Here is a 57,671-nt window from a genome sequence, read left to right as displayed (position 1 = left end):
TCCAGTGCCATTTATTCCCACTATACCTATTTTATCACCTTCGTTTACTGAAAATGATATATCTTCAAGAACAGTCTCCACACCAAAGCTTTTTTTTACATTGTTGCAAGACAATACTATCATATTTTCTACCTCCAAACTGGATAGTGCGCAATAAAAGGCAATACTATCCTTGATTAATTTTCAGATTAGGAACGGCATTTAAATCCATTCCATCTCTTCTTTCATTTTTATATCTATAATATCCCGCACACCCAATCATAGCAGCATTATCAGTACATAATACGAGAGGGGGATATTTTAAGTTTAATCCACTCTTGTAGCATTCTTCTTCCATTTTTTTCCTTAATGCAGAATTTGATGCTACACCCCCGGATAGTGTTACGGTATTATATTTTTTATCCTTGCAAGCCTTTATCGTTTTATAAACTAATACATCTATAACAGCCGCTTGAAAAGAAGCACACACATCTTCCGGGATAATTTCAATATTTTTCATCTTCATTGAGTTTAGGTAGTTAAGTACAGAAGACTTTAATCCGCTAAAACTAAAATCATATCCTTCCTCATGAATACATGCCCTAGGAAAATTCACGGCATTTGGATTTCCATTTTCAGCTAATTTATCCACTATGGGGCCACCCGGATAACCTAAATTCATAGCCCTTGCAATTTTATCAAACGCTTCTCCTGAAGCATCATCCTTAGTTTTACCTATTATTTCGTATTTTCCATAATCTTTTACCTCTACAAGATGTGTATGACCACCGGAAACAATTAGTGTTATAAATGGCGGTTTGAGTTCCTTATGTTCTATATAATTTGCACTTAAATGACCTTCTATATGGTTCACTCCCACTAATGGTATTCCCAACGTAAATGCTAACATTTTTGCATATGACAATCCAACCAGCAACGCTCCCACAAGACCTGGCCCATAAGTTACAGCCACATGTGTTATATCACCAAAATCAACATTTGCTTCTTCTAAAGCCTGCTGCACCACTATATCTATATTTTCTATATGTTTTCTGGATGCGACTTCCGGCACAACACCTCCAAATTTTTTATGTATATCAATTTGTGTTGAAATAATATTTGAAAGTACTTCTCTTCCATTTTTTAAAATTGAGCAGGCTGTTTCATCACAGCTACTCTCTATGGCAAGTGTAATAATATCTTTAGTATTCATCTTTATAATGCCTCCTTTAGCTGTTTCCACATTATTACTGCGTCCTCTTTATTATCACTATAATACTCTTTTCTAATACCACCGGGTAAAAAACCGTATTTTCTATATAAATTTTGTGCAACCATATTACTTTGTCTTACTTCAAGAGTTATCGCATGAATTCTATTTTCTTCACATTCTTTTATAAGCTCTTCTATCAGTCCATTCCCTATACCTTTTCCCCTGGAATTCTTATGCACTGCAACATTAGTAATATGAGCTTCATCTATAATAAACCACGCTCCTATATATCCATGTATATTTTCATTTTCATCCTCAGCCACTATATACCTGGATAGTTGATTTTTTATTTCGTCTTTTAGTGCTGCCATTGACCATGGTTCCGAAAAGCAAGAAAGTTCAACTTTATAAACATTCGCTATATCATCTAATTTCATTCTTCTATATGTTATTTTCATTATGTCTTTCCTCATATTGAATCTCTGCTTGAGATTTTCTAATATACATCGGAAGAATATCATAGCAATTATAAATATCCATTCCAGCATTATATTTTTTTATAGCTATTGTTCCTATGCTAGATGCTTTTAAGATATTTTTTTCCGATGTTACAAATTCAATATTTTTCACCATTATTAGTTTTTCTTTATATTTTTCTACAGCCTCTCCTAACACTATCACATTTTTGGAATGAGCCTTAATAGCATCTATAAGTTCATCAATATCCAAAACTTCAATATCCTTTATTCGCTTATTATTACTGTACCATGAAGTGTAGACATTAGTTCCCTGTGCATCCAAAATCGGCACCACATCAGCACCGGAATTAGATACATTATTTGCAAGTCCTTCTAAAGAATCTACTGCTACTATTGGTAAACTTCTTACATGAGCCATAGCTTTTACAGTTGCCATCGCAATTCTAAGACCTGTAAAAGATCCTGGACCTATACACACACCCAATAAATCTATATCCTCTACCTTTATATTAGCTAACGAAAATAAATTTTCTAGCATTGGCATTAGCTTTTGCGAGTGGGTTCTCTTATCGTTTATTACTATTTCTCCTATAAGTACATTATCCATTATAAGCGATACACTTGCAGCCTTTGAAGATGTATCAAAACTTAAAATATTCACTATAAACTCACCGCCTCAACAATTTTTTGATATTTTTTGCCATAAGGTATAAATTCTATATTTCTTCCTTCATCTTCATATGATAGAAAAATTTCCAGTCTTTCTTTTGGCAATATATCTTTAATTATATCTGACCATTCAATAACACAAATCCCATTTGAATCTATATATTCGTCAAATCCTATATCATACATTTCTTCGCTACTTCCTATTCTATATACATCAAAATGGTATAACGGAATATTCCCCTCATTATACTCATTTACTATTGTAAATGTAGGGCTCGTAATATCTTCATTTATTCCTAGAGCTTTTGCAATACTTTTTGTCACGGTTGTCTTTCCTGCACCGAGATCTCCATTTAAACATACAATAGCCCCCTCAAATAGCAACTCTCCAAGAGACTTTCCGATTTTCTTTGTATATTCTTCATTTTTAAGAAAAATTTTTCTCATAATTTCACCTACTCCAAAGTTATTACTCTTAATTATTTTTATAATAAAAGTTCACATCATTATATTATACCATAAGTAATATATAAAATGAGTATGAAATCAAAAAGGAAGCCATCTCTGACTTCCCAATAAGTTAACAAATTAAAAGACTATTACTTTTCTTTAAGACTTTAAATTTCATCATTATATAAATTTACAAAATATCTTCGTATAGATTACTTACCATTTTTAGCAGCCATCATACAAGCAGCGGCTATTGAAACCAACTTAGCTGACTCTCCATCAGATCTTGAGCATACAACAATAGGTACTTTTGCACCTACTACCACTCCACCAAAAGTCCATCCTCCAAGATACTTCGCTGTTTTTAAAAGAACATTACCGGCTTCAATAGCAGGAACAACAAGTATATCTGCCTTTCCAGCAACCGGATCATCCACTCCTTTTACCTCAACTGCATGAGCATCCACAGCATTATCAAACTGAAGTGGCCCACTTACTATACAACCTTTAATTTCTCCATTTTTATTCATCTTCTGTAATTCAGTCGCATCTACAGTAGCCGGCATTTTTTCATAATATTTTTCCTTTGCACAAATCATAGCTACTTTTGGCTCTTCATTTCCTAAAGCATGAGCAACTTCAACTGCATTTTCTATTATACCTTTTTTTTGCTGTAAATCAGGAGCAATAAGCATAGCACCATCAGAAGTTAAATAATATTTTTCTTTATCTTCTCTAAATAAAATACCAACATAACTTAATGTCTTCCCTGTTCTCAACTCATTTTCTTTTTTTACAACGGCTTTAAGAATTAATGAAGTGTCTATAAGTCCTTTCATAATCAAATTTGCTTTTCCTAACTTCACCTGATCTACTGCTTTTTGAGCAGAATCCGCCAAATCTTCGGCATGGATTAACTCCATATCTGATATGTCCAAATTAGCTTTCTTAGCTGTAGCAAGTATTTTATCTTCTTCTCCTACAAGTTGAACTTTCACAAATCCCAAGTCTACAGCATTTCTTAGTGCTTCAAGAGTAGCATCATCATACGGAGCAGCAACCGCCACTGTTTGAATAGCATCTCCTGATATTTCTTTGGCTAAATTCACAAAATAATCTTGATTAATCATCTTTTCCTCCCGTTTAAATCAATAATATTCATTTTAATATTTACCGATAATAAAAATATACTCTTCATATTTATATAATCTGCCTACATTATATTTTAGCATATAATTGACATTATGTAAAAGTTTTCCTTTTTCTAAACAATTACAAAAATATACTATTTTTTATAGTTTATGATAGATCCTTTGTAATTATTTAATCTTTTTATCTGACAACTTTATCTTGTTATATACATTCTAAACTTAATTATAATGAAAACAACATAAAAACAGATGACTCAAAGCTGGTGTTTTTTATTTATCATTTTAGAAACATATATTTTTTTAACAGTTCCAATTTTTGATAATAAAATTTTCCTAACTTATGAGTCATCTATCATTCTGCTCTTTAATATTAATTTTACATTACTATATCATGGTCTCAGTAAATTCTGTCTAAATTAGCCATATTTTATATTATTGGCCATTAGTTTGCTCTTATTAAATTTTCTATCTTTTTATATATAGGAATTATTATTACTGAAATCATTATTCCTTTTATAAAGTTGAATGGTGCTATAAACCAGATTACAAATGTAGCCAAATCATGTACTTTTGGATTTACTGCTTTACCAATTCCTATTATTGCCTCTAAGCCCATAAGTTTTCCATAGAATGGCAATAAGAAAAAATAGTTTACAATAGAACCTACTACCACCATCATAATTGTTCCAGATACTAAACTCATCAAAAGACCTTTTAAATTTCTTCTGCTTCTGTATACGATTGAAGATCCTACTACAAACGAGCTTCCTACTACAATGTTTGCCAATTCGCCAACTCCACCTGTAGTCGTGGCCACGATACCATGCAAGAAATTTTTTATCACTTCAACTGCAATTCCTGCAATAGGCCCCAATGCTAACCCGGCTATAAGTGCCGGAATATCAGAAATATCTATTTTTAAGAAATCCGGAAATAATCCCGGTATTGGCATTTCTATAAACATTAATATAAATGATATTGCTGATAACAAAGCTACTTTTACCAGCTTATTTGTTGAAACCCTACTACTTTGTGCTTTTAACGTACTCGCTTTTTGCATATTTTACCTCCTATTATTTCGAGGGGAAATAAAAAAACCTGGAAAAAATCTCTCTCCAGGAATAATAATTACAATTATAACTAACAAATTGCATAAATGTCTTCTCTCATCCAGACTGTACTGTCGGCTTTGGAATCTCACCAAATCTGCTCTAAACAAGCTCGCGGGCTATAACCGCCGGTAGGGAATTTCACCCACCCCCGAAGATTTTCTATTTATTTTCTTAATTAAATTATATTATTAACATTAATTAAAGTCAATATACTTTTGAAAACTTTTTCATAACATATTAAATTGCCTTATCATAGGAATTAAATAAATACTTTTGGCTCTTTTCTTTTAAAATACATATCTTCTAATTCTTTCATATGATAAATATATCCTTCATCATCGAAATATTTTGCACCCGTATGACATTTCTTAATACAAGCACAACATTTCATACATTTGCCAATTATTTTATCAAAATTAAATTTATCTATTGAACCTAATGGACATATTTTTGCACAGATTCCGCAACTATCGCATTTTTCAGTGTCTGTGACAGGTTTTATCTTCACAAAATTTATACTGTTTCCATTTCTATCCCTAGGAGTAAAATATGGTCTAAATGGAATTTCCCCATCTATTTCAACCCGTGAATAATCGCCCGATAATATTTTTTGAGCAACTTTCTTTGCAAAATTATCCAACACAATAAAATCTTCCTGATCAGGTCTATTTTTTGCCAGAATTTCTGAAAATGAATGTTCTCCTATAAAAGCACCACCGGCTATTATATTACAACCACCTTCTTCCATCAGTCTAGAAAGTTCTATTAAACTATCATCAAAATTTCTATTACCAAAAGTTACAATTGGAACTCCCAGAGAATTTTTGGCCTTTATTTTTGATAAATACGGCAATAGCAAATTAGGCACCCTTCCTGCAATAGTAGGAACTGCAAGTACTAGAATATCATTACTATCAAACTCAGGCATTTGTTTTCTATTTTCAGGTGGTGTAAAATTATAAATTGATATTTCGCAACAGAGACTATTCCCCAAATGTTTTTTAAGGCTTTCTGCAAAACCTATTGAAACCTTTTTGGTATTATCTGTACCACTAAAATACATTACGCAAATTCTCTTCATAAAAACACCACCTTTTGCAAAATCTTTTTATATTATCTTTCTATTGATTTTTTGAATTTTTAAATTGCTTCTGTTTCTTTATTTTGTGGAACATTTTTTAGTGATAGGGATACTTTTCCCTTTTCTAAATCTATCCCTATTACTCTTACATTAACTATATCTCCAACTGTTAAAACATCTGACACATTTTTTATCCTTTTCTTTGAAATTTGAGAAATATGAACCAAGCCGTCATTTTTTATGCCTATATCTATAAAAGCACCAAAGTCAACGACATTTCTAACTGTTCCAGTAAGAATCATATCATTTTCTAAATCTTCCAACTTCATAATATCAGTTCTAAGTACGGGTTTTATACCACTATCTCTAATATCTCTTCCCGGCTTTTTAATTTCATCAATAATATCTTTTAACGTAGCTTCTCCGGATTTTAATTCATCGGAAAGTTTAGAAATCCCATATTTCTTTACCCTTGAATCTATATCTTCAAGATTTCCGTTTTTTACATCATTTAATGAATAACCTAGTTTATCCAACAATCCCAGACATGCTTCATAACTTTCGGGATGAACACCTGTATTATCAAGAGGATTATTAGATTCAGGAATTCTTATAAATCCTGCTGATTGCTTAAATGCAGCCGGTCCCAACCTTTTAACATTTTTTAAATCGTTTATATCATTAAATTCTCCATTTTCATCTCTATAAATCACTATATTTTTTGCTACACTTGAAGAAATACCTGCAACATGTTCTAACAGAGAGTATGATGCTGTATTTACGTCTACGCCTATTTTATTTACAGAATCCTCAACTACTCCATCTAGTACTTCAGTCAACCTTTTTTCATTTACATCATGCTGATATTGACCTACTCCTATACTTTTAGGATCTATTTTCACTAATTCAGCCATAGGATCCTGTAATCTTCTAGCAATAGAAATAGCTCCTCTAATAGATACATTTATATCCGGATGCTCTTCATTTGCTAATTTTGAAGCGGAATATACAGATGCACCGGCTTCATTCACAATTACATAACTAACATTTCTATCCATTTCTGATATCATTTCCGCGACAAATCTCTCAGACTCTCTTGAAGCTGTACCATTACCAATAGAAATTATATCCACATTATACTTATTTATCATATTTTTTAATATTTTTTTCGATTCTTCAATTTTATTTTGAGGTTCTGTTGGATATACTGTAGTAAAATCTAATAATTTTCCGTTTTTATCTACAATCGCTATTTTACATCCTGTTCTAAATGCGGGATCAAATCCCATAACTACCTGCTCTTTAATAGGCGGTTGAAGTAAAAGGCCATTTAAATTTTGTCCAAATACTTTTATTGCTCTTTCCTGTGCTATTTCTGTCAAATGATTTCTTAACTCTCTTTCTATTGATGGAAATATTAATCTTTTATATGAATCTTGTGCTATTTCAAAAAGTATATTTTCATTTCCCTCATTCTGTGCTCCAGTGTATCTTTTGGCTATTTCATCTATCATAGTTTGATCGTCAAGTACTATTTTCACGGATAAAAAGTCCTCCTTTTCACCTCTGTTTATAGCCAAAGTTCTATGAGGAAGAATATCTTTTATTGACTCTGAAAAATCATAATACATTTTATATACTGAATCCTCTTCATTTTTCGCTTTTGAGCTAATTAGTCCATGATTCAAACCATATTCTCTTATATATTTTCTAATGTCAGCATCATCACTCATCTGCTCTGCAACAATATCTTTAGCACCTTCAATAGCAGTTTGAATATCTAATACATCATTTTCTTCATTTACAAATGCAAATGCCTCTTTTTCCAAATCTATATTTTTTGACAGCAAAAGCATAAGAGCTAAAGGTTCTAATCCTCTTTCTTTCGCAATTGTAGCTCTTGTTCTCTTTTTTTGCTTATATGGGGCATATATATCCTCTGCTTCCTGAAGAGTTTTTGCCTTTTCAAGTGATTTTTCTATCTCTTCTGTCAGCTTTCCTTGTTCATCTATAAGTCTCATAATATCTTCTTTTCTGGATTCAAGATTTCTAAGATAAGTTAATCTTTCAAATAAATCTCTTAATTGAGTATCACTCATTTCTCCAGTCATTTCTTTTCTATATCTTGCAATAAATGGTATTGTATTACCCTCATCTATGAGTTTTATTGCATTTTCAATCTGATATTCTTTTAATTTAAATTCTTTTATTAGTATTTCATTAATATTCATTTTCTTTCCTTTTCTGCTTGTTTTTTAGATATTCAAACATAAATTTATCCAAATCACCATTCATTACAGAATCTACATTTGCATTCTCAAAATTAGTTCTATGATCCTTTACCAGTTTATATGGTTGAAATACATATGACCTTATTTGACTTCCCCACGTAATTTGATTGTACTTACCTTGTATATCCTCTATTCTTTCTTTTTGTTCTTCCTCTTTTAACTGTATTAATTTCGCTATTAAAAGTTTCATTGCCACATCTCTATTCATGTGCTGACTTCTCTCGTTTTGACACTGTACTACTACACCAGTTGGAATATGTGTTATCCTTACAGCTGAATCAGTTGTGTTTACATGTTGACCTCCTGCTCCAGACGCTCTATATGTATCTACCTTCAAATCAGCTTGATTTACTTCTATATTTATATTTTCGTCTATTTCCGGCATTACATCCACAGATGCAAAAGAGGTATGTCTTTTTCCCGAAGAATCAAATGGAGATATTCTAACCAACCTGTGAACACCTTTTTCACTCTTTAAATATCCATAGGCATTTTCTCCCTTTATTAACAATGTAGCTGTTTTTATACCTGCTTCAGTATCATAAATTAAATCCAGTAATTTCACCGAATATTTCTTCGATTCTGCCCACCTTGTGTACATTCGTAGCATCATTTGAGACCAATCTTGAGCATCTAGTCCACCTGTTCCTGGATTAATTGATAATATAGCATTATTTTTGTCGTATTCACCATTAAACAAAAGTTCTAAGGTCATGGATTCCAATTTCCCTTTTGCCAGCTTTATTCTATTTACTAAGGATTCTTCCAATGATTTTGATTCGGTTTCATCTGATTCTTCGCTTAAATCAATTAAAATACCTACTTCTTCATATAAAGTGTATAACTCATTATAACTTTCCAATTTAACTGAAATCGCCTTATTTTCCTGAAGATATTTATTAGCTTTTTCACTATCTTCCCAAAATTCCTGCTCTTCCATTAAAGTATTTATATCTACCTGCTTTGCTCTCAAACCATCCAGGTCAAAGAGAAACACCTAACTCTCTTACTCTGAAGCCGATAGAATCGAACTCCGCCTTGTAATCTTGTATATTTAACATATATATACATTCCTCCTCAAATCAGTTCATTTAAAATCAATATTTTTATATAACTTAATGTCTTTTGCTATAATAAAATATTATAGTGGTAATTAATTTTTGTACATATTTTTTATTATAACATAGCATGTATACTAAAAATAGATTTAGTATATATATTTATTTAATTTATAGTCTTTATTTTTTTATTTATGTTATGCCTCACAGAACGAGTATAAGTTACTAAACAAAGAAATCCCGACTAAATAAAAGTCAGGATTTCTCTTTAGCGATAAAATCGCTTATTTAAAATTTTAAGGGTACAATTCTATCAAAATTTATTATGGTTTATACCATACATTTACATTAATATTTGTTAAATAAAATTAAAAACTACATATTTGTACAATTGTGTAATTTTCCTGTTTCTATACTCTTTTTAATATTATCAAGAGAAATTGAAACTAAATTATCTACTGCTGTTTCAGTAAAGAATGCAAAATGTCCTGTCAATACAACATTATCCATTCCCATCAATTTTTCAACAACAGTTCCTTTAATCTTTTCAAGACCTACTTTCTGATTAACATAAAGAGTCTCACATTCTAACACATCAAGACCAGCTCCTGCTAGTTTTCCAGATTCAAGAGCTTCAATTATATCATCTATATTAACTAAAGCACCTCTACCTGTATTAACTACTATTGCATCATCTTTCATTATCTTTATATTATCCTTATTTATTAAGTGATAAGTATCATCTACCAATGGTAAATGTAAAGAAATAATATCAGCTTCTTTTAATAATTCTTCTAATGTATCTTTGTATTCCAATACACCATCTGCATCAGGATTTCTGAACTTATCATATCCTATAATATTAGCTCCTAATCCCTTAAAAAGTGTACCTGCAGTAAGACCTATTCTACCTGTTCCTACTATACCAACTGTACAACTTCTAATTTCTCTTGATATAAGATCCTTGTTCCAAGAGAAATCTCCAACAGACATTGCTTTTTCAATACGTTTAACATTTCTCAATAGATGCATAGCATGAGAAACAGCTAATTCAGCTATGGCATTAGGAGAATATCTAGGAACATTTGTAATTGCTATTCCGTATTCTTTTGCCATATCTAAGCCAAACATATCAACACCTGCAGTTCTTGATGAAATCTGACCAACGCCATATTCTTTTAATTTTTTGAATATCTCTTCATCTTTTACAGGTATAACTTGTTGAGTCGTAACACCGTCAAACCCTTTAGCTTTTTCAACTGAATCTAATGTTAATAAACCTTTTTCTAATACTACTTCTATATTATTTTCTTTTGACCACTTAAGAAATGCTTTTTCTTCATATGGTTGAACATGATATGCTAAAATTCTCATTTTTTCCTCCACCTTTACTAAAAATACATGAAAACTAAAAACAAGATAATCTTATTTTTGTATTGAATCCAATGCCTCTATTATTTCAGGAATTACTTTGTATAGATCCCCAACTATTCCATAATCAGCTACCTTAAATATAGGTGCATCTGGATCTTTATTTATTGCAACTATTATATCTGACTCTTTCATTCCAGCTAGATGCTGAATAGCTCCTGATATACCACAAGCTACATATAGGTTAGGCTTAACTGTCACACCAGTCTGACCAACCTGATGACTTCTGTCTATCCAACCAGCATCAACTGCAGCTCTTGATGAACCTACAACACCACCAAGTTTATTCGCTAATTCTTCTATTAGCTTAAATCCGTCTGGAGTTTTAAGTCCCAAACCACCAGATACTATTATATTTGCATCTGTCAATGAAACTTTTTCATGAGCAGATTTTACTATTTCAATAATCTTAGTTCTGATATCAGATTCCTTTAAATCGATGTTTAAATTAACAACTTCACCTTTTCTAGAATCATCTCTTTCTGCCTTATCCATAACACCTGGTCTTACTGTAGACATCTGTGGTCTGGCATCCGGACATATAATAGTGGCCATTATATTACCACCAAATGCAGGTCTAGTCTGCTTGATTTTACCATCTTCTTCATCTATTTCTAATTTTGTACAGTCAGCTGTAAGCCCAGTGTTAAGTCTTGATGCTATTCTAGGAGCTAAATCTCTACCTATATTTGTAGCACCAACTAGAACTATTTCCGGTTTTATTTCTTCAATTGCATCAACTATTACTTTTGTATAAGCATCAGTTGTATAATTTTCTAATAGAGCATCATTTGCATAGTATACAGTTTCTGCTCCATATGCATAAAGCTCTGGAATTAAACTATCAACATCTTTACCTAAAAGTATTGCATTTAATTTTTTCCCTTTTACATTTGCTAATTTTCTTCCTTCACCTAGTAATTCGATTACTACTGGTGTAAGTTTTCCCTGTCTCTGTTCAGCGAAAACCCAAATATCTTTATACTGGTTAATATCTTTTATCTCCATAATATTACTCTCCCTAAAATACCTACTAAATTATATGTGCATGCTTAAATTCATTTACTAGTTTTGCAGCGACTTCCTTTTCAGTTCCTTCTAAAATAACTCCCTGACCCTTTACTTCTGGTGTAAATGATCTAAATACTCTAGTTGGAGACGCCTTTAAACCAACTTCCGCTGTAGTAATATCTACATCATTTATTGTAAGTATCGGTATTTCCTTTTCATAGGCATCAAATATCTTATCAATATACATATGTCTTGGTTCATTAAGTTCTTTTACAGCTGTAAGAAGTATTGGCATAGAAGCTTCAATAACTTCATATCCATCTTCTAACTGTCTTTGCACTCTTACTTTATCACCTAATAACTCCATTTTTTCAACATATGTTATTTGTGGAATTCCAAGTTTTTCTGAAATCTGAGGTCCAACCTGAGCTGTGTCCCCATCTATTGCCTGTCTACCAGCGAATATTATGTCGTATTCACCAATCTTTCTTATTGCTGCAGCAAGTGCATTTGAAGTTGCCCATGTATCTGAACCACCAAACGCTCTATCACTTAGTAATATAGCTTCATCTGCACCCATTGCTAAACATTCTCTCAACATCACATCTGCTTGTGGAGGTCCCATTGATAATACTGTAACTTTTACATCGTCATATTTTTCTTTAAGAGCTAGTGCTTCTTCTAAGGCATTAGCATCATCCGGATTTAATATACTAGGAACACCTTCTCTTATTAGAGTGTTCGTCTTTTTGTCTATTTTAACTTCTGTTGTATCTGGTACTTGTTTTACACATACTATAATTTTCAAATTGTACACCGTCCTTTACTTTAATAACTTTCCTGCGATTACTATCTGCTGAACTTGAGAAGTACCTTCGTAGATTGAAAGTATTCTGGCATCACGATAGATTCTTTCTATTCTATAGTCCTTAACATATCCATATCCACCGTGTAACTGTAAAGCTTTATAAGCTACTTCATTTGCTACTTCAGCTGCATAATATTTAGCCATAGAAGATGCTATTGCAGGACTTTCACCATTATCTTTCAACTGAGCTGCTTGATAAACTAATAATCTAGCTGCTTCTATTTTTGTAGCCATATCAGCTATAGTAAACTGAGTGTTCTGGAACTGAGATAATGTTCTACCAAACTGAACTCTTTCCTTAGTGTACTTTATAGCTTCATCCAAAGCACTTTGAGCAACACCCACAGCCTGAGCAGCAACACCAATTCTACCGGCTTCAAGAGTATTCATCATTACGCTGAATCCCTTACCTTCTTTTCCTAGCAAGTTTTCTTTAGGAACTATTACGTTTTCAAATATCAAATCTGAAGTTCTAGTACCTCTAATACCCATTTTATCTTCATGGGCACCATGAGAAAATCCTTCCCATTTAGCTTCAACTATGAAAGTAGATATTCCCTTTGTTCCTTTTCCTTTTTCTGTAACTGCAGTAATGATAGCAAAATCGCAGAAAGGAGCATTTGTTATCCAACACTTTCTACCATTAAGTACATAGTGATCTCCTTCAAGAACTGCTGTAGTTTGAGTGGCACTTGCATCTGAACCTGCACCCGGTTCTGTAAGACCGAAAGCACCTACTAAAGTACCTTCTGCAAGTGGCTTAAGATATTTTTCTTTCTGTGCATCTGTACCAAAGTTAATAAGTGGAAGTGCAACCAATGAAGCACCTGCAGTTACATATGTACCACAAGAAGCATCCGCTCTTGATAATTCTTCCATTATTATTGCATAAGATACATAGTCTGCACCTGCACCGCCATATTCTCTAGGAACGATTGGACAAGAGAATTTATATTTTGCTAATTTGTCTATAAATTCTTTTGGCATTTCAACGCCTTCTCTGTCCATTTTTTCTGCTAAATCAGTATCATACAATTCACGCTGGCAAAAATCTTTAACTGATTTTTTTACTAATTCGTGTTCTTTCTTAAATATCATTGTTAACCTCCAATTATGTTGATTTAAGCTATTATATCAGCAAATGTTTGAATTCTAGTTCTTATTTGCTCAATACTACTTGTCTGTTGTTCAATTTCAATATATAGATGTGGTATTTCTGCTTTTTCAAGATCTTTCTTAACGATTGGGTAGTCGTATTCTTCTGGATCACAGAATTTCATTAGTGCATAAACTACTCCATCTAGATCCATTTTCTTAACATCGTCTACTATTATCTTTCCTCTATTCTTGTAAGGATCATATGCAAGTGAACATCCATCTATTTCTGACCACTGTTTTGCTAATCTTTCAAGAGCACAATTTCCATCTGGAACTAGAGTATTGAATTGTCTAGTTTCCTGAGCTACATTGTCATAAGCTATAGCTATATTGTTTTCTTCAAATACATCTAATATTTCCTTTGAATCAAGTATTATACCTGTAACTAAAACTTTCTTTCCAGTAAAATTTTCTTTAGGCATAGATTTTAATACTTTGTTTAACTCTTTAACTAATTCAGTATGTTCTTCTTTTTTCATAAAAAGACCACTTTTAATTACTACATTTCTAATGTAAGGAGTTATTGTACATAGATAGTCTGGCACTATTTTGACAAATTCTTGTAAAGCTTTTCTGTGTTCATTATATATTTCTATACTCTTATGAATATCTTCATCTTTTATTTCATGTCCACAAATTTCTTCCAATTTAGCTTTAACACCTTTGTATTCTTCTACTAAATAATCAACGCCAGCCTGTATTTTTCTATTTTGAGGATGAACAAATGGAATCATAGGTATTTTAATTCCAGATTTCCAGTTCTGAGTCATACAGATTAATGTGTCGCACATACAAGGAATCATTACAGCTGACAATCCATCGTAGCTTCCTTTCAAACCATATTCAAATATTGATTGCATAATTGAACAGGCAAAAGCAGGGAAATACTGCTTCGCACCATCTAAAGAGACATTACCTCCCCAGATTCCCATTGGTACCATACCTGCAGCGTGAACTAATTCTTCCGGAGTATATACTGGAAGACATCCAACAACTTTATTTCCTTCAGCTATGTATTCTTGCATTAATCTCTTAGGATTATTTGCAGCATCTTCTAATTTGAAAAGTATATCGCTTAAATTCATTACTGTTGTTCCCCCTTTGTTCTTCTTTCTTCCATTACTTCTATTAAACCTTCAAGTCTTGTTTCAAACTGAGCTTCGGCAAAGTTTCTAGGGTCAGCCTGGTCACCATCAAATCCTGCATATGGAATATTAGTTTGCTCATGAACTCTTCTTTGCATTTCATACTGAACAAAACTCATTAGTTTACAACTTCTATTCATATGGTAGAATGCACCTACGCAATCACCTTCTCTAAGAGCATTAACACGATACTCAACCATTTTTTCGATATTTACATTGTTGAACATTGAGCTGTATGCTCTTGCCATACCATCTAAATCATTAGCTTCGTAAACTAAAGCCCAAGCGTGAGGATAAACACTTCCTGTCATGTTCACGCCTTTCTTAGCAAGAGATTTCATCTTGTAACCAATATATGGCCAGCAAGGAATACCTTCCATCATTATTCTGTATTTTTCTTCACCTCTAAAGCTTGTTGCACCAGTTTTTGCATTTTCTTCTAGGTGGTCAATCAGTAACTTAAACGCTTCTGTTGTTTCCTTTTTACCTCTTGCAGCAACTATTGCAGCCATATAAGTGAATAAATCAAAACCATTCATTGGAGAAGGGAAATTTCCTGATGGTAAACTCATTGAATATTTCCATAATTTACCATTTTCAGAAGATATTTTCATAACCTCTTCCAATCTCTTTGGATCAAATTTCTTTCCTGATATTACTTCCAACTGTTTGATAGCTTCTTCAAATTGACCTCTCAAATATTTGATTCTTGTCTCAGAAACTTCATAATCATAATTGTAAGTTGTATCTATCATTATTAGCGGTATATTTTTTTCTCTTGCAATATTTTCATACCACTTAATAACCTCATTACAAATATTATTACAACAGCATAGAAAATCTGGCTCCGGCATTGGCAATGCATCAGATCTTCCTTTTAATAATAAACCAAAGTTAGTTCTTGCATATGCACATAAGTCATTAGAATATCCATCATTTTCTGCAAGTTCACACAACTCAAGAGATTCTTTTTTTGCCGCAACACCTGCAGCGTGATTTTCTGGATACAGCAGATCTAAATCAAATATTTCAGCTAATTCCTGTGGGAAAACTGAAGTTGCCCAACCTACTGGTCTACCTTCTTCTTTAGCCTTGAATGCATTAGCATATTGCTGTGCAAGGACTTCATTTATAACTTTAACCGGATTCTTCTTTTCTTCCACTTAAAACACCTCCAAATAATCTCTTAAAAACTACTTAATTATATCTTTATTCTTTAACTCTTCTATTTCTGCCTGTGACATACCAGCCTGAATCAATACTTCATCAGTATGTTCAGCAAACTTAGGAGCTCTTCTGTATTCACCTCTTGGATTTTCAGTAAACATTACTGGAGTGTTGAATATTACACCTTCATGGCCATTTTCATAAGTATGTTTGATTAAGTAATCATTTGCCCAACACTGTTCATCAACCAATACATCCGATGGAGTAGCAAGTTTTTCATAAGGAATACCTGCAGCCTGTAGTCTTTCACACCATTCATCAATTGGTCTCTTAGCAAATTCCTCTTCCATCATCATAACAAACTCTTCTACATAGTTAACAGCACTCTTCAATGTACTATATTTACTTCCTATTAAATCAGGTCTTTCTATTACTGTATTGCAGAAATTAGGGAACCACTTATCATACTGGAAGAATGCTATCTGTATCCACTTATCATCTGCACACTTAAAAGTAGTATTTAATGGGTTTGGTGGCTGACGACGAGTGATAGGCATTTCGTATCCATAGTGAGCAGCTGATACCATAATACCCATACCAAATACCGCAGTATGGAATAATGATACTGTGACTCTTTCACCCTTACCTGTTTCTTTTCTCTTATATAAAGCTGCTAATATACCTGCAGCCAAACTCATACCGGCATAGTGATCTCCAAGACCTGCAACCGGATTGGCTGGAGAAGTTCCCTTTTCCATCAAACTTGCAGCTACACCACCTCTTGCAAAGTATGCAGTATAGTCGAACGCTGGATTATCCTTTGCTGGACCCTTATCTCCGTATCCTAGTAAGTGAGCAAAGATTATATGAGGAGCTCTCTTCTTAATTTCTTCATAATTCAGTCCACTCTTATCCAAAGCTTTCTGTCTAGTATTTGTTAAGAAAACGTCTGCAGAATCTAATAATTTATAGATAACTTCAACACCTTCTTTGGTATTAGTATCAATTACTATATCCTTTTTACCAGAGTTTTCAATTTCGAACATTGGATTTTCTTCTTCAGTTGCTGGGAAACACCACTGAATACCAACAATTCTCATTGAGTCACCAAAATGTGGTTCTATCTTTATTACTTCAGCACCCCAATCTGCAAGTAATCTACCACATACTGGTGCAGCAACAAAGTTTGCATATTCAATTACTCTTATACCCTCTAATGGTAATCCCTTATTTGACATAACTCTACCTCCTAAAAATACATTGATTACTATATATTGACATCTCAATATATTTAAAATAAATTCTAGTTTGAAACTAGCATATAATAAATTAAAACTATAAGAATGTCATTAATTGACTTCCATTTATTATATTAGCAAAATTCATACCAACTTTTATCCTTTCAGTTTTTTTTTATTTTTTTTATTTAATCAATAATCCTTCTCGGTAAATTAACTTTTTCAAAAAATCTTAACGTTGTTAAAGATATGTTAAATACTATATTATTCTATTTTTTAACAGATTGTATACAATATTCTTTAAAGAGCATGGTATTTTTTTTGAAAAAAAATTTTTATTTATTTGTTAGAAATTTATTTTAACAATATTTTTGACAATATTTTTGACATATTTTTTTGCTTTTTGCAAAAAATATCTATAAATTAAGACAAAAATAAAAGATACGGGTTTTTAAATAAAGAAAACTCGTATCTTTTTATTATTTTTTATTAATTTTTTGTCATTATATTAAGTTTATAATGCAAATTAGACATTTATATGTTTGTTATTTAACTAATTTATTTTTTTGCTTTTTGCAACTTTTTTGCTTTTTGCAAAACCGTCATTTTAAACTTCTTCCATTTCCTCTCTATCTAATTCCCACTTATGATCAGGATTTTCTTTTTTAAACTTTCTATTCTTATAAACACCTATAGTTAAGAATGGTATTATTATTGAGAATATACCCAAATATCCACAATATCCGTAACCATATTTCACTATATTGCTTAATCCTGTCAATGATATAAGCACTGCAATGACCATTATTGCACATGCTACAAACGCCCTTCTTGCTCTCTGTGTTTTAATAAATCCAAGTTTTTCATGATCTTCGAATCTATTAACAAGCCCAAATATAGTGGTAACCCCTGTAGATATCAGACATAAGAATAATGATACTTTATAAGCAAATGCCACAAATGCATTTCCCGAATGAGTAGCAACATAAAGAGTCGGCAAAGTCATTTGATTTGCTGCTTTGAAGTCAGCATACCAACCAAGTAACATAGTAACAGCAAGGCATAAAGCAATTGCATTCATAACAAAAGAAAGAGCCATGGCAGCAGTAGCTTGTTTTTCATTTCTCAATAATTCTCTTGAACTGGCGGCTAAAGAAGGAATAACAACCGACTGGAATCCAGCATATGTAAAGATTAAGATAAAAGGTTTCATAGGATTTTCACCCCAAAATTGTCTTTCAGATAAAATAGTAGCTATAGTGTCTGACTTAATACTTATTCCTGTTAAGAATATTAATAAACAACATACCATTATTATTATAGACATTATACCGGCAGCACTTGATACAACCAAAGCACCAAATATTGTCAACATAAGCAATACAAATCCAACTAATAATACTGATAGGAAGTATGGTAATCCCATTGTCTGGAAAACCGATGCTGCTCCTGCAATTACTGCCCCAACTGCTATTATTACCATTAGATAATAATATATTTCCCATAATATTTCTAACTTTTCATATGGATGCCATAATTCCCTGAATAAATCTTTATAATTTTTACAATCCTTATTATTATACATTACTATAGCTTCTCTTAAAGTTACAGTAAGCAAGATCATGGCAAGTATAGCCATAACCGGCGCGGTCCATCCATATTGTACATAATATTGAACTTCCTGATTACCAGTGGCAAACCCTCCACCTGCATGAGACCCAAATAAAACCGCAGCTACACCAAATATAGCTCCAATTGGACTGATGTTTCTAGCTTTTTTCATTTTTATAATACCTCCTTAATTAGTTAATTAATTATAATAATATAATTAACTAATTAAGTAGCAAAATGCATGCCAACTTATAATTTAATGTGTCCTCTTTTTATCTTTCTATAAACTGTAGATGGATTTATTCCGACAGCCTTGGCTGCATTTGTTATATTACCATATTTTTCTAAAGCTTTTTTCAGAATTTCTTGTTCTACTATTCTATGGGCTTCATCTATATTCACAATATCATTTACTATAATACCTTGAACCCCTTCTAATTCTTCTGTTTCATTCACTTCATTGTTTCCATTTTCATTATAATCAATATCTTCTCCCAATATCGAGTCTATATCCTTATCCTCAATCTGATCGATATTCCCCAAAGTCAATATCCTCTCCAGTTGTTCCGCATATATATTTTCATGAGGAGAAAGTATTACTAGTCTCTCAATTACATTTTTCAGCTCCCTTACATTACCCTCCCACTTATTTTTCATAAGAATTTTTTCGGCTTCAGATGTAAGTTTTATTTTTCTATTATATCTTTTATTGAATAAATCTATATAATAATTTCCTATAACAAGAATATCTTCTTTTCTTTCTCTCAATGGCGGAATTAAAAGTGGAATTACATTTAGCCTATAATATAAATCCTGTCTAAACACCTTTGGATCTTTAAGTTCCTGCTTAGTTTTGTTGGTAGCACATATATATCTTACATCTACTTTTTTAGGCTTTACAGCACCTATTCTAAGTATTGCATTTTCCTGAATAACCCTGAGAAGTTTTTTTTGAGTCTCCAAAGGTAGCTCGCCTATCTCATCAAGAAATAAAGTACCACCGTCTGCAGCTTCAATCAATCCTATTTTTCCATCTTTTTTTGCCCCGGTAAATGATCCTTTTTCATAACCAAATAATTCAGATTCTATCAAATCATATGGTATAGATGCACAGTTAATAGCCACAAAATTCTTATCTCTTCTATTACTCTGATTCCAGATAGAATTTGCTATTATTTCTTTACCAACCCCTGACTCTCCTACTATAAATACCGGAGCATCAGATGGAGCTACTCTGTCTATTATAGATTTGATTCTCTTTAATTGTGGACTTTCACTTATATATTCTTTTACATCATGTTCTTGAGTGTTGACCTTTCTTGCAAGATTTATTAATCTGGATACATCTCTACCTGTAAGAACTCCTCCCTTAAATATTCCATCTTTATCTATTATCGGAACAGCTGTATAAGATATTACCCTTCCATCAGAATAGACAATATCTCTATACACTTTTTTCTTTTTTTCTATCATTTCTGTTATCACCGGATTTTCTACCTTGCCATCTTTTACAAGTTCCAATATATTTTTTCCTAAGACATCTTCTCTCTTAAATGGTAATAACTCATCACATATACCATTCATTTTTCTAAGAATTCCGTTTTCATCAAATACTACTACTATTTCATCAATATGTTCAATTACATTTGATATTAGTTCATCTAAAATAAATGTTCTTTCAAAAACATATAATGAATATTTTTCTTCCTCACTAAACCTTATTATAAACTCCACACCATTCAAATGGGTTTCAGTAAGATTAAAAAATTTTACATCTGGATTATCCGTATTGGTTTTGGTTATTTTAACCTGATTTAGACTTTCCAGTTCATCTACATCTAGATATTCATAAACATGTTCAAACTGCTTATTCTTACAGACTATATCGCCTTTACGGCTAAATATTATCGCAGGATTATCAATATTTGATATTAATTTTTTAAGCATCAAAAAATCCATAATTTTTCTCCATTCAACTATGGAGATATGAATACTCATATCTCCATAAGCCTAAACTATATTACTTTTAATCTATTATTTTCCACAACAATTTTTATATTTTTCTCCACTACCACAAGGACAAGGCTCATTTCTACCAACTGTTTTTTCAGATTTTTTCTGAGTTGTCTTTGCTTTGTGACTTTCCTCTGTATCAGGCGATTCTAATGAATCAACATCAACAACTGCCTTTCTTTCGACTGGAACTTCAACTTGAATATTAAATAAGTAAGAAACAGTATCTTCCCTTATTAGTTTATTCATTTCATCGAACATCTCAAAACCTTCCATTTTATATGCAATTACTGGATCAATCTGACCTATAGCTCTAAGTCCTATGCCCTGACGAAGTTGATCCATAGCATCAATATGATCTATCCAATGATTATCGACAGATTGAAGAAGTATTATTCTTTCAACCTCTCTCATTCTTTCAGAGCCTATAAATTCTTCTTTTTCCATATAAAGTTCCAATACTCTATTATATATGGAATCAAGAGCTTCAATAGGACTCATTGAAGATAAATCTAATTGATCTATTGTTCCGCCCGGAAGATATTTACGATATAAATGACTTCTTAAAGCTTTGTAGTCTAATTTTTCTTTTTCATCAGTATACATATCAACGGCATCAGTTAAAACTTCTCTCATCATAAGCTGAATTTGTTCCTGTAAATTTTCCCCTGATAAAACTCTTTTTCTCTCTTTATAAATTATCTCTCTTTGTTTATTCATTACATCGTCATATTCCAATACGTGCTTTCTTATACCGAAGTTTTTACCTTCGACCTTTTTCTGAGCATTTTCTATAGACTTTGTAAGCATTCTATGTTCGATAGGAGTTTCTTCATCCATTCCCAACTTGTCAAGTAAACCTTGAATCCTTTCACTACCAAACAATCTCATTAGATCATCATCAAGACCTATATAGAATCTAGATTCCCCCGGATCTCCCTGACGTCCGGCACGACCTCTTAACTGATTATCTATTCTACGAGACTCATGTCTTTCTGTACCTAAGATACAAAGACCTCCCGCTTTTAACACATCTTCTTGTTCAAGATCGGTTAAACGCTTATATTCATCATATAATTTTTTATAAGTTTTTCTGGCTGCATCATACTCTTCATTTTCTTCAACACCTGCTGTTTCATTTGCTGAATTAACCCTATTTATCATTTCATCAGTAAAGTTCAATCTCTTCATTTCTTTAAGAGCCATAAAAGAAGGATTACCACCTAAAAGTATATCTGTACCTCTACCTGCCATATTCGTAGCTATAGTAACCGCTCCCAATCTACCTGCCTGAGCAACTATTTCTGCCTCTTTTTCATGGAATTTTGCATTCAAAACTTCATGTTCTATACCATATTCTGTAAGTATAGCAGAAAGAAGTTCTGATTTTTCTATAGAAACAGTACCTACAAGAACCGGCTGTTTCTTATTATGTCTTTCAACAATATCTCTTGCAACAGCATTAAATTTAGCAATTTGATTTGCATATACTGAATCCGGTAAATCATTTCTCAAAAGAGGTTTATTAGTCGGTACCTGGAATACATCCATCTTATAAATTGACTTAAACTCTTCTTCTTCAGTCTTGGCTGTACCTGTCATACCGGATAATTTACTATACATTCTAAAGTAATTCTGGAATGTAATAGTAGCTAGAGTCTTAGATTCCCTCTGAATAGTAAGACCTTCTTTGGCCTCAATCGCCTGATGAAGTCCATCAGAATATCTTCTACCAAACATAAGTCTACCCGTAAATTCGTCTACTATTACTATTTCATCATCTTTCGCCACGTAATCAACATCTTTTCTCATTATTGTATGGGCTTTTAACGCCTGATTAATATGGTGATATAGTTCCGTATGTTCCATAGTGGTAATATTATCGACATTGAAATATACTTCTGCTTTTTTTATACCCGTTTCAGTCAAAGAAACTGCTTTATCTTTTTCTTCTTTTTCATAATCTTCTTCACTAAGTGTAAGAATAAATACATTGGCGTCTGAATACAGATGAGTAGATTTATCTCCAGGTCCAGAAATAATAAGAGGAGTTCTGGCTTCATCGACCAATATAGAATCGACTTCATCGACAATCGCAAAGTTCAACCCTCTTTGAACCATTTGTTCCTCATGAATCACCATATTATCCTTCAAATAATCAAATCCATATTCATTGTTTGTACCGTAAGTAATATCACAATCATACTGTTGTTTTCTCTCTTTAGGATTTTGACCGTGGACAATAACCCCTACAGTCATTCCTAAAAATTCATATATTTTCGCCATCTGATCACGGTCACGTTTCGCAAGGTAATCATTCACTGTAACAACATGTACACCCTTGCCTTCAAGAGCATTTAAATAAACCGGACAAGTTGCAACAAGTGTTTTACCTTCACCAGTTTTCATTTCAGCTATACGCCCTTGATGTAATACAATTCCACCTATTAACTGAACTCTAAAGTGCTTCATTCCCAATACTCTAGTAGAAACTTCTCTTACAACAGCAAATGCATCCACTAAAATATCATCTAGTGTTTCTCCATTTTTTAATCTTTCTTTAAATACAGATGTCATATTCTGTAATTCTTCATCAGACATTTCGGCATACTTTGAACCTACACTATCTATTTTGTCAACAATTTTATTGAATTGTTTCAAATCTTTTTTATCGGCCATATTAAATAGGCCATCTAAAAACCCCATATATCTTCTCCTATTCTATACAAAAATTATTTTATATTAACTATTATTAATTGCTATTAACACACATTCATAGTCAATTATACCATATTTATTGAAAAAAAAGCTAAAAATATTTAAAATAATTTCTTTTGTTTTAGATAAGAAATCCAAATATTAACTACTATTTATTGATTTTTATTATAAAATAGGATAATATAGATTTATTATTCATCATATAATATAGGAGGTATTTAATGAAAGAAAACATTTCGAGCAAATCTACAGGTTTAAAAGACATTCGTACTCTTACAGGTTCTTCTTTGTTGGTCGCTATGTCGGTGATTGTAGATTTTTTCAGAATAGTAATTAGTAATATTTTAGAAATTTCATTTGGATTTGCACCAATAGCTTTAGGAGGAGCAATTTATGGGCCAATAGTAGGTGGTATTATTGGCGGTATAGCTGATATTATTCAATATTTAGTAAGATCATCCGGCCCCTTTTTCCCAGGATTTACTTTAAATGCAATACTCACTGGTATAATATATGGACTATTTTTATACAAAAAGGAAATAACATTAAAAAGAATTGTACTATGTGTATTAGTAGAGGGTATACTTATAACAATTATATTGACTCCAATATGGCTAAATATACTATATGGAGCAAAGTTTTTTGCAATCCCCCGAATTATTAAATTCGTAGCTCTATTCCCTATTAAAGTATCTATTTTATACGCACTACTAAAATTGCTAAAACAATATAAAATGATTAGACAATAATAGAGTATAAAAAATAATTTCCCATATGCTTAATAAAAATAAACATATGGGAGTAATTTTTTATTGAAGTATTTAGCTGACCTGATCTTTGACCCCACACTCGCCTGCTGGAACTTTCGCTTTGGGGTTACCGCACTACTAATCCTCTCGATTTCCTCGGCAGGACTTACATCTAAGCCGCACCATGCTCACGATTCAATTTTTAGAATTCGCTTACGTGGGTCCTTTTGCCTGCGACTGGCTTGGACTTTCAACCACAGACCTAAATACCATTTTATTTTATTAGTATAATTCACTTATGTCAAGTCTTTTGTGTATTTACCTGTCAAAAAACTCATAACTATTATCTGTTCTACCCCATTCATCTTTAAAACCTTACTTATTTCATCAACAGTAGAACCTGTAGTAAATATATCATCAATTAATATAATTCTTGCACCTTCCAGATTATTTTCATATTTTTTACTTATATTAAATGCATTTCGCAATTCTTTTTTTCTCTCATTTCTGCTTAATTTAAACAGTCTTTTTGTATTCTTTTTTCTTTCAATAGCATTTATTATTGGAATTTGTAAATATTTCGACAGATAAAAAGCTATTTTTTCGGATTGATTAAATCCCCTTTCCTTGTATCTTTTTTTACTTAAGGGTACAAAACAAATAAAATCTATTTTACTTATTTCTTTTTCATAATATAATTTTATGATATCAAACATAATTTCAGCCATAATTTTGGATAAATAAGTTTTCATTCCATATTTTAAACCAAATACAAACTTTATAGATGTCTCGTCATATTCTAAAAATGAAATATTTCTATCAAATAAAAAGTTTCTATCCTCACAATACCCGCAATTATCCACATATATCTTTTTATCTAAATGTATATTTTCAATTGGTTTCCCGCATTTAGGACAAGCTTCATTTATAAAAATAATTTTTTCATAACACGATTTACACATAGAATATCTATTATTTCGACTAATCGGCATGTCGCAAAAAATACAATTTAAATTTTGTGGCAATATTAATTCAAAAATTATCTTTAAATATTCATATATCTTTTCAAAATACATAATGACCTCCTTTTCGGGAGGCCATTAAATTCATCATTCTACAATATTATTTATTCTAAATGTACTTAGTTTATATCCTAAATTAGAATATCTATCATTATTTATATCATTTTCTATCATTCTATCCAAATATTTTTTCATTCCCACTATTATCACTAATTTTTTTGCCCTTGTAACCGCTGTATATATCAAATTTCTGCTTAGTAACATTGGCGGTCCCCATGTCATAGGAATAATAACCACAGGAAATTCACTTCCCTGACTTTTATGAACTGTCGTACAAAAACAGTGCTCTATTTCATCCAGCTCGTCATATTTATATTTAAATATTTTATATTCGTCAAAAACGATATAAATTAACTTATTTTGTTTATCAATATGATAGATATAACCAATATCCCCGTTGTAAATTCCTTCTCCATTTTCAATACTTTTTTCATCTTCCCAAGGTCTAGAGTAGTTATTTTTTATTTGCATGACTTTGTCCCCTACTCTAAATACCCTTTTCATAAGCTCTACTTCTAGCCATTCATTTCTAACCGGATTTAATATTTTCTGCAATTCAATATTCATGTTTGTAACACCGACAATCCCTTTTCTCATAGGTGAAAGTACTTGAATATCTTTTAATGAATCACATTTATAAAAAGAAGACAGTCTACCTCCTACAAGACTTTTTATTTCTTCAAGTATTCCTGACTCATTATCCCTATTTATAAAATAAAAATCAGTACCTTTAGAGTTTGCCTTTATATCCTCGCCTTGATTTATTCTATGTGCATTCATTATTATGTCGCTTTTTTGGGCTTGTCTAAAAATTTCAGTTAGAGATATTACAGTGATTGCACCTGATGATATAATATCACCCAATACATTTCCGGCACCTACCGAAGGAAGCTGATCCGCATCTCCGACTAAAATCAATCTAGTCTTATTGCTCATAGCTTTCAATAGATTATCCATTAGAAAAATATCGATCATTGATGCCTCATCAATAATAATAACATCTGCATCCACTGGTTCATCTTCATTTTTTGTAAAAATAAGTCTATCATCCACATCGAACGCCATTTCTAATAATCTGTGAATAGTTTTAGCCTTTTTACCCGTAGTTTCTGTCATTCTTTTAGCTGCTCTTCCTGTTGGAGCAGCAAGCACTACTTTTTGACCGTTTATTCTAAAAAGTTTTATAATCGCATTTATTGTAGTGGTCTTTCCTGTGCCGGGACCTCCGGTAAGAACCATTACGCCATTTTCAAAGGCAGCTCTGACAGCCTGTTTCTGAGCATTTGCTAAATAAATATTTTCTCTTTCCTCAAATGCTTCTATCTCCTCATTTATGTCTATTTTTAAATCCCTATGATTTTCATAAGCCAAACTAATCAGGTTATTGCATACATCGATTTCTGCTTTATGATATTTTGCAAGATATATAATATGATAATCACCATACTTCTCCACAACTATCTTTCGTTCTATAGCCAAATTATAGATATGCTCTTCTATCAAATCCTCCGGCACTCCCAGAAGCTCTATAGAGGTATCCAATAACTTGTCTTCCGGTAAAAAAGTATGCCCATCATTAATAGCTTCTTTCAAAATATGCATTATACCTTGCTCTATTCTATACTTTGAATTTTTTTCTATACCGGTTTTACTGGCAATATCATCTGCAATTTTAAATCCAATGCCAACTATATCCTCAATCAGTCTATATGGATTCGATTCTATTATCTCTAGAGATTTTGAACCGTATTTTCTGTAAATTTTCATACTTAATTTAGGACTAATACCATATGGCGATAAAGAAACTATAATATTTTTTACTCCCATATTTTCATTGTAACTTTCTATGATAGGCGCCAACTTCTTAGGACCAATCCCCCCTATAGAAAGTAGCTCCTGTGGAGAATTTTGTATCACTTCCAAAGTTCTTATTCCAAATTTATCTACTATTTTTTTTGCCATTTTTTCACCGACTCCGGTGATTACACCTGATGATAAAAATGCTAGTATTCCACTTATAGTAGATGGAACTACTACCCTGTATTCTTTTACTTGAAATTGCCTTCCATAATTTTCATGTATATTCCATTCACCAAAAACCTCTATATTTTCACCGGAAGCTATACCAGGCATAATTCCTGTAATTATCTCATTATAATCTTCAGTTTTTAACCTTGCAACTGTATAACCATTACTGTCATTAGAAAAAATTATATCTACAACAGTTCCTTCAAACTTTTCCATAATGCCTCCTATTAATATATAGACGTTTTCTATAAAAAATACTTCAAACTATAACATAAATTCTAATAATATACCATTTAGTTTTTATATTTTAAACTTTATATCTACAACTTATGATTTACTTTTTTATATTTAAAAATAAATCCGTCATTTTATTTCCTTGATTAAATTTCAGTTTATCATCTGTAATTGAACTAAACAATACCTCTAACTCATTTTTTTTCAAATTTTTTCCTATCAATATTATTTTAGAACTATCCATTGATTCTATTTTTTCAATAGAATATTTATCATTTACTATATCAAATTTTGACCAGATATTATTAATGGGCAAAAAACCTTTAGCTCTAATAACTTCTCCAAATCTACCTCTCATTATAGCTCCCATATAAGACTCAAATAGTGATATATCTTCAAAATAAACTCCTGAAAATCCTATGTTATCAATTTCTACCTCTTCTTTTCCATTGCTTTTATTTATACCTCTTGACCATGGTCTTTGTAAAAATTCATCCCATTTTATTTTTCTAAATAGCTGATAATCTTCCTTTAATATATCCGCATTTGAATTTAACTCCTTTATTTTATTCTCAGCCTCAGTAATTACATCATATTTGAATTGATTTGTCTTAGATATAATAATTTTATTTGAATTTAGTATTTGATCTACAAAAATTTCACCAAATTCTTTTATATATTTATTTATACAATTAGGATCTACTATTGTTACCGGTTCCAGTATTTCTATTCTTTCATACTGTACTTTTGAAATATTATTCATAATAGAACTCAACTTTCCTACACCTGTAGGTTCAATAATAAGAATCTCCGGATTAATTGTATTAGATATTGTCAAAACGGTCATTCCAAAACTTGATTCCATTGAACAACAAATACACCCCTCTGTCATCTCCCAAATATTTATATCTTCTTTCTTCAACAAATCTCCGTCTATTCCAACTTCTCCATATTCATTTTCTAATATCAATATATCTTTTTTAGTTTCTTTTACTAACTTTTCTATAAAAGTAGTCTTTCCAGCACCTAAAAACCCTGAAACAACTAATATTTTCATATATACCTCTGCTTTTCCATAATATAAAGGCTCGCATAAAAATGAGCCTTTATAATACTTGAGCTAGTTTCTAACCACAAGTAAATTATATATCAAATCTAATAATATGTCTATTTTTCAACTCTTACAACAGGTTTTATAAGATCTCTTGGTTTATCCTTCATAAGCATTAATGCCTCCTCAACATACTCAAACCCTTCAAATCTATGAGTTATTAATTTAGATAGATCAAGTTTTCCGGCAGATACTAATTTTGCAAGTTTTTCCATTCTTAATCTACCACCAGGCATTAAGCCACCGTTGATTTCTTTATGTCCCATACCAACGCCCCATTCAATTCTAGGAATTTTTATATAATCACCTGAACCAAGATAATTTACATTACCAATCTTACCACCCGGTTTTAAACACTCCATAACTTCAGCAAATGTATCAACAGTACCACCAGCTATAATTATTTTATCTACACCATTACCATCAGTCAATTTTAACACCTGTTCAGCTATAGGACCATTTTTATAACTTATAAAATCAGTAGCTCCATAAAATTTCGCAGCTTCAATACAAACCGGTCTAGTACCAACAGCAAAAATCCTTGAAGCTCCTCTTAAATTTGCACCTGCAACTGACATTAAACCAACTGGACCGATACCTACTACTAATACTTCATCACCAAATTGAACATCTGCTAATTCAGCTCCATGGAAACCTGTTGGGACCATATCAGATAACATACAAGCTTCTTCAGGCTCAATTCCATTTGGCAATAAAGCCAAATTCCCATCGGCATCATTTACATGTATAAATTCACCAAATACTCCATCTTTAAAATTAGAAAATTTCCAACCGGATAACATACCACCTGAATGCATTGAGTATCCGGCTTGAGCTTCGAGAGAATTCCAATCAGGAGTTATAGCGGGAACCAGCACTCTATCACCTGGCTTAAAATCTTTAACTAATTCTCCAACTTCTATTACCTCACCACAACATTCATGACCTAATATCATATCTGTTCTTTCTCCAACTGCACCTTCCCATACTGTATGAACATCAGAAGTACATGGTGCAATTGCGATAGGTTTTAAAATAGCATCAATAGGACCACATTTAGGTCTTTCTTTTTCAATCCAACCTACCTCGCCAATTTTAACATTGCAAACCCTTTCATACGACACCCTCCTTAACATCTTCAACAATAATTTAACAACAAATAGTTAAATTTTCATCATTACATACATACTATAAATCTATATTTAGATACAATATATATTATTTTTTGCAAAAAAGCAATATATAAAAACAAGATTACATAAAATTCATATATAAAGCATATTTTTGCTTTGTATTTTTTATATTTTCATAAAAAGGTAATTACTTAAACTAATTGTATAGTTTATATAATTAATTAATTTTAATAAAGCAGGTTATATATTATTAAAAAACATAAAATAAAAAACATTATTTGTATATTAAATTTATATATTATTCAAATTCTTCATTTCTATTATTTATAAATTATTAACAAATTTTCTATTTTATTGTGATATAATTATTAATATAGATTTTAAAATCTATATTAATAATTATATCAATACAAGGAGGGCAACATGGAAAAGAAGAAAAAAAACAAATATTTTACATCTATTAGTATTGGAGTTGCAACTGTTTGGTTCTCTACTCACTGTGGTGCAGGATTTGCATCAGGCACACAAGAACTTCAATACTTTTCCAATCATGGATGGTTTGGTGTATTTATGCCTATTATAACTTTCATAATAATAGCTCTTACATATTATGTAGGACTTGAAACAGCTAGACAAACGGATAAGTGGAGTTATAACCAGTGGGCCAGAGAAGCTTTTGGATCTTTAGCACCTTTTCTTAATATCACTTTAGATGCCAGTATTATTATTACTACGATTGCTGCTACTGCCGCTACAATAGCAACCGGAGGACTGTTAGCCAATCAATATCTACATATACCTGTTATTGTCGGCTCACTTGCAATGTTTGGAATTGTAACTTTAATTTGCGTATTTGGAGAAAGCGTCGTTAGAAAAAATGCCATGGTAATGACTATATGCATATTAGCAATTGTATCAATAGTTTTAGTTGCCGGCTTAATAAAATACTATCCTCAAATAGTAAAATTAATGTCTGAAAGATATGTTAATCCAAATGCATCAAAATGGGGAATCACAGGAAGCAAAGAGACAGTAAAAGGAAATTTCGGAAATGCTTTACTTTGGGCTTTGACATATGCAGGATTCCAAATAAGTGCAATCGGAGGCATTACTTCTTCATTTAAAGGCGGTATATATAAAGAAGAAGCAAAAGGAGCTATGATTTTAGGTTGTATAATAAATCTAATAATGCTATTAGGTATCTGCCTATTAATATTCTCAAGAATGCCTGATATTTATACAAATCAAACTGCTAGAACTCTTCCAACAGTATTTATCGTAAACGATTTGAATATATCTGTTTTAAAAGTTCTTTATCCTTTATTGCTTTTCTTAGCACTAATAACCACTGCAGTAGGTTTTATATTTGGTATGGTTCAAAGAATAGATCCGTATGTACTAAGAGGCATGAGTAGCTCGATATTAAGAAAGGCTATTATAAGTATAATATGTTTGACTATTTGTTATCTTGTATCTACTCAGGGGTTGATGTGGATAGTTCAGGTTGCCTATAAATATTTAGGCCTGTTTAACTGGATTTTCATAATACTTCCACTTTGGATTATAGGATATAAAAATATAAGAAAAAGAGATCAGCTACAAGCCAAATAAATATCTCATAATCGCTTAACGAGAAAAAACCATATTCCAAATTTTTTATACTATTATAAATTCAAATAATGGAATTAACCAAAACACAAAAAAGATATCAATAGCCATAAACTTTGGTTATTGATATCTTTTTGTGTTTTTATATAATAATATATTTAGAATATAGGTAAAAATTTTTATAACTTATTTGCCAAGGGCAATTGTACTTTTTCCTCCTAGTATGTAGGCTTCTCCTGTTCCCATTTCTTCAATAGCTTTTTTTATGTTATCATCTATTTTATCTTTTTTTATTAAAAGTATAGGCGCTTCTACTCTACTTGTTACAGCTCCGGCAGATAAAGAATCCACAGATATTTCTCCATTTCCTATAAAAATATTTTTGCTATTTGGATAGCTTTCTTTTGCTATTTTTAATGCAGTTTCATATCTGTTTTTTCCTGCTATTCTTCTCTTTATATAAGCTTTTATAGAATGTAATGTATCTTCCGACACAGAAGAATCTCCACCGGCAATAATCGCCTCACTTATTCCCCATGTATTTATTTCCTTGATAGAAATGTCATTGGCTCCTATATTTTTAATCATCACGACAGGCAAATTATATTTTGTGGCTAATGAAGAAATTGTCAATGCATCTGCACTTGTTTTTCCATTAATCACAGCTATTTTTTTAGAATTTCCCATTTTCATTACATCTTTAGCTAATATAGTGGATGTTTCATATCTATCTTTACCGGAGATTCTGTTTACATTATACCCTTTACCTTTCAGGACAGATTCAACTTCTGAAGATATTGAAGTATTTCCGCCTATAATCGTAATATTCTTTGTATTTAATCTTTCTATTTCTTTTATTACATCAACAGGCATTTCATCTTTTTTAGTCAATAGAATTGGAGCTTCTTTCAACTTAGCATAAGATGCTGATACCAATGCATCGGCATTATTTTCTCCACTTGCAAGTACTACGTTATTTGCATTTTTAAAGAATTTTTTGCTTATAGAAATGGCTGTTCCGTATCTATCTCTTCCCTGTAATCTAGTTGCATTGTTTAAAATTTCATCAATTTTTTTATTTTCTTTGTCCAATACATCTTCCGGCCAAGTTTTATCTGTCTCTTTAGCTTTAGACCAGTCAAATATTAACTTAGCATCTTGTGCGCCGGACCCTTCAGTCTTACTTGGAGTTAAAGCATCCATAGCATCTACATAAACTTTAAACCAAATTACATTCTCTCTATTTCCTTCTCTAACAAAAGATACAGTCTTTATAAAATCTTTTTCTTTTCCGTCAAGTCCTTTATCTTTAAACATTTTTTCTACAGAAGATTCTTTTGGAACTCCATTTTTATTAGAACCCGGATATACAAAAACTTTTGTTAAATGACCATATAGATTAAGCGCATTCATACCTTTAAAAGAAATATATACTGTTCTCAATCCATCCTTTTCTTCTACAATTGCATTTGGTAATAAAGCTGCATTACCCATAGAAGGTTTTTCTTCGTAAGCATGCATCAATTTAACTGGAACTGCATATCTTTTAATATCTTTCTTATCATCTTTAGGTGCATCTAGAGTAGTTGTTACAGAAACTTCTTTAACATATCCATTAGAAGCATCTCTCCTAAATAAAAGAGTCTTTGTTACAATATATTTATCTCCCTCTCTCATTTGCAAGTCATTAAAAATAAACTTTTCATCTTCTTTTTCAGTAGTAATTTTTTCATCCACAAGGCTTTTATGACCATTTCTGATTCTTTCTACTTTAGTATTTATCTTCCAGCTATAGCTATCACTTTTTGCCTTTACCATTTCTTCGACTGATTTATATTCTTTTAATTCCTCAAGATAAGACTTTTTATCAGGCTTTACAGTTCCAATAGCCCCTCCTCTTGGATATCTCCAATTAGCAAGATCAAGCATAGTCAAATTCTTGGTAGAATCAACAATTATATTTTTAGCATCAATTCTTACATTCAAATTCACTGCTGTTTTCTGAGGGTTATAGCTAGAATGATTTCTAGGGTTTACACCGGTTTTTTCACTGTCAGTTCCATTAAAAATTTCTTCATATTTTTCTGGTAAATAATTATATGCCAAATCTACACTTATTACATTTCTACCTTTATTTAATATTTCTACGGGAACCCTTTTTAAATTATTATGAATAAGATTTACTTTAACATTATTCTTTCTATTAGTCATAATATTTTCCCAAACTCTATCATCAATATTATCTAATTCATTATAGCTAACATTTAATTCAAAAAGATTTTTTAATTTGCTTAAATCCGGTAATTCTTTGATTTTATTATTTTGCATATATATTTTGGAAAGACCCGTCAATTCCGAAACACTACTTGGCATTTTTGATAAATTATTATCTGATATATTTAAAAAATTAAGATCTTCATTATGACTGAATGCATCATCAGCCATTTCAAATAAATTATTTGATTCTAATTGAAGTATTTTCAATTTACTATTATTTTTAAATAATCCACCCGGTATATCCTTTAACCATGCATTTGATAAATCTATTTCTTCTATTTCAGGATTATTGATAAAAAAGTCTTTATCAATAGTTCCTAATTTATTAGAAGACAAACGTATTTTTTTCAATTTCTTATTTTTCGCAAATAAATTCTTATCCAAAGTATCTAATCTATTTGCTGCTAAATCTATCTCCTCCAAATTTGTCATTCCATCAAAAATTCCTTTTGGCAATTCAGAAATAGCATTTCCAGTTAAGACTAGACGTTTCACTGAAGGTCCCAAATCTTTTAAAATAGATATGTCATAAATATCTTTTCCTTCCGTTTCTTTATCTTTATCATAATCTGAACCTAAATTTACTGTATCACCTTTAAAATTTTTAATATTTTCCTTGGTAACTTTTCCTTGATTACTATCAAATCCATTTGCAATTAATCTGCTATTTAATACTTTTTCTCCTAATATCCTAGCTTTTTCATCCTCTTCCACTTGTTTATAATTAGTAAATCCTTTTTTGATTCCCTCTTTGAAGTTTATATTTACCCTTGTATACTTATCAAATTGACCTTTATCAGTTTCAACAGCTCCCATATATCCGACTATAACCCCGGCAAGATGTACTTGATCTAAATTTTTAACAGGTAACTTAAATATAGCCTGCCTGTATTTATTATTTACATCTGGATTCCCATAATTTTTCTTTTCAATTGTTGAGCTCCACTTTCCATCATTTTGCATAGCTAAATCATATAAGCCATCTGCAAATAATAAGCAAAGCATCTCTATTTCCATAGAACCATCTTCTTTAACGACCAACTTCACTCTTTCATCAAAAAAGCCCTGTAACATAGAGTATCCATCTCTACCATCTGCATACTTTGCTTCAAATCCTATAGTGTACTCTCCCTTCGGAAGCTTATCCTTCAAATTATATATCTTTTCTTTATCAGATGGAACAGATGGTTTTGGTGATAATTCTTCTTCTTTACCGGAGTCAGTTGTATTTGATGAAGAAGAACCCTTTGGTAAAACAATAGATTTTTTATTTTTAAAAGTTATCTTTAATATATTATCACTTTCTTTAAAATTAAATTTCAATTTTTCTTTTGCTTCTTCAGTTAAAGTTATGGTTCTGGTTCTATGAGATGTTGACAAGCTAGAAGTAGAAAATTCAGTATTATTTATACTTATACTTTCAATGTTCGCCACAAATTCGTCTTTTCTCTCATCTAAGTTTATTCCTCTTATATGCTTTTCTTCGTTTTCACCATATCTAGTTTTTAAATTTATATAAAAATCTTCTGAATTGTTTATATTAAAATCATCAATAGCCTCAAAAGTATAAAGAGGATCATTCTCACTAACACTTGATTCTACAATACTTTCAGAACTATTATCTCTTAAATCTCCCTTAGGCCATTCTATTTTATCACCATTTTTAAAAGTAATAGTAACTCTATTATTTTCATCCTCTGTAGTATTTATACCAAAAGAATCCCACTTCTTTCTGTCAATTGAATAACTATACATACGAGTAAGCTCTCTAAACTTGTATAAAGGTACCGTTTTTTTGTTTACTACTATTGATTTTATATCGTTCTTAAACTTTTCTTTCTGATTATCATATTCCGGTTTTAAATCTAAATAAAAATATCCAAATTCACCTTTTTTTAAACCAATTCCTTTTATAATATCTATTTTATGTAAAATATTTACTTCAGGTTTATCAATTATTTCTGTATTTCCATTTTCTTCATGAGAATCGACACTTCCATCATTACCAGCATCTGATTTTTTCCAACTTATTGTTTTATTATCTTTTGTATATAATATCAGGCTTTCGATTTTATTGTCTTTTAAATTAATATCTTCAATGAAAATTTCTCGTTTTTCTGGCTGCAAATTAACCCTAAATCCCTCTTTATAACTATGTTCATTTACAACTATTTTTTTTATATTATTATAAATTGCTTCATAAAATTCATGATTATTTTCTGTTAATCTACCATTACAAGAAATCGTAATCATTTTTCTGTCTTTAGAATATGACACTTTTTTAATTTCAAGAAACTGTTTATCAATTTCTGACTTAGATGAAAATTCGTTCTTCGAATGTTCCTCTGCCACTATTCTTTGTGGTAAAACTGATACAGAAGCTGCCGCTGAAGTTGCCACCAACATTACTGATGTTATTTTTCTGACTATACTAATTTTGCTTTTACTCATTTTAACCTCCATATATTTGTAGTAATTATCCTTTATAATTAAATGTTGTTTTCATTTACTGTTTTATATTATAACATAGAGATAATCATAATAATATTCAATATAATAGGGAATTCTTTAAAAATTATTAGTTATTTTTGAAAAATCATCAAAAAATAATAAAAAATAGAAGAGTAAGATTTAATATTTATTATCATAAAAAAGGTGGTTTTTAAATTTTTAGTAAAAAGCAGTACAATGATAAGCAAATAAAAAAAGGCTATTTATTTTAAAAATAAAATAACCTTTTAATATCAAAATTTAAGTATAAAACATTTACTATAAATATGTCTTTAATTTTTCTACCCTGTCTAATTTTTCCCAAGGAAGTTCAATGTCTGTCCTTCCAAAATGTCCATATGCAGCAGTCTGCTTGTATATAGGCCTTCTCAAATCAAGATCTCTGATTATTGCACCGGGTCTAAGATCAAAATTTTCTTTCACTATATCTACAAGTTCTTGATTTGATAATTTACCCGTTCCAAATGTATCTACAAAAATTGAAAGTGGTCTTGCAATTCCTATGGCATAGGATAGTTCTATTTCACATCTATCCGCCAACCCGGCTGCAACTATATTTTTAGCTACATATCTAGCGGCATAGCAAGCAGATCTGTCAACTTTTGTAGGATCCTTTCCAGAGAAAGCTCCTCCACCATGTCTTGAATATCCACCATAAGTATCAATAATTATCTTTCTTCCAGTCAATCCGGTATCTCCATGAGGTCCACCAACAACAAATCTACCAGTCGGATTTATATAATATATTGTTTCGTCATCTATTAATTCTTCTGGAATAGTGGTTTTGATTACTCTTTCTATTAAATCCTCTCTTATTTGAGCATTTTCTACACTAGGATCATGCTGAGCTGATATAAGTACGGTATGAACTCTTACCGGCTTATCATCTTCATATTCAACAGTTACCTGTGTCTTACCATCCGGTCTTAAATATTTCAATTCACCTTTTTTTCTTACTTCGGTAAGTTTCCTAGACAGTTTATGCGCAAGAGATATAGGAAGTGGCATTAACTCCGGTGTTTCATTACAAGCAAAGCCAAACATAATCCCTTGATCACCTGCTCCTACCTTTTCAATTTCATCCTCCACCTGCTCTCCAGATTTTGACTCTAATCCTTCATTAACTCCTATAGCTATATCATTTGATTGCTCATCAATTGCAGTAATAACACCACAGTTTTCTGCATCAAATCCAAATTTACCTCTGACATATCCTATTTCACACACTGTCTCTCTTACCAGTTTAGGTATGTCTACATATGCATTTGTAGAGATTTCTCCTGCTACTAATATCAGCCCGGTAGTTGCTGTCGTTTCACAAGCAACTCTCGATGTAGGATCTTTTTCCAAAAGTGCATCTAAGATTGCATCTGATATCTGGTCGCAAAGTTTGTCAGGATGCCCTTCTGTCACTGATTCTGATGTAAATAAATGTCTTGCCATTTTCCTATTTCCTTTCTTTTTTATTTTTTTTACTTTACTAGCGAAGTTATCTCTCCTCACCCTATTATTAGCCATATAAAAAGCCTCTTCATTCGTGAAGAGGCCATTAATTCATTATATTAATGATTAGCTAACCTCATCTTTCAAGAAAATATCTTGTAGGAATTAGCACCGTCTTTATCGGTTGCCGGGCGTCATAGGGCCTGTCCCTCAGCCACTCTTGATAAGGTAAATCAAGATTTCTTATTAAATTACTAAACTAATATAACATTAATTTCAATTAATGTCAATATATTTCGTTAAAATCATCTAAATTAATTTGTTATCTTATTTTTTTATTGGTTATATTTTAAACTGTTCCGGCTATTTCTAATAATTCGACTGATCCCAAAGCTATTCCCGTTCCAAGAGCTACACAGCTAATAGGATCATCTGCAAGTTTTACTCTTAGACCAGTCACTTCAGATATTTTCTTGTCCATTCCATATAACAATGCTCCACCACCAGTAAGCATTATTCCTTTTTCGGCAAGATCGGAAGCTAATTCGGGAGGAGTCTCTTGCAATACTTTTATCACAAGATTTACTATCTGCATCACACTGTCACTCATAGCATCCATTATTTCCAGCGAACTGACAGTTATAGATTTTGGCAGACCATTTGTTAAATCTCTACCTGTTATCTTAATAAATCTTTCCTCTTGTCTTCTATAAGCACATCCTATATCCTTTTTAATTTTCTCGGCAGTTCTTTCTCCTATAATCACATTGTAATTTCTTTTTATATATCTTATAATATCTAAATCAAATTTACTGCCGCCAATTTTTATAGACTTACTTATCACTGTTCCTCCAAGCGAAATAACTGCTACATCTGTAGTTCCACCACCGATATCCACTATCAGATGCCCACCAGGAACAGTTATATCAATACCTGCACCAATTGCAGCTGCTACAGGTTCTTCAATCAATAATACTTCTCTTGCCCCAGCCTGCTTTGTAGCATCTTCTACTGCTTTTCTTTCTATATCGTTAATATTCGTCGGTATTGATACCATAATCCTAGGCATAACTATTTTACCCATACCTTTTTTATTTCCAAGCATCTCTACAAATCCTCTAAGCATTTTTTCAGCATTATCATAATCAGATATTACACCATTCATCATTGGTCTTATAGCTTCAATATCTTTTGGAGTTCTACCTATCATCTTATAAGCTTCATGACCAACAGCAATCACTTCATCAATTCTATTATCTACAGCCACAACCGATGGCTCATTTAATACTATTCCCTTGTCATTAACAACGATAAGTACATTGGCAGTACCTAAATCAATACCTATATCCATTCCAGCCATTTCAATACCTCCACATATCTAAGACCTAAAATTGTCTTTTCTCATCTAAAATAACATTCAGATTAAAAATACAAATACCTATTATATATTCAAAATTAATCTTCTACTATTTCTACATCTCCACCTAATGCCCTGAGTTTTTTGTCAATATCTACATAACCTCTTTGAATATGATAAATTTCTCCGACATTAGTAATTCCATCTGCTATTAATCCACATAAAATCAAAGCTGCACCTGCTCTCAAATCAGTCGCTGTAACATCTGCACCTACCAATTTATCTACTCCATTTACAACTGCGCTTCTTCCGTCAATTTTAATATTAGCACCCATTCTATTAAATTCATTAACATGCATAAATCTGTTTTCGAAAACCGTTTCAATAACTACCCCTGTTCCATCTGCTACAGTAAGCATAGCCATAAATTGAGCCTGTACATCTGTTGGAAAACCAGGATGTGGCAATGTTTTTATATCAATAGGCTTAATCTTACCATTTCCTATTACTCTTATTGAATTTTCGTCTTCTATCACAGTTACTCCTGCTTCAGTTAACTTTGCAATTACTGGCTTTAAATGATCTATTATTACATTTTCCAACACTACATCGCCATTTGTCATGGCAGCAGCAACCATGTAAGTTGAAGCTTCTATTCTATCAGGTATTATCGTGTGTTCAGCACCATGTAATTTTTTAACCCCTTTTATTTTTATCGTATTTGTTCCTGCTCCCCTTACAGAAGCCCCCATTTCATTTAAAAAATTCGCTAAATCCACTATTTCAGGTTCTTCTGCTGCATTTTCTATCACCGTTGTTCCCTCGGCTAACACAGATGCCATTATTATATTTTGGGTCGCACCAACTGAAGGAAAATCTAGATATAATTTATTTCCTTTTAAATTATCTGCCTTGGCTTCTACAAAACCATGATCGACATTTATCTCCGCCCCCAGTGCTTTAAATCCTTTTAAGTGCAAATCTATAGGTCTAGTTCCTATTGCACATCCGCCTGGCATAGAAATTTTTGTATGATTAAACCTGGCTAAAATAGGACCCATTACTAGGAAAGAAGCTCTCATTTTTTTAACTAATTCATATGGTGCTTCATACGTATTGATTTCAGATGAATCAACGGTCAACACGTTATCTTTATATTCTACTTTAGCACCCAAATGAACCAATAAATCCGAAATAACATGAACATCTCTTAAATCCGGTACACTTTTTAATACACATTTTCCATCTGCCAATAAAGTCGCTGCAATAATTGGCAAAACAGCATTCTTAGCGCCGTCTATCTTTATAGTTCCCTTAAGAGGGCCACTTTGTTTTACTCTTATTCTTGGCATAATTCTACTCCCTTAAACATATCACTTAAACTACATAACTAATATAAAATTAACATCTCAAAACGAGTTTATTTATCTTCATTTATAAAACATATATTATAAATATGTACGTTTAATAAAACCACATATTTTACCAATTTTTATTAAACTAACCTTCTTAAAATTCATTCAAAGAATATATATTTTATAAATGAGTATAAATGCCTACTATACTTTTATATACTTATTTTATCAATATGTCAACATATATCACAAAAAAACACAAAAAACATTAGAGAAGGAAAGGTTTAAACTCTCCTCTCAAAATGTTTTGTGCTTATTATGTTTTTAAAATATGTAATAAATTTATATTCTACAAATACATTAGTTAATTTTCATATTAAAATTTCCAGTCATTTTTATTCTACCGTAACTGATTTCGCTAAATTTCTAGGCTTATCTACATCCAATCCTTTCATAGATGAAATATAATAAGCCATCAACTGCATCGGAACTATTGCTAAAACAGGTGCCACAAAATCAGAAGACTCCGGTATATAAATAACCTTGTCCGAAACTTTTTCAACTACCTTATTTCCTTCTTTTGCTATAGCAATCACATTTGCACCTCTTGCTCTTACTTCCTCCATATTAGAAACCATCTTCTCAAAAAGATAACTTTGAGTAGCAATAGATATAACCGGAGTATCTTTTTCAATTAAAGCTATAGTACCATGCTTTAACTCACCGGCTGCAAATGCTTCCGAATGAATATAGGAAATTTCCTTTAATTTTAAAGACCCTTCTAAAGAAAGCCCATAATCTATACCTCTTCCCAGATAAAATACATGTTCTTTAGCAACTAGATCCTTTACTAAATCCTTTATATAGTCTTTATTATTTAAAATCTGCTGGATTTTTTCAGGTAATTCACGCATTTCATCAAGAATCTTTTTATATTCTTTTTCATCTATTGTATCCATCTTTAATGCAAAATCTAATGCTATCATATAAAGTGAAACAATCTGAGTAGTATATGCTTTTGTAGAGGCAACTGCTATTTCCGGACCTGCCCAAGTATAAAATACATCATCAGATTCTCTTGCTATTGATGATCCTACAACATTTGTCACGGATAAAATTCTGGCTCCCTTAGCTTTTGAATCTCTAAGTACGGCCAATGTATCTGCTGTTTCACCGGATTGGCTTACAAGAATTACAAGGGATTTATCATCCACAAAATTTTGACCATACCTAAATTCAGATGCAATATCTGTTATTACCGGAACCTTCATCAATTTTTCAATGGCGTATTTCCCTAGCATTCCGGCATGGTATGCGGTACCACAAGCTACTATATATATTCTATTTATATTATTAAGTTCTTCTCTGGTTATTTTAATATCATCTAAATGTATTTTACCATTACTATCCAATCTTCTTTCAATAGTATCTTTTATCCCCTGAGGTTGCTCATGAATTTCCTTATTCATAAAACAGTCAAATCCACCTTTTGAGGCGGCTTCTATATCCCAATTAACATGAAATACATCTTTTTCAACAAGATTTCTTTTTTCATCATAAATTTTTATATTATTACCTTCAATATGGGCAACTTCACCATTTTCCATAAAATATACGTCTCTTGTATATTTTAATATCGCCGGTATATCAGATGCAATAAAATATTCACCATCTCCTACGCCTATTATAAGCGGGGAATCTTTTCTAACCGCAATCAATTCATTTGGTGAGTCTTTGGCCATTATCCCAAGTGCATAAGCTCCCCTAATCTCATCTAAAACATTATAAACGGCGTCCAATAAGTTACCTTTATAAAATTTAGATACTAAATGTGGTATTACTTCAGTATCTGTTTTTGATATGAAAGTTACCCCGTCATTTATCAGTTTTTCTTTTAATTCAGCATAATTCTCAATTATACCATTATGAACAACTGCAATTGTCTTTTCTTCATTAAAATGTGGATGAGAATTAACATCTGAAGGTTCTCCATGAGTTGCCCATCTAGTATGACCTATTCCTAGATTTCCATCAATCGGATTTTTGGCTAAAGATTCTTCCAATACTGCAAGTCTTCCTTTATGCTTTCTTATTTCGATATTACCATTATTATAAACTGCAATACCTGCCGAATCATATCCTCTGTACTCCAATTTAGAAAGACCTTCGGATATCACGTCACTAGCCTTTCTATTACCTATATAACCAACTATACCACACATACTGGTACCTCCTAAATTTTTTTAAGAATTGGTCACCTGTTGAGTCTCTTTTGTCGATGAAATTTCTTTCAAGTTTTGTGAGACAGTTCGGAAACAGGCATTCCGCGAAGCATCCGCCGAATTTTCGATAAACTTCGTCCTCGTCAACTACCATAAAATTAATATCTATTCATAAATTCACAGAATTTTTCAGGTAGTTCTGGCGCTAGAGAAAAAATCCCTTTACTTTGTATTTGACCAAATTCTTTATTTTTTAATGTTATAACAAAAATCCTTAAAAATAAAAGATTTTGCAACCCAAAAAAGAAAAGTTGCAAAACAGATTTTTTACTTAACAATTAATTATATCAAATAAGTCCACTAAAAATCAAACCTATTTTTTATATTTTAACAAAAATTATTAAATTAAACCTTAATAAAAAAGGAACTGATTCAAAAGTGGATATCTTTTACTTATAGATCAGCTCCTTAATACAAGTATGATTTTATACTCAAGAATTAACAACCTATTTTTTCATCGATTATATTTGCCAATCCCTTAGCAAGAGAATATATATACTCCTGATCCTTACCCTCCAACATAACTCTTACAAGAGGTTCTGTTCCGGAAGATCTGATAAGAACCCTTCCCTTTCCATTCATTTCTTCTTCAATTCTATTTATTTCATTTGAAATTTCTTCAAAATCCATATAGGAATTCTTGAACTCATTCTTAACCTTTACATTTATCAATACTTGTGGATATTGATCCATTACTTCTGACATTTTAGCAAGTGTCATTTTTTCTTCTTGCAGTATTGAAGCCAATATTAATGATGACATAGTTCCATCCCCTGTAGTATTATAATCCAGAAAAACCAAATGCCCGGACTGTTCTCCACCTAATGAATAACCTTCTTTTATCATTTCCTCCAGTACATACCTATCACCAACTTTTGTAGTAGAAAGACTGATTCCATTTTCTTTTGCAGCAATAACGAGACCTATATTACTCATCACTGTCACAACTAATGTATCTTTTTTTAGCATACCTTTTTTCTTCATGTTAATAGCACTCATAATCATAATTTTATCGCCATCAACTATATTTCCGTTTCCATCAACGGCTATAAGTCTATCCGCATCTCCATCATAAGCCATCCCCATATCTGCGCCTACTTCTACAACTTTTTTTTGAAGGCCTTCCGGATGAGTAGATCCACATTCATAATTTATATTATTTCCATCGGGCTTACAGTTCATCTCAACAACTTCTGCTCCCAAAGCTCTAAACGCCATTGGTGCAACCTTATATGCAGCCCCATTTGCACAATCTAAAACAACCTTAATTCCGTCAAAATTAATTTTAATATGAGATGTAATATATTCAACATAGTCTTTCAAAGCATCATGCATGAACATTTTTTTACCCACTTTATCTCCAACGGGATGTGAATCCACAGCATCTATATTATCAATGTATTTTTCAATTTCCAGTTCTACATCATCAGCTAACTTAAAACCATCTTTATTAAAGAATTTTATACCGTTAAATTCAACCGGATTATGTGATGCAGAAATAACAACACCGCAGTCTGCACCATATTTTCTGGTTAAATAAGCCACTGCCGGAGTTGGTACTATCCCTACTGTAATTACATTACATCCAACGGACATCAATCCTGATATAAGTGCTGATTCAAGCATGTCACCCGAAATTCTTGTATCTCTACCTACTACCACGCTTACCTTTTCTTTTCCATCAGTAAGAACATATCCACCTGCTCTTCCTAATTTATATGCTAGTTCACATGTTAATTCTGTATTTGCAATTCCTCTAACTCCATCTGTTCCAAAATATTTCCTCATTTTTATTCTCCTCATTTTTGATTACTTATACAATATATTTTATCACATAATCTTTATTTTTTCTTTATATTACTAAGTTTATAATACTTTTTTATATCAAATTTATATCAAAAAATACATTTTGGAAGGTGAACTCAAAAAGGATGGATATAAAAATCCATCCTTTAATTAACTTATATTAACTATTAATATATATTATTTTTTCTGACTCATAACAGCATTATATCCAGCCTCTAATGCCTGTCTATTAACTGGTATGAATTTTTCTTTGCTCTTTCCAAATACCTTTTTGAATGCTTCAAGAACAGAATCTATATTAACACTATCGTCTATAGCAAGGAAAGCTCCTAACATTACCATATTAGCAAATTTTGTTCCACCTAATTCTTTAGATATTTCTAATGCATCTACATAGTAAGCCTGTATATCGTCTCTTTCACATTTTTCATGAATCAGAGAACTATTTATAAGAATAACTCCTCCTGGAACTACATCTCCCTGAAATTTAACTAATGAAGGTGAATTCATTATTATTGCAGCCGTTGCATCATCAGTAATAATTGGAGAACCAACTGGTTCATCAGAAATTGTAACAGAACAGTTAGCTGTACCACCACGCATTTCTGGACCATAAGAAGGTAACCAAGAAACTTCCTTATTTTCTAACATTCCAGCATAAGTCATTAACTGACCCATAGACATTACACCCTGTCCACCGAAACCTGCACAAATAACTCTAGATGTACTCATTTACTTTTCCTCCTTTGCAGCTTCTATATCAATATTTCTGAAATTCTGAACTGGGTAATATGGAACCATATTGTCTCTTAACCACTGAAGAGCATCTGGAGCTGTTTTACCCCAGTTAGTCGGACAAGTTGATAGAACTTCTACTATTGAGAACCCTAATCCAGCCATCTGAACATCAAATGCTTTTCTTATTGCTTTTTTAGCCTTTCTAACTTCCCCCGGAGTATCTACTCTAACTCTTTCTACATAAACCGCACCAGTTAAAGTTGATAACATTTCAGCTATTCTAATTGGATAACCATGAAGTTTAGGATCTCTACCGCCCTGACAAGTTGTAGCTTTTTCACCTATAAGTGTAGTAGGAGCCATCTGTCCACCAGTCATACCATAAGTAGTATTATTTACAAATATTACAGTGATATTTTCACCTCTGTTCGCTGCATGAACTATCTCAGCAGTACCAATTGATGCAAGGTCACCATCTCCCTGATAAGTAAATACAGTATGCTCTGGGAATACTCTTTTAATACCTGTTGCAACAGCAGGAGCTCTACCATGAGCAGCTTCATGCATATCGCAGTTAAAATAATTATATGCAAGTACTGAACATCCAACCGGAGCAACACCAATTGAAGTTCCTAGTACGTCCATTTCTTCTAATACTTCAGCAACTAGTCTGTGGATAATACCATGAGTACATCCTGGACAGTAATGTGTCTGTGCATCTGTTAAGCCTTTTGTTTTTTTGAAAATTACAGCCATTACTTAACACCTCCCATAATATCTTTCGCTCTTGCCATGATTTCTTTTGGTTCTGGAACCATACCACCTGGTCTTCCATAGAAATGAACTGGATATCTTCCATTAGAACCTAACTTAACATCTTCTACCATCTGTCCTAAACTCATTTCAACTACAAATAAATTTTTACAAGCTGGTATCTCATCAAACGCCTGATAAGGATATGGCCATACTGTCTTAGGTCTTATTAAACCAACTTTATATCCTTCTTCACGTAAATCATTTACACAATTCTTAACAACTCTTGCCATTGTTCCATAAGCTACAAATACAAGTTCAGCATCTTCTGTTCTATCCATTTCATACTGTACTTCTTCTTTTTCTATTAAATCATACTTTCTCTGTAGATGGTAGTTATGTTCTTCAAGTATTTCTGGAGAAAGGTATAAAGAGTTTATAATATTAGGCTTTCTTTCACCTTTTGTACCAGTAGTTGCCCAATCTTTTGGCGGCAATTTTCTAACTTTTCTTTCCTTTTCGAAATCAACCGGCTCCATCATCTGTCCGATCATACCATCTAATAATACTAAAACTGGAGTTCTATATGTTTCAGCAACGTCAAATGCATCAATTATCATATCACAAGCTTCCTGAACACTTGCCGGAGCATAAACTGGAGTTCTATAGTCTCCATCACCACCACCTCTTGTAGTCATGAAGTAGTCAGACTGTGAAGGCTGAATTGAACCTAGACCAGGGCCACCTCTCACTACGTTTAATATAACACATGGTACCTCGGCACCTGCACAGTAAGTAATACCTTCTTGCTTTAATGCTATACCAGGTGAAGATGAAGATGTAAGTACTCTAGCACCACAACCTCCTGCACCATAAACCATATTTATAGCAGCAACTTCAGATTCTGCCTGTACGAAAGTTCCACCTATTGCTGGTAATTCTCTTGATAAATATTCAGGTAACTCACTCTGTGGAGTTATTGGGTAACCGAAGAAATGTCTACAGCCCGCAACCATTGCAGCTTTACCGAATGCTTCGTTACCTTTCATTAGTATCTTAGCCATTAAAATTCCCCCCTAATAATTAATCTCTTTCAACTGTGATAACTGCATCTGGACACATTAATGCACAACTTGCACAACCTATACAGTCTTCCATTCTTACTACATGTGCAGGGTTATACCCCTTTGAATTAACCTTTGACATATCAAGCTCAATTATCTTTTTTGGACATACTGATATGCAAAGACCACAACCTTTACAGTACTTCTGATCAAAAGACACTCTACCTTTAGCCATTTGTATTGCCTCCTTAAAAATTAAAATTAGTCTAAATTTTATTTATTTAAAACACAAACTACATCATCCACTCGTCCCTTAAAAGAAGTTTGATTGGAACAACCTCTCCCTCAAAGTCTGACGGTATCTGATCAACTAAAGATTCTAGACAAGACACAAATTTAATAGGTATATTTCTTTCTTTTGAAACCTCCCTACAAACTTTTTGTCCTTTTTTTAAATCTTCTATTGTAGTTGCTTTAAGCATATGAGTATTATTGATTAGACCTGTCACTTTCAAATTTGAAGCCATTTCTATATCATCAATATACTTCATAACTTCCTCAGCTGTTTGCGTTTTTTCCCTATTTGCATTGACTACAAAAAACATGTCATAGTCATCATCATCTATCATATTTTTATATCTTGCTATTACTGTTGCTCCTACCTTATCGCCACCTAAATCAATTATGTTATTATGATCTTTATTCAACAATGGCGTATGAATTTCAGCTGATAATGCTGGTATATCAAGAGTGGGTGCATCTACCGAACTAGCAATCAAATGTATTCCGTTTTCTTCCAAATATTTTTTTAGACCTCTGGATCTAAAATAAACATTCACAACATCCAGATCAGAAAGAGAAAGTTTTCCTTCTAACTCTTTTCTCAATTTCAAAGCATAATTCACTGAAAATTCGCTTTTTCCACTTCCATAATGACCTGTTATTATTCTAATTCTCTTATTATTCATTTTTACCTCCTTATTTATCTAAAATTCTCAATCTCCAGATAACAAGGGTTTTAAAAAACATTCTCATTTGATATTTTTTATTATTAATTGAAATTGCATAGTTATAGGTATCCATTTATAAAATGGATACACCTAACTAATTTATTATTAACTTAATCGATTATCAAATCATGCCAGATTACTGTTCGTCGTAATTCTGAGCTTTTTCTTCTCCCTTTAATACCCTTAAACCACCTAGGGCAAGAGCTATCATTTCGTCCTCTCCAGGATATATTTTTACCTCACTTATAAAGTTAACTCTTTCAGTTATTTCTTTAGTGAAAGATTTTGAATATGCTATTCCTCCTGTTAGCAATATAGCATCCACTTTACCTTTTAAAACAGCTGCACAAGCGCCTATTTCTTTTGCAATCTGATATGCCATCGCATCATATACTAACTTAGCTTTTTCATCACCTTTTTCAATCAAGGCTTCAACTTCTCTAGCATCGTTAGTATCAAGATAAGAAACTAATCCGCCTTTACCTGTGATCATTTTTTTCATATCATATATAGTATACTTTCCGCTATAGCACATTTCTACTAATTTACCAACTGGTACACCGCCACTTCTCTCAGGTGAGAATGGTCCTTCACCATCAAGCGCATTAGCAACATCAACTACAGAACCGGCTTGATGAGCACCAACTGAAATACCGCCACCCATATGAGCGACAATCAAGTTTAAATCCTCATATTTCTTTCCAACTTCCTCAGCATATCTTCTAGCTATAGCCTTCTGATTAAGAGCATGGAAAATACTACTTCTATCTATATCAGATAATCCTGATATTCTCGCTATTGGACTCAACTCATCAACTACAACTGGATCAACAATAAATGCAGGAACTCCCAGTTCTTTCGAAAACTCATTTGCTATTATTCCGCCTAAATTAGATGCGTGTTGTCCTGAAACCCCTACTTTTAAATCTTCTAACATTTTTTCAGTAACACTATATGTACCACCTTTTATAGGCTTAAGCAATCCACCTCTACCAACAATACAATTTAAATCTTTTAAATCTATATTTGCAGCTTTTAGCTCGCTTTCAATTACATCCTTTCTGAAATTGAATTGATCAGAAATATTTTTAAACTGACCTATTTCATCAGAAGAATGTCTAAGAGTCTTTTCAAATACTTCAACATCATTATCAAATACTGCAATTTTTGTAGAAGTCGATCCTGGATTAATTGTCAAAATCTTGTAAATGTCTGCCATTTTTTACCTCCTAAGTAATATAAAAATTACTGTGTTTTCTTAAAAACAAGACTCTGAAAAGGTTTCGCAAACATCAAAAAAAATATTTTTTCAACGAATCCGAATACTTCCTTCACAATTTGTTTAAATGCAACAAATATGAATACATCTTGTCTATATATTCTATTTTATAACTAAAATAAGGAAGTTGCAATAAAAATATTAATTTAACAAAATTTTGTAAATTCGATATTTTTAAAATACTTCCTTATTTAAAGTAAATTATTCAGTTTTACTTATTTCTACCTCACTAATATCGCCTTTAACACTCACATTATTAGGTATAATCAATTTTACTTTTTTATTTGTAGCTCCTCTTAAATCAGCTTCCTTTAATTTTTCAGTGTTGATTTCATTTACATCTTGTAGAATTTCGTTGCTTCCTAATAATGTTATTTTTTCAGGTGAAATTTTATATGATCCAATATTTTGTTCATTACCAGCGTAATCAATATTTATAGGTACTTCCTTACTTACTAAATATAAAACTTTAACATTGATTTTTTTATCTGATATTTTCACATTTAAAGGAGCACCTTTGCTAGTAAATGCTGTCAGAGTCAGTTCTATATTTTCATCATTTAAATCATTTTTATTATTCACCTGTAAAGTAGTTCCAACATAATTTACCTCGTTAACAATAGCCCTTGGTCCGCTAACTACCACCTCTGTCTTTTCAGGAATTATACTGTGAATATCCGACTTTATGGATATAGGTATATCTATTTTTACATCAACTTTTTTCTTTATTATCTTTTCTAAATTGAGAACATATGTATTATCTTTAAGTTCTCTAGAAACTCTATTAGATATATTGGTTCGCAAATTCACAACATTTTTACCTTCAACAGGATTTATCACTTCACCATATATATTTATATTATTTTTATTTAGTTTTTGAATTTCAGATAATTTACCTTCAATGGTTATATCTGTATACAAGTTATCATTTGGATACGGAATAAGTCCATCATTTTCTATTTCTTTTTGATTTGTTATTGTTATTGGAATATTTTCAATAACTTTTTTTTCCTCAGGATCCACAACTACAATTACATACATCCAAAGTGCAATGGCAGTAATAAGTGAGATAACTTTTGTTTTTATATTATTTTTTTTTAACACATTATTTTTCATTAATATAATAAACCTCGCTATAAATATTATGACTTTATAATAACTTTTTGCAATTATTCTTTTATTAATATAATATTATTTTCTTATTTTTTTAAGCATTACTTAAAGAAGTCCTTTAGAATACTTAAATTAGACTCGTGTCTTTTTTCTTCAAATTCTTTTAAAATATTGAATAATCTTTCCTTACTTATATTTCTATATATTTTTCCAGACTTTGCTATTGAAACATTTCCAGTTTCCTCTGAAACTATTAGGCTTATACAATCTGATATTTCACTAATTCCTATACCTGCTCTATGTCTCGTACCAAGTTCCTTACTCAAATCTTTTCTTTGAGTAAGTGGCAAAAAACAACTTGCAGATTTTATCTTTAAATTTCTAATTACAACTGCCCCATCATGTAAAGGGGTATTCGGAACAAAAATATTTTCTAACAACTGCTTGCTTATTGCAGCCTCAATAATTGTCCCTGTTTGAACTATTTCATTAATTTTAGTCTTCCCTTCAATTACTAATAGTGCTCCAATCCTATTTTCTGCTAATTCATAAATGGCATCAATTATCTCATTTATTGGCTTTATTACTTTATCTTCATAATTTTCATTATTTGTCTTACTTATTTTTCTAAAACTCGTATTTCGGCCCAAATGTTCCAATCCTGCCCTAAGTTCAGGCTGAAAAATGATAAAAGGTAAAATAAATCCTATTTCCAATATCTTTACCAACATCCAGTATAGTGTATGCAACTTTAACATTCCACTTAATTGAGTAACTACGAGAAGAATAATTACTCCTTTAAATAACTGTTCTGCCCTTGTATCTTTAATAAACATAAGTATTTTGTAACATAAATATGCCACAATCAGCATATCTACTACATCATTAACACTTACTTTAGTAATAATTTCAAAAAATTTATTTAAAAACATGCTTATTGAAAACACAAAATACCTCCTAATTTCATATCGCTACTTTAATTTTAGCATATCTACCTTAACATTATATAGCCTAATTCATAATTTTTTCATAATTTTTTATATTTTGCAATATATATGGCATATGGCTTCAAATTAAATTCTGTTGAAGGATATAATGTACTTTTGAGTATAGTGGACTATATCTTCACCTGTCTCATAAATTAATAAAGATGTAATTCAAAAATTACATCTTTCAACTCTATAAACTATTCATTATAATTTAGCTCTTCTTTCACCACTTTTTGTATTAATTTCATTTTTTAAGTTAAATATAGATTCACATAATCCAACCTTTTTACATATTAAATGAATATTTTTTATATTATTGTTTCCTTTCATCTTTTATTATTTTTCCATCACTTATAGTTATTACTCTATCCGCTTGTTTCGCTATATTTTCATCATGAGTTATCATTACTAACGTTTGATTAAGTTCACTTACTGTATTTTCAAGAAGGCTCATTACTTCTTCTGTCGTCTTGCTGTCTAAGTTTCCTGTAGGCTCATCTGCGAATATCACAGCCGGTTTATTTGATAAGGCTCTTGCTATTGCCACCCTTTGTTGTTGTCCACCTGATAATTCATTCGGAAACTTTTTAAGCTGATCTTCCAGTCCAACTTTTTTTATTATATTCATAATATATTCTTTATCTTCTTTTTTACCATCTAATTGTATTGGCAATATTATATTATCATATACATTAAGTACAGGTATTAAATTGAAACTTTGAAATATAAACCCAAAATCTTGACGTCTAATTTTTGATAATTCATCATCATTTAGTTTATATATATTCTTATCACCTAATATAACCTCACCATCTGTAGGTTTATCAAGTCCGGCTAAGCAATGAAGCAAAGTGCTTTTTCCCGAGCCACTAGTACCTACTATAGCTGTAAATCTACCATTTTCAATTTCTAATGAAATTCCGTCAACTGCCTTTACTAAGCTATCCTTTTTTCCATAATATCTTTTTAATACATTTGTATACAATTTTTTCATAATTTATACCTCATATTTTTCTTTCATAACAATATTTACATTTTAAATTACATCTATCCGTTATTACAATTGTAAACATTTCTACTCCTTTAATTTTCCATTTTTTTTAATATAATATAATTAACTATAAAAGTTATAAAGATTATAGAAAATAATATTAATATGGCTGCATTGTCTACACTGAATTTTGTATATACAATTCCTTTATCCATAATTTCAAGTTTTGATATCATAATATAATCTCTATATAACCTAATAATACCAATTAAACACGATAGTATAAATGCTGTGAATGAAAGAATAATAGTTTCAATTCTTAATATAGATATTATGTATCTTTCACTTGCCCCGATATCTCTCATTATACTAAAATCTCTTTTTCTTATTTCCATAATCATTTTTGATATCGATAGTATAGTAAACACTAATATTAATCCTGCTATTAAATAATTTACTACTATCGGTCCAAAATATATTATTCTTCTTTCTTTTTTTGTGTTATCACTTATATTTTTTCTACTACTAAAGTTAAAGGAACTATATATATTATTACCTTTTATCATTTTATTTACATTAACTTTATTTCCATTGAATACAAAGTTATTATAATGATTTATATTACTTATGTTTTCCAAAACAATTTGACTAATACCTAAGTTACCTTCCAAAGATCTTTGTACAATCGAATATTTACTCCAATCATTTCTAGGTATCTTTTTGATAACTTGTGCTTTTATTATTTTATAATCCACTTTATTATCAGTAACATATGGCAATTTTAAATCTATAAAATCTCCGTCCTTTAGATTTTTCAATATTTTAAATCTACTATTTAGAGAATCACTATAAAAATCATCAACTATTATTATTCCAATATTCTTCTTGTCTTTTAATCTAGTTATATCATCATCAGATATTAATTTATTGCTCTTTAAAAATTTGAGATAGCTCTCATTTAACGACATTGATTCAAATGGAATTTCATACCTTCCATCAGGTCTTGGATTTATATTATTTAATCTTTCATTAAAATATTCAGTGTTTATATTATCTTTGTTCTCAAGTATATAATTCTCTCTATTATAAGAAAATATAGTATTATTTAAATTATATTCTCTTGCTTCTTTTTTAATAAAATCTTTATTAAAACCAAATTTATCAGACTCTGAATAAGTCTTTAGAATATAATCTCTCCCAATCAATTCTGCGTATACATTACTATAAACTTTTTCAGATTCTGACTCCATTTTCTCAGAACTCACAACTTCAATAAAACTAGAACCTATTGCACATATTATTATCATTGGAATTATATAATACTTAATACTTAGAACAATCCACTTATATGCTAATTTCGATTTTATACTTCTACCGATATTTATATTTGAAATTAGCATTGTTACTTTATCTATTTTCCTATTATTTTTAGATAATGCAATAGGAGATGTAATAATAATCTTAATCAGTTGTTTAATATATATAATCAACATACATATGACATTTAACAATACACATAAATAAATATCTTTATTCTTTAAGTATATTTCCTTATATGGTACTTTAATATTTAACTTTATTCCTGTAATATCAAAATCAGAAAAATTTAACACCAAAGCTGTAGATATATATGTTAAAGCACAACCGATTAAAGTAGAAATTATTATCAATGTTATATATTCAAGTAATATTGATAATCCTAATTTTTTCTTATTTCCACCTAATATTTCAATAGTACCTGCAAACTTCATTCTATCTGGAGAAGAAATAAGAAATACGCTTATTATTAACATAATCACGGATATAACAGCCAGCCTATTTTCTTTATTTATTACCATTTCACTTTTCACCGTATCAGTAAGGATTCTTTTAAAATCATTTTCTACTATTTTCATTGGCTCTATATTCGTGGAACTTGATATATCGTAGTTTTTTACTTTGTTATTAATCTTATTTATGAACACATTATATGTTTTTAAATCTCCAGGTATTATCTTGGATTGTGCATTTGTATAAGCGTTGTTATAGTTAAATCCCATTTTAGCCAGATATTTTACCAATTCCTCAGAATTTAAAGATTTATATATTCCTACGACTTTAAGTGTTTTATTACCTGATATTATCTTGTTTTCACCATTCTCTTTATATCTATATTCGTGAAAAAAATTATACTTATCTCCTACATTTACTTTTTTTCCATAAATATATGTATCTTTATTTAAAATTACTTCATCATCTTTTTTAGGAAAATCCCCTTGAACAATATCATATTTTAAAATATCAAATAATATATTGTTATATCCGACCAGGCTAGTAGCATAATTATTGCCAATGGACAGACTACCTAAGTTATCATATGCATACATATTTTTAATTAAATTACTATTTTCCAAGTCAGATAAATTTTTTGTACTAATATTAATACCTAGATAATCATATTTAGGTGCTATTTCCTGTATATATCTTATTTTATTATTAGCTTGACTCCTTTTTAGTACAGTAGGAAACGAAATTGTAAAAACTGTAAGTGTCAATGCTACTAAAATTATAATATATGTTTTTATATTCTTTTTTATATACTGTTTTGATAATTTAAAGTATGTATACATTTACTACTCCTCCTCAAATTTATATAAATAAATTAAATAAGTAATCTAAACATTTTGATTATATATTTTCTAATTCTATAATTTTTTATAGTTGATTGATTGACACTTTGCTGTTACATATGGAATAAATACAACAAATATAGATACAATTATAGCCATTAAAATTAACGAATGAATTAATATGTTTTTTCTTATAAAGTTTAAATATATATTTTTTTGTATTTGATAACAATACTTAATATCCTAATTATTATTCTACTTTATATTTTTTAAAATTCAACTATTATATCCTTTTTTCTAAATTTTATAACGAAAATATATAATTCAATATCATCTTCTTTAAAAGATTTTATAATATTTATATATTATGATAGAATTTAAGTAATATTATAGAAGGGAATAATATAATTATGAATACTAACTTTAATATTTTTTAGACAATCAACTTAATATGAATATCCAAATGATAGATGATAATATTATAGATCCATTGATAAATAAAAGGAACATACTACTAAATAAATTAGATTTTTTAATTAATGATAAATCTTTATTACTTCCAGAAGTTTCTAACTCTTATATTAAAGAATTAGAAACTTTTCTAGATGAGATTATTTCTTTTGACTATAAGCTAAATAAGGTAATAAATTTAATTTGCTCCTCATATCCAAACAGTATAAAAATATCAAATTCAATTTCTGAAATAATACATTCTCATTACTTTTGGCGTATTAGTATAAAAAATTTAATTTTTATTTTAAATAATTATAACCAATTCGACAATAATGTTATTCCTGATATGAAAACTGTCTATAGAATGAAATTTAATTCTCAAGAAATATCTAATGACTTTCCTTTTTTTCATTTTTATAAAAACTATAATATTCATAACATTGTTAAAATAACGTTTTTTACTGATGAGTTTGAACTTTTTTTACAAAACGATAACCTTGATATATTTGATTTTATAGTATTAAGATCAATTTTTGTTTTTTATGCAAATAATTTAAATAAAATATCTTATACAAATTTGTTTAAGTATATTAGTTCAAATAATCCAAATGTTGTTACAGACAAACAAATTACTTTAATAAGAAATTCCGTTTTAAAACTAAAAAAAATCAGTATAATTATTAATAATATAATGACCAAGCAAACTCATAAAGAAAAATTATTATACACTATAGATCTAAATGAGCATGAATTTTTAGTTTTAAGAGATACATTCATTTACAGGTTTTCTACTATGTCAGGGTTACACGTCAAATTGGATAACAATGCTTTTAATTGTCCAATTTCAATGACTAAAAGTAATATATATTTAGACAATTTATATTCTGATTTAAATGCCGAAAACAATCAAACTAAAAAAAAATTAAGAGATGCTGTATTTAGGATATTAGAGTATTGGGAAAGTAGCAATGTGATTAATTCTTTTGAAATATGTAAATATAACAATAGATTTACTCGAATTATTATTAAAAAATAAATAATCTATCATCATTGGCAATCAAAAAGGCTTTACATAATTAATATGTAAAGCCTTTTAATAATGAGCGCACAGGGATTCGAACCCCGGACACACGCCTTAGAAGGGCGTTGCTCTATCCAGCTGAGCTATGCACCCATATTTTTTTTATTGGAGCGGGAAACGAGATTCGAACTCGCGACTTCGACCTTGGCAAGGTCGCGCTCTACCACTGAACTATTCCCGCATATTTTTAGTGGCGACCTGGAAGGGGCTCGAACCCTCGACCTCCAGCGTGACAGGCTGGCATTCTAACCAACTGAACTACCAGGCCACATTTTTTTCTTTGGTGGGAGTAACAGGGCTCGAACCTGTGACTCCCTGCTTGTAAGGCAGATGCTCTCCCAGCTGAGCTATACTCCCATTTTTTTTGGAGCGGGTGAAGGGGATCGAACCCTCACAGCTGGCTTGGAAGGCCAGAACTCTACCATTGAGCTACACCCGCATACTTATATAAAATAAAAAAGTGACTCCTAGGGGAATCGAACCCCTGTTACCGCCGTGAAAGGGCGGTGTCTTAACCGCTTGACCAAGGAGCCATTGGTTGCGGAGGAAGGACTTGAACCTTCGACCTTCGGGTTATGAGCCCGACGAGCTGCCAACTGCTCCACCCCGCGACATTATTATTTATTCTTTGTACCTTCAAAACCGAATATATTTAGTGTATACCATCTATCTCTTGGTCAAGTCCTCGATCTATTAGTATCAGTAAGCTACATACATTGCTGCACTTACACCTCTGACCTATCAACCAGGTAGTCTTCCTGGGATCTTAACC

Annotated in this window: 43 protein-coding genes, 7 tRNA genes, 1 rRNA gene and 2 riboswitches (1 of these 53 running past the window's edge); of the genes, 3 read left to right on the top strand and 48 right to left on the bottom strand. The window is 31.1% G+C overall.

All coding sequences use genetic code 11. The features are described from left to right. The 20 genes from HLB29_RS00255 to secA form a co-directional block, all read right to left on the bottom strand. Positions 1-123 carry the start of an ABC-F family ATP-binding cassette domain-containing protein gene (locus HLB29_RS00255; RefSeq protein WP_185623167.1) on the bottom strand. 1,809 nt of this gene lie to the left of the window's left edge, so 123 of the gene's 1,932 nt are visible here — the first part of the coding sequence; its start codon is at positions 121-123; its stop codon lies beyond the left edge, outside the window. Positions 124-166: 43 nt separating this feature from the next. Continuing rightward, a complete protein-coding gene (tsaD, locus tag HLB29_RS00250) occupies positions 167-1,192 on the bottom strand; it encodes a tRNA (adenosine(37)-N6)-threonylcarbamoyltransferase complex transferase subunit TsaD (protein ID WP_185623166.1) in 1,026 nt (341 codons plus the stop codon). A gap of 2 nt (positions 1,193-1,194) precedes the next feature. Next, a complete protein-coding gene (rimI, locus tag HLB29_RS00245) occupies positions 1,195-1,650 on the bottom strand; it encodes a ribosomal protein S18-alanine N-acetyltransferase (protein WP_243155049.1) in 456 nt (151 codons plus the stop codon). Continuing rightward, a complete protein-coding gene (gene tsaB, locus HLB29_RS00240; protein ID WP_185623165.1) occupies positions 1,634-2,332 on the bottom strand; it encodes a tRNA (adenosine(37)-N6)-threonylcarbamoyltransferase complex dimerization subunit type 1 TsaB in 699 nt (232 codons plus the stop codon). Before tsaB ends, rimI begins: the two co-directional genes overlap by 17 nt. After that, entirely contained in the window at positions 2,332-2,787 is a 456-nt protein-coding gene (gene tsaE / locus HLB29_RS00235; protein WP_185623164.1) for a tRNA (adenosine(37)-N6)-threonylcarbamoyltransferase complex ATPase subunit type 1 TsaE, read from the bottom strand. The genes tsaB and tsaE overlap by 1 nt, the downstream gene beginning before the upstream one ends. Positions 2,788-3,002: 215 nt before the next feature. Next, the gene (locus HLB29_RS00230) at positions 3,003-3,920 is read right to left on the bottom strand and encodes a bifunctional enoyl-CoA hydratase/phosphate acetyltransferase (protein ID WP_185623163.1); all 918 of its coding nucleotides are present in this window, start codon (positions 3,918-3,920) and stop codon (positions 3,003-3,005) included. Positions 3,921-4,383: 463 nt separating this feature from the next. Then, on the bottom strand, positions 4,384-5,001 hold the full coding sequence (locus tag HLB29_RS00225) for an ECF transporter S component (RefSeq protein ID WP_185623162.1): 618 nt from the start codon (positions 4,999-5,001) through the stop codon (positions 4,384-4,386). A gap of 94 nt (positions 5,002-5,095) precedes the next feature. Then, a riboswitch (FMN riboswitch) is annotated at positions 5,096-5,213 on the bottom strand. A gap of 99 nt (positions 5,214-5,312) precedes the next feature. Continuing rightward, complete coding sequence (locus tag HLB29_RS00220; protein ID WP_185623161.1) at positions 5,313-6,134, bottom strand: EFR1 family ferrodoxin; 822 nt, start codon at positions 6,132-6,134, stop codon at positions 5,313-5,315. 59 nt (positions 6,135-6,193) lie between these two features. Further along, on the bottom strand, positions 6,194-8,365 hold the full coding sequence (locus tag HLB29_RS00215) for a Tex family protein (protein ID WP_185623160.1): 2,172 nt from the start codon (positions 8,363-8,365) through the stop codon (positions 6,194-6,196). Then, positions 8,355-9,486, bottom strand: a protein-coding gene (gene prfB / locus HLB29_RS00210) for a peptide chain release factor 2 (protein WP_408635101.1) whose coding sequence is annotated in 2 segments (ribosomal slippage) — positions 8,355-9,410 and positions 9,412-9,486 — 1,131 coding nt in all. Because the reading frame shifts where the segments join, the coding sequence is not laid out codon by codon here. The genes HLB29_RS00215 and prfB overlap by 11 nt, the downstream gene beginning before the upstream one ends. A gap of 372 nt (positions 9,487-9,858) precedes the next feature. After that, complete coding sequence (locus tag HLB29_RS00205; protein WP_185623158.1) at positions 9,859-10,857, bottom strand: D-2-hydroxyacid dehydrogenase; 999 nt, start codon at positions 10,855-10,857, stop codon at positions 9,859-9,861. Positions 10,858-10,908: 51 nt separating this feature from the next. Next, positions 10,909-11,922 (bottom strand): electron transfer flavoprotein subunit alpha/FixB family protein, encoded by a 1,014-nt coding sequence (locus HLB29_RS00200; RefSeq protein ID WP_185623157.1) that lies wholly within the window; start codon positions 11,920-11,922, stop codon positions 10,909-10,911. 25 nt (positions 11,923-11,947) lie between these two features. Further along, positions 11,948-12,733: an electron transfer flavoprotein subunit beta gene (gene etfB / locus HLB29_RS00195; protein ID WP_185623156.1), complete on the bottom strand. Its 786-nt coding sequence runs from the start codon at positions 12,731-12,733 to the stop codon at positions 11,948-11,950. A 15-nt stretch (positions 12,734-12,748) separates the two neighbouring features. Beyond that, positions 12,749-13,891, bottom strand: a complete 1,143-nt coding sequence (gene acdB, locus HLB29_RS00190) for a putative isocaproyl-CoA dehydrogenase AcdB (protein WP_185623155.1) — start codon at positions 13,889-13,891, stop codon at positions 12,749-12,751. A gap of 23 nt (positions 13,892-13,914) precedes the next feature. Further along, a complete protein-coding gene (locus tag HLB29_RS00185) occupies positions 13,915-15,036 on the bottom strand; it encodes a 2-hydroxyacyl-CoA dehydratase subunit D (RefSeq protein ID WP_185623154.1) in 1,122 nt (373 codons plus the stop codon). After that, positions 15,036-16,259, bottom strand: coding sequence for a (R)-2-hydroxyisocaproyl-CoA dehydratase subunit alpha (hadB, locus tag HLB29_RS00180; RefSeq protein WP_185623153.1), 1,224 nt, complete (start codon positions 16,257-16,259; stop codon positions 15,036-15,038). The genes HLB29_RS00185 and hadB overlap by 1 nt, the downstream gene beginning before the upstream one ends. 30 nt (positions 16,260-16,289) lie before the next feature. Further along, positions 16,290-17,501, bottom strand: coding sequence for a CaiB/BaiF CoA transferase family protein (locus HLB29_RS00175; protein ID WP_185623152.1), 1,212 nt, complete (start codon positions 17,499-17,501; stop codon positions 16,290-16,292). A 607-nt stretch (positions 17,502-18,108) separates the two neighbouring features. Next, the gene (locus HLB29_RS00170; protein ID WP_185623151.1) at positions 18,109-19,284 is read right to left on the bottom strand and encodes a YkvI family membrane protein; all 1,176 of its coding nucleotides are present in this window, start codon (positions 19,282-19,284) and stop codon (positions 18,109-18,111) included. Positions 19,285-19,361: 77 nt separating this feature from the next. After that, entirely contained in the window at positions 19,362-21,071 is a 1,710-nt protein-coding gene (locus HLB29_RS00165; protein WP_185623150.1) for a sigma-54 interaction domain-containing protein, read from the bottom strand. Positions 21,072-21,146: 75 nt separating this feature from the next. Beyond that, positions 21,147-23,831 (bottom strand): preprotein translocase subunit SecA, encoded by a 2,685-nt coding sequence (secA, locus tag HLB29_RS00160; protein WP_185623149.1) that lies wholly within the window; start codon positions 23,829-23,831, stop codon positions 21,147-21,149. A 233-nt stretch (positions 23,832-24,064) separates the two neighbouring features. Between secA and HLB29_RS00155 the strand changes: the two genes are divergently transcribed. Beyond that, positions 24,065-24,592 carry a folate family ECF transporter S component gene (locus HLB29_RS00155; protein ID WP_185623148.1) on the top strand — a complete coding sequence of 176 codons (528 nt, stop codon included), beginning with the start codon at positions 24,065-24,067 and terminating at the stop codon, positions 24,590-24,592. Between the two features lie 296 nt (positions 24,593-24,888). Here the strand turns inward: HLB29_RS00155 and HLB29_RS00150 are convergent, their stop codons facing one another. From HLB29_RS00150 to HLB29_RS00135, 4 genes are all read right to left on the bottom strand, one after another. Then, positions 24,889-25,668 carry a ComF family protein gene (locus HLB29_RS00150; RefSeq protein WP_185623147.1) on the bottom strand — a complete coding sequence of 260 codons (780 nt, stop codon included), beginning with the start codon at positions 25,666-25,668 and terminating at the stop codon, positions 24,889-24,891. A gap of 33 nt (positions 25,669-25,701) precedes the next feature. Beyond that, complete coding sequence (gene recD2 / locus HLB29_RS00145) at positions 25,702-27,918, bottom strand: SF1B family DNA helicase RecD2 (protein ID WP_185623146.1); 2,217 nt, start codon at positions 27,916-27,918, stop codon at positions 25,702-25,704. 118 nt (positions 27,919-28,036) lie between these two features. Next, on the bottom strand, positions 28,037-28,993 hold the full coding sequence (locus HLB29_RS00140) for a GTP-binding protein (protein WP_185623145.1): 957 nt from the start codon (positions 28,991-28,993) through the stop codon (positions 28,037-28,039). 110 nt (positions 28,994-29,103) lie between these two features. Further along, positions 29,104-30,171, bottom strand: coding sequence for an NAD(P)-dependent alcohol dehydrogenase (locus HLB29_RS00135; protein WP_330604275.1), 1,068 nt, complete (start codon positions 30,169-30,171; stop codon positions 29,104-29,106). A gap of 432 nt (positions 30,172-30,603) precedes the next feature. Here HLB29_RS00135 and HLB29_RS00130 point away from each other — a divergent pair, with 432 nt between their 5' ends. After that, entirely contained in the window at positions 30,604-31,791 is a 1,188-nt protein-coding gene (locus HLB29_RS00130) for a hypothetical protein (RefSeq protein WP_185623143.1), read from the top strand. A 183-nt stretch (positions 31,792-31,974) separates the two neighbouring features. On the opposite strand, the gene HLB29_RS00125 is transcribed toward HLB29_RS00130, so the two are convergent. From HLB29_RS00125 to HLB29_RS00050, 16 genes are all read right to left on the bottom strand, one after another. After that, a complete protein-coding gene (locus HLB29_RS00125; RefSeq protein WP_185623142.1) occupies positions 31,975-36,516 on the bottom strand; it encodes a cell wall-binding repeat-containing protein in 4,542 nt (1,513 codons plus the stop codon). 318 nt (positions 36,517-36,834) lie between these two features. Continuing rightward, positions 36,835-38,019 (bottom strand): methionine adenosyltransferase, encoded by a 1,185-nt coding sequence (gene metK / locus HLB29_RS00120; protein WP_185623668.1) that lies wholly within the window; start codon positions 38,017-38,019, stop codon positions 36,835-36,837. 133 nt (positions 38,020-38,152) lie between these two features. Further along, positions 38,153-38,249: riboswitch (SAM riboswitch) on the bottom strand. A 119-nt stretch (positions 38,250-38,368) separates the two neighbouring features. Continuing rightward, complete coding sequence (mreB, locus tag HLB29_RS00115; protein ID WP_185623141.1) at positions 38,369-39,379, bottom strand: rod shape-determining protein; 1,011 nt, start codon at positions 39,377-39,379, stop codon at positions 38,369-38,371. Between the two features lie 95 nt (positions 39,380-39,474). After that, entirely contained in the window at positions 39,475-40,728 is a 1,254-nt protein-coding gene (gene murA / locus HLB29_RS00110) for a UDP-N-acetylglucosamine 1-carboxyvinyltransferase (RefSeq protein ID WP_185623140.1), read from the bottom strand. Positions 40,729-41,126: 398 nt separating this feature from the next. Continuing rightward, a complete protein-coding gene (gene glmS / locus HLB29_RS00105; RefSeq protein WP_185623139.1) occupies positions 41,127-42,953 on the bottom strand; it encodes a glutamine--fructose-6-phosphate transaminase (isomerizing) in 1,827 nt (608 codons plus the stop codon). A 498-nt stretch (positions 42,954-43,451) separates the two neighbouring features. Continuing rightward, complete coding sequence (glmM, locus tag HLB29_RS00100) at positions 43,452-44,801, bottom strand: phosphoglucosamine mutase (protein WP_185623138.1); 1,350 nt, start codon at positions 44,799-44,801, stop codon at positions 43,452-43,454. A gap of 195 nt (positions 44,802-44,996) precedes the next feature. Then, positions 44,997-45,551, bottom strand: coding sequence for a 2-oxoacid:acceptor oxidoreductase family protein (locus HLB29_RS00095; RefSeq protein ID WP_185623137.1), 555 nt, complete (start codon positions 45,549-45,551; stop codon positions 44,997-44,999). Next, positions 45,552-46,313, bottom strand: a complete 762-nt coding sequence (locus tag HLB29_RS00090) for a thiamine pyrophosphate-dependent enzyme (protein WP_185623136.1) — start codon at positions 46,311-46,313, stop codon at positions 45,552-45,554. Beyond that, positions 46,313-47,374: a 3-methyl-2-oxobutanoate dehydrogenase subunit VorB gene (locus HLB29_RS00085; protein WP_185623135.1), complete on the bottom strand. Its 1,062-nt coding sequence runs from the start codon at positions 47,372-47,374 to the stop codon at positions 46,313-46,315. Before HLB29_RS00085 ends, HLB29_RS00090 begins: the two co-directional genes overlap by 1 nt. Before the next feature lie 19 nt (positions 47,375-47,393). Beyond that, complete coding sequence (locus HLB29_RS00080) at positions 47,394-47,609, bottom strand: 4Fe-4S dicluster domain-containing protein (RefSeq protein ID WP_185623134.1); 216 nt, start codon at positions 47,607-47,609, stop codon at positions 47,394-47,396. Positions 47,610-47,667: 58 nt separating this feature from the next. After that, on the bottom strand, positions 47,668-48,342 hold the full coding sequence (locus HLB29_RS00075) for an ATP-binding protein (protein ID WP_185623133.1): 675 nt from the start codon (positions 48,340-48,342) through the stop codon (positions 47,668-47,670). Positions 48,343-48,520: 178 nt separating this feature from the next. Then, entirely contained in the window at positions 48,521-49,603 is a 1,083-nt protein-coding gene (gene buk / locus HLB29_RS00070) for a butyrate kinase (protein ID WP_185623132.1), read from the bottom strand. A 261-nt stretch (positions 49,604-49,864) separates the two neighbouring features. Next, positions 49,865-50,779, bottom strand: coding sequence for a CdaR family protein (locus HLB29_RS00065; protein WP_185623131.1), 915 nt, complete (start codon positions 50,777-50,779; stop codon positions 49,865-49,867). 98 nt (positions 50,780-50,877) lie between these two features. Beyond that, entirely contained in the window at positions 50,878-51,723 is an 846-nt protein-coding gene (gene cdaA, locus HLB29_RS00060; RefSeq protein ID WP_185623130.1) for a diadenylate cyclase CdaA, read from the bottom strand. A 355-nt stretch (positions 51,724-52,078) separates the two neighbouring features. Further along, entirely contained in the window at positions 52,079-52,759 is a 681-nt protein-coding gene (locus HLB29_RS00055) for an ABC transporter ATP-binding protein (RefSeq protein WP_185623129.1), read from the bottom strand. A gap of 89 nt (positions 52,760-52,848) precedes the next feature. After that, positions 52,849-55,365, bottom strand: a complete 2,517-nt coding sequence (locus HLB29_RS00050) for an FtsX-like permease family protein (protein WP_185623128.1) — start codon at positions 55,363-55,365, stop codon at positions 52,849-52,851. A 463-nt stretch (positions 55,366-55,828) separates the two neighbouring features. Here HLB29_RS00050 and HLB29_RS00045 point away from each other — a divergent pair, with 463 nt between their 5' ends. Further along, on the top strand, positions 55,829-56,854 hold the full coding sequence (locus HLB29_RS00045) for a hypothetical protein (RefSeq protein WP_185623127.1): 1,026 nt from the start codon (positions 55,829-55,831) through the stop codon (positions 56,852-56,854). A 64-nt stretch (positions 56,855-56,918) separates the two neighbouring features. Here HLB29_RS00045 and HLB29_RS00040 read toward each other — a convergent pair. From HLB29_RS00040 to HLB29_RS00005, 8 genes are all read right to left on the bottom strand, one after another. Beyond that, positions 56,919-56,992 (bottom strand) — tRNA-Arg (locus tag HLB29_RS00040). 13 nt (positions 56,993-57,005) lie between these two features. Next, a tRNA-Gly gene (locus tag HLB29_RS00035) sits at positions 57,006-57,080 on the bottom strand. 10 nt (positions 57,081-57,090) lie between these two features. Further along, a tRNA-Asp gene (locus HLB29_RS00030) sits at positions 57,091-57,167 on the bottom strand. 13 nt (positions 57,168-57,180) lie between these two features. After that, positions 57,181-57,256: transfer RNA gene (locus HLB29_RS00025), tRNA-Val, on the bottom strand. A gap of 8 nt (positions 57,257-57,264) precedes the next feature. After that, a tRNA-Gly gene (locus HLB29_RS00020) sits at positions 57,265-57,338 on the bottom strand. 22 nt (positions 57,339-57,360) lie between these two features. Further along, a tRNA-Glu gene (locus HLB29_RS00015) sits at positions 57,361-57,432 on the bottom strand. 2 nt (positions 57,433-57,434) lie between these two features. Continuing rightward, positions 57,435-57,510: transfer RNA gene (locus HLB29_RS00010), tRNA-Met, on the bottom strand. A 62-nt stretch (positions 57,511-57,572) separates the two neighbouring features. Continuing rightward, positions 57,573-57,671, bottom strand: a 23S ribosomal RNA gene (locus tag HLB29_RS00005); the annotation flags it as partial.

It is taken from the genome of Peptostreptococcus canis (assembly GCF_014229965.1).
Taxonomy (GTDB): Bacteria; Bacillota; Clostridia; order Peptostreptococcales; family Peptostreptococcaceae; genus Peptostreptococcus; species Peptostreptococcus canis.
This window is presented reverse-complemented; position numbering and strand designations above follow the sequence as displayed.

Coding starts and splice junctions, on each gene's coding strand:
- tsaD (WP_185623166.1), bottom strand. CDS start 1,192: ATGAATACTAAAGATATTATTACACTTGCCATAGAGAGTAGCTGTGAT.
- rimI (WP_243155049.1), bottom strand. CDS start 1,650: ATGAAAATAACATATAGAAGAATGAAATTAGATGATATAGCGAATGTT.
- tsaE (WP_185623164.1), bottom strand. CDS start 2,787: ATGAGAAAAATTTTTCTTAAAAATGAAGAATATACAAAGAAAATCGGA.
- HLB29_RS00230 (WP_185623163.1), bottom strand. CDS start 3,920: ATGATTAATCAAGATTATTTTGTGAATTTAGCCAAAGAAATATCAGGA.
- HLB29_RS00225 (WP_185623162.1), bottom strand. CDS start 5,001: ATGCAAAAAGCGAGTACGTTAAAAGCACAAAGTAGTAGGGTTTCAACA.
- HLB29_RS00220 (WP_185623161.1), bottom strand. CDS start 6,134: ATGAAGAGAATTTGCGTAATGTATTTTAGTGGTACAGATAATACCAAA.
- HLB29_RS00215 (WP_185623160.1), bottom strand. CDS start 8,365: ATGAATATTAATGAAATACTAATAAAAGAATTTAAATTAAAAGAATAT.
- HLB29_RS00205 (WP_185623158.1), bottom strand. CDS start 10,857: ATGAGAATTTTAGCATATCATGTTCAACCATATGAAGAAAAAGCATTT.
- HLB29_RS00200 (WP_185623157.1), bottom strand. CDS start 11,922: ATGGAGATAAAAGATATTAACCAGTATAAAGATATTTGGGTTTTCGCT.
- acdB (WP_185623155.1), bottom strand. CDS start 13,891: ATGATATTTAAGAAAGAACACGAATTAGTAAAAAAATCAGTTAAAGAT.
- HLB29_RS00185 (WP_185623154.1), bottom strand. CDS start 15,036: ATGAATTTAAGCGATATACTTTTCAAATTAGAAGATGCTGCAAATAAT.
- HLB29_RS00175 (WP_185623152.1), bottom strand. CDS start 17,501: ATGTCAAATAAGGGATTACCATTAGAGGGTATAAGAGTAATTGAATAT.
- HLB29_RS00170 (WP_185623151.1), bottom strand. CDS start 19,284: ATGAAAAAAGCTAGAAACATCAGTCCAATTGGAGCTATATTTGGTGTA.
- HLB29_RS00165 (WP_185623150.1), bottom strand. CDS start 21,071: ATGGATTTTTTGATGCTTAAAAAATTAATATCAAATATTGATAATCCT.
- secA (WP_185623149.1), bottom strand. CDS start 23,831: ATGGGGTTTTTAGATGGCCTATTTAATATGGCCGATAAAAAAGATTTG.
- HLB29_RS00155 (WP_185623148.1), top strand. CDS start 24,065: ATGAAAGAAAACATTTCGAGCAAATCTACAGGTTTAAAAGACATTCGT.
- HLB29_RS00150 (WP_185623147.1), bottom strand. CDS start 25,668: ATGTATTTTGAAAAGATATATGAATATTTAAAGATAATTTTTGAATTA.
- recD2 (WP_185623146.1), bottom strand. CDS start 27,918: ATGGAAAAGTTTGAAGGAACTGTTGTAGATATAATTTTTTCTAATGAC.
- HLB29_RS00140 (WP_185623145.1), bottom strand. CDS start 28,993: ATGAAAATATTAGTTGTTTCAGGGTTTTTAGGTGCTGGAAAGACTACT.
- HLB29_RS00130 (WP_185623143.1), top strand. CDS start 30,604: ATGGAAAAGAAGAAAAAAAACAAATATTTTACATCTATTAGTATTGGA.
- HLB29_RS00125 (WP_185623142.1), bottom strand. CDS start 36,516: ATGAGTAAAAGCAAAATTAGTATAGTCAGAAAAATAACATCAGTAATG.
- metK (WP_185623668.1), bottom strand. CDS start 38,019: ATGGCAAGACATTTATTTACATCAGAATCAGTGACAGAAGGGCATCCT.
- mreB (WP_185623141.1), bottom strand. CDS start 39,379: ATGGCTGGAATGGATATAGGTATTGATTTAGGTACTGCCAATGTACTT.
- murA (WP_185623140.1), bottom strand. CDS start 40,728: ATGCCAAGAATAAGAGTAAAACAAAGTGGCCCTCTTAAGGGAACTATA.
- glmS (WP_185623139.1), bottom strand. CDS start 42,953: ATGTGTGGTATAGTTGGTTATATAGGTAATAGAAAGGCTAGTGACGTG.
- glmM (WP_185623138.1), bottom strand. CDS start 44,801: ATGAGGAAATATTTTGGAACAGATGGAGTTAGAGGAATTGCAAATACA.
- HLB29_RS00095 (WP_185623137.1), bottom strand. CDS start 45,551: ATGAGTACATCTAGAGTTATTTGTGCAGGTTTCGGTGGACAGGGTGTA.
- HLB29_RS00090 (WP_185623136.1), bottom strand. CDS start 46,313: ATGGCTGTAATTTTCAAAAAAACAAAAGGCTTAACAGATGCACAGACA.
- HLB29_RS00085 (WP_185623135.1), bottom strand. CDS start 47,374: ATGGCTAAGATACTAATGAAAGGTAACGAAGCATTCGGTAAAGCTGCA.
- HLB29_RS00080 (WP_185623134.1), bottom strand. CDS start 47,609: ATGGCTAAAGGTAGAGTGTCTTTTGATCAGAAGTACTGTAAAGGTTGT.
- HLB29_RS00075 (WP_185623133.1), bottom strand. CDS start 48,342: ATGAATAATAAGAGAATTAGAATAATAACAGGTCATTATGGAAGTGGA.
- buk (WP_185623132.1), bottom strand. CDS start 49,603: ATGGCAGACATTTACAAGATTTTGACAATTAATCCAGGATCGACTTCT.
- HLB29_RS00065 (WP_185623131.1), bottom strand. CDS start 50,779: ATGAAAAATAATGTGTTAAAAAAAAATAATATAAAAACAAAAGTTATC.
- HLB29_RS00055 (WP_185623129.1), bottom strand. CDS start 52,759: ATGAAAAAATTGTATACAAATGTATTAAAAAGATATTATGGAAAAAAG.
- HLB29_RS00050 (WP_185623128.1), bottom strand. CDS start 55,365: ATGTATACATACTTTAAATTATCAAAACAGTATATAAAAAAGAATATA.
- HLB29_RS00045 (WP_185623127.1), top strand. CDS start 55,829: ATGATAGATGATAATATTATAGATCCATTGATAAATAAAAGGAACATA.